Source organism: Streptomyces rimosus subsp. rimosus, assembly GCF_000720725.1.
Classification (GTDB): Bacteria; Actinomycetota; Actinomycetes; order Streptomycetales; family Streptomycetaceae; genus Streptomyces; species Streptomyces rimosus_A.
The window spans coordinates 1-56,603 of the sequence record NZ_JOCQ01000035.1 but is presented as its reverse complement, the minus strand read 5'-3'; the positions used below and the strand labels follow the sequence as shown (position 1 = coordinate 56,603).

Below are 56,603 nucleotides of genomic sequence, written 5' to 3'. Positions count from 1 at the left end.
TGCCGATGCTCCCCCCAGCAACCATCGAGGCGGTCGGCCCGGCCCTCTTCCCCGCGGCGGAACCAGTTGTGTGAGCGAGCCGCATCGTCGCGCACGATTCTTGCGACCCGGCGTGGCCGGACGGACACTTTGCGCGCTGATCTCACCCGAACGGGTGACCTCCAGGGAAACGCGCCGGGGCCCGGGGATGAACCGTCGGTTCGTCCCCGGGCCCCGGTGGGAGAAGCGGTACGCGTGCTTACGCGCCGCGCAGCACCGCGCCCGTCCGCTCGACCGCGACGGCGACCGCCGCGTCCCGCGCCGCGGACGCCTCGTCGGCGGTCAGCGTGCGGTCCGGCGCGCGGAAGCGCAGCGCGTAGGCCAGGGACTTCTTGCCCTCGCCCACCTGCTCGCCGGTGAACACGTCGAACAGCCGCAGCGATTCGAGCAGGTCGCCCGCGCCGGAGCGGAGCGCGCCCGCCACCTCGGCGGCCGGGACCGACGCGTCCACGATCAGCGCGACGTCCTGGGTGGCGACCGGGTAGGTGGAGATCCGCGGCGCCTGGATCACACCGCCACCGGCCCGCTGGAGGCGGTCCAGGTCGATCTCCATCGCGCAGGTGCGCTCCGGCAGGCCGAGCGCCTTGATGACGCGCGGGTGCAGCTCACCGGCGTTGCCGACGAGCACCTCCTCGCCGTCGATCACGGCGAGCAGCGCCGCGCAGCGGCCCGGGTGCCAGGGCGCGTGCTGGTCCTGGCGCACGATCAGCTCGACCCCGGCCTCGCGCGCCACGATCCGGCCCGCCTCGATCGCGTCCGCCCAGTCGGCCGGACGGCCCTTGCCCCACCAGCCGGCCTGCTCGCGGGCGCCGGTGAGCACCACCGCGGCGCGGCGCGGCTGCTCGGGCAGCGCGGCGTCCAGTGCGGCGATCTCCTCGTCGGTCGGCCGGCGGTCCACCGGAAGCCGCACCGACGGCTTCTCGTCACCGGTCGGCCGGAAGACCAGGCCGGTCTCGAAGAGCGCGAGGTCGTGCGAGCCGCGGCCGTCGTTGCGCCGCAGCGCGCCGAGCAGGCCCGGCACCAGCGTCGTACGGAGCGCGGGCTCCTCGTCGGAGAGCGGGTTGACCAGCTTGACGGTCCGGCGGCGCGGGTCGTCCGCCTCCAGGCCGAGCTGGTCGAGGACGGCCTCGCCGAGGAACGGGTAGGTCGGTGCCTCGACGTACCCGGCGCCGGCCAGCGCGCGGCCGACGCGGCGGTGCAGCCGCTGGCGCTCGGTCAGGCCCCGCCCGGCGGGCGGCCGGGGCAGGGTGAGGGGCAGGTTCTCGTACCCCTCCAGGCGGATGACCTCTTCGGCCAGGTCGTTCGGGTCGGTCAGGTCGGGCCGCCAGGACGGCACCGTCACGACCAGCTCGTCCTGGCCGTACACGTCGCAGCCCACCTGCTGGAGGCTGCGCACGACGGTCTCACGGCCGTACGTGACACCCGCGACGCGGTCCGGGTGGTCCGCGCGCACGGTGATCGTGCGCGGCGCGCTGGGCGCGACGACCTCGGTGACGCCGGCCTCGGCGGTGCCGCCCGCGAGCAGCACCAGCAGGTCGACGGTGCGCTGCGCGGCGGCGGACGCGGCCTGCGGGTCCACGCCGCGCTCGAAGCGCTTGGACGCCTCGGAGGACAGCTTGTGGCGGCGGGCCGTACGGGCCACGGACACCGCGTCGAAGTGCGCCGCCTCGACGACGACCTCGGTGGTGCCGCGCACCTCGCCGGTCTCCGGGTCCGCCACCGGGTCGGCGATCTCGGTGTTGGCGCCGCCCATCACACCGGCCAGGCCGATCACACCGCGGTTGTCGGTGATGACCAGGTCCTCGGCGTCCAGCACGCGCTTCGTGCCGTCCAGGGTGGTCAGCTTCTCGCCGGCCTCGGCGCGGCGCACGCCGATCGTCCCCTCCACACGGGAGCGGTCGTAGGCGTGCAGCGGCTGGCCCAGCTCCAGCATCACGTAGTTGGTGACGTCGACGGCGAGCGAGACGGGCCGCATGCCGGCCTTCTGCAGGCGGCGCTGGAGCCAGATCGGCGAGCGCGCCTCCGGGTTCAGGCCGACGACCGTACGGGCGGTGAAGCGGTCGCAGCCGAGCGGGTCGGCGACCTTGACCGGGTAGCCGAAGGAGTTCGGCGGCGGCACGTCCAGCAGCGCGGGGTCGCGCAGCGGCAGCCCGTAGGCGATGGCGGCCTCGCGGGCGATGCCGCGCATGGACAGGCAGTCGCCGCGGTTGGCGGTGACGGCGATGTCCAGGACCTCGTCGACGAGCTGGAGCAGCTCGATGGCGTCGGTGCCGGGCTCGTACTCCGGCGGCAGCACGATGATCCCGCCGCTGCCGTCGTCGCCCATGCCCAGCTCGTCGCCCGAGCAGATCATGCCGTGCGAGACCTTGCCGTACGTCTTGCGCGCGGCGATCTTGAAGTCGCCGGGCAGCACGGCGCCGGGCAGCACCACGACGACCTTGTCGCCGACGGCGAAGTTGCGCGCGCCGCAGACGATCTCCTGGGGCTCGCCGGTGCCGTTGGCCTGGCCGACGTCCACCGTGCAGAAGCGGATCGGCTTCTTGAAGCCCTCCAGCTCCTCGATGGTCAGCACCTGGCCGACGACCAGCGGGCCCTTGAGACCGGCGCCGAGCTGCTCGACGGTCTCGACCTCCAGGCCGGTGGCGACGAGTTTGGCCTGTACGTCGCGGCCGGACTCACCGGCCGGCAGGTCGACGTATTCCCGCAGCCAAGAAAGCGGGACCCGCATCAGATCTCCATCCCGAAAGGCCGGGTGAACCGGACGTCACCCTCGACCATGTCTCGCATGTCCTCGACGTTGTGGCGGAACATCAGCATCCGCTCGATGCCGAACCCGAAGGCGAATCCGCTGTACTTCTCCGGGTCGACGCCGCAGGCCGTCAGCACCCGCGGGTTGACCATGCCGCAGCCGCCCAGCTCGATCCAGCCCTCGCTGGAGCAGGTGCGGCAGGGGCGCTGCGGGTCGCCGACGGACGCGCCGCGGCAGACGTAGCAGACCATGTCCAGCTCGGCGGACGGCTCGGTGAACGGGAAGTAGTTCGGCCGCAGCCGCGTCTTGATGTCGTCGCCGAACAGCGCCTTGACCATGTGGTCGAGGGTGCCCCGCAGGTCCGCCATGGTCAGGCCCTCGTCGATGGCGAGCAGCTCGACCTGGTTGAAGACCGGGGTGTGGGTGGCGTCCAGCTCGTCCGTGCGGTAGACGCGGCCCGGGCAGATCACGTACAGCGGCGGCTCGCGGTCGAGCATCGTGCGGATCTGCACCGGCGAGGTGTGGGTGCGCAGCACGACGCCCGACTGGTCCTCGCCGGCCGCGGCGTTCTCCACGAAGAACGTGTCCTGCATCGTGCGGGCCGGGTGGTCCGGGGCGATGTTCAGGGCGTCGAAGTTCAGCCACTCCGACTCGACCTCGGGGCCCTCGGCGACCTCGTAGCCCATGGCCACGAAGACGTCCTCGATCCGCTCGGACAGGGTGGTGAGCGGGTGGCGGGCGCCGGCCCGTACGCGGTCGTGCGGCAGCGTGACGTCCACCGCCTCCTCGACCAGCACCCGGGCGTCCCGCTCCGCCTCCAGCTCTTCCTGGCGGGCCTTGAGCGCCTGGCTCACCTGGCCGCGGGCCTGGCCGACGCGCTTGCCGGCCTCGGCCTTGGCCTGCGGCGGCAGCGCGCCGATCTCGCGGTTGGCCAGCGCCAGCGGCGAGGTGCCGCCGGTCTGCGCGACCTTCACCTCGTGCAGCTCCTGGAGGTCACCGGCGGCGGCGATGGCGGCGAGCGCCTCGTCCCGCATGCGGGCGATCTCTTCCGGTTTCAGGGCCTCGACCTCGACCGGGTCGTACGACTTATTGGGTGCGGACATCTCTTCCCGTGCTTCCGATGGGCTTGGCGCGCGGCTTGCCCCCGACGTGTGCAGTGCCAAAGGTGCCAAAGGTGCAGTCTACGGGGCAGGGCAGCCGCGCCTCATCCGAGCCCCGACGGGGGTGGGCCCGCCGGGCGCCGCTCACGCCATGAAGGCGGGCGTCCCGACGGGCAGGATAAATCGGAACCGGGCGCCGCCGGCCGGGGCGCGGCCGACCGTGATCGCGCCGCCGTGGGCCTCGACGATGCCCTTGACGATGTACAGGCCCAGGCCGGTGCCGCCGCGCTTGCTGCCCCGCCAGAAACGGGTGAAGACGCGGCTCATCGACTCCTCGGGGATGCCGGGGCCCTCGTCGCTCACGGTGACGCTCGTCCCTTCCGCTCCGGAGACGTCCGATGCCGGTGCCACCTCGATGGTGACGGTTCCCTCACCGTGGCGCACCGCATTTTCCAGCAGGTTTCCCAGCACCTGGTCGATCTTGTCCGGGTCGGCCCACAGATCGGGCAGCGGCTCGACCATGCGGATCAGGAAGCGGTCCGGCAGCTGGCCCGCCGTCGTCTGCGCCTGCACGTGCCGGCGTACGGCGGCGACCATGTCCACCCGCTGCCGCCGCACCTCCAGGCGGCCGGAGTCGATCCGGGAGATGTCCAGCAGCTCGGCGATGAGCCGGGTGACGCGGTTGGCGTCCGCGTCCACGGTCTCCAGCATCAGGCGCTTCTGGTCGTCGGTGAAGCGCTCCCACTTCTGCAGCAGGGTGGCGGTGAAGCCCTTGACGGAGGTCAGCGGCGAGCGCAGCTCGTGGGCGACGGTGGCGATCAGCTCGGCGTGGCTCAGTTCGGTACGGCGCCGCGCCTCGGTGCCGCGTAACGCGACGACCAGGCGCCGGACGGGACCGGCGGGGCGGGTACGGACGTAGCGCGCGGAGACCAGCACCTCGCGGCCGCCGAGCAGCAGGTTGCGCTCCGGCTGGCCGTTGCGGATGGCCAGGCCGCCGTACGGGTCGGTCAGCTGCCACCAGCGGCGGCCCTCGATGTCCTGGAGCGGCAGCGCCTTCTCCAGCGGCCGGCCCAGCGCGTCGTGCGGGTCGATGGCGGTGATCCGGGCCGCGGCGGCGTTGAAGCAGATGACCCGGCCGCTCTCGTCGGCGACGACCAGGCCGTCGGGCAGGTCGTCCGGGTCGAGCCCGGCACCGGTGAGGTCCGGGGCACCGGCGGGCACCGGACCGGGCGCGTCGCCGCCCTCCGGCCGGGAACCGGCAGCGACCGTGGAACTCCGCGCCCTCGTCTGCATTCCCGCTACCCCCTCCCCTTGCCACCCCGGGGACGCAACACTACTAGCCGCGGGAGCCGGAACGGCAGCCTCCGTCGGTGCGCTGGGCGCGGGCCGAGGCGTAGAGGCAGACGGCGGCGGCGGTGGCCAGGTTGAGGCTTTCGGCCTTGCCGTGGATGGGCACGCGCACCACCGCGTCGGCCAGTGCGCGGGTCTCCTCGGGCAGGCCCCACGCCTCGTTGCCGAAGACCCAGGCGGTCGGGCCGCTCATGGTGCCCGCGTCCAGGTCGGCGTCCAGGTCGGCGGCGCCCGCGCCGTCGGCCGCCACGATCCGTACGCCGGCGCCGCGCAGCCCCGCGACGACCTGCTCGACCGGTACGCCCACGGCGACCGGCAGGTGGAAGAGCGAGCCGACCGAGGCGCGCACCGACTTGGGGTTGTAGAGGTCCACCGAGGCGTCGGTCAGCACCACCGCGTCGGCGCCCGCGGCGTCCGCGCAGCGCAGCACCGTACCGGCGTTGCCGGGGTCGCGTACGTTGGCGAGCACCGCGACCAGCTTCGGGCGGGCGGCCAGGATCTCCTCGAAGGGCGAGTCCAGGAACCGGCAGACGCCGACCAGGCCCTGCGGGGTGACGGTCTGGGACAGCTCGGCGATGGTCGCGTCGGCGGCGTAGTGCACCGGTACGCCGGCCGCGCGCACCGCGCCGACGATGTCCGCGTGCCGCTCGGCGGCCTCCGGGGTGGCGAACAGCTCGACGAGTGTGCGCTCCCCGGCGAAGCGGTGCGCGACGGCTTCGCGTACGGCCTGCGGGCCCTCGGCGATGAACCGGCGTTCCTTGCCGCGGAAGTTGCGGCGGGCCAGCCGCCGGGCGGCGGCGACGCGCGCGGAACGCGGGGAGATCAGCTCGGGGGTGCCCATGGGCGGCGGCTCACTTCTTCGGATGTCGTCGGCGTGCGGAAGAGCGTGCGAAAGGGCTGCGGAAGGGCGTGCGGAAAGCGGCGGACCCGCAGGCCGGGGGCCTGCGGGTCCGTGCGAACGTGCCTCAGGCCGTGGTTCAGGCGGCCTTCGGGGCGTTGACGTCGCTCGGCAGCGCCTTCTGGGCCACCTCGACCAGCGCGGCGAACGCGTTGGTGTCGTTGACCGCGAGCTCGGCCAGCATCTTGCGGTCGACCTCGATGTTGGCCGCCTTCAGACCCTGCACGAAGCGGTTGTAGGTCATGCCGTTGGCGCGGGCAGCGGCGTTGATGCGCTGGATCCACAGCTGACGGAAGTCGCCCTTGCGCTTCTTGCGGTCGTTGTAGTTGTAGACGAGGGAGTGGGTGACCTGCTCCTTCGCCTTGCGGTAGAGGCGGGAACGCTGGCCGCGGTAGCCGCTGGCCTGCTCGAGGATCGCCCGGCGCTTCTTGTGGGCGTTGACTGCCCGCTTGACGCGTGCCACTTGTTAACTCCTTGTAGCGGGGCCGCGGTGGTCTTCACACGGCCCGAATCGACTGAGGTCCCGGTCGGGTCCTGGTGCCGCGCCTCGCGGCGGGCGGCAGGACTTACTTGCCGAGAAGCTTCTTGACCTTCGCGGCGTCGCCCGGGGCCATCACGGCGTTGCCGGTGAGGCGACGCGTCACGCGGGACGACTTGTGCTCGAGCAGGTGGCGCTTGCCGGCGCGCTCCCGCATCACCTTGCCGGAGCCGGTGATCTTGAAGCGCTTGCTGGCACCGCTGTGCGTCTTGTTCTTCGGCATGCGCCGTTCTCTCCTCTTGAGTGGCGCCCCCACCGGTCGGTGGACCGGCGCCCGGGGGCGTCAGATGTGTCGGTTGGAATCCGGGGCGGTCCCCGGCGTTCTCCGGGGCTCGCGCCCCCGGATCACGCCTCGGCGGGCTCCTCGGCGCCCTGCTCGGCAGCAGGGCCCTGGCGCTCCGCCTTGCGGGCGGCCTGCGCCTCACGGGCCTCGGCCATCGCCTCGGTCTTCTTCTTGTGCGGACCGAGGACCATGATCATGTTGCGGCCGTCCTGCTTCGGATTGGACTCGATGAAGCCCAGGTCCTGGACGTCCTCCGCGAGACGCTGCAGCAGTCGGAAGCCCAGCTCGGGGCGGGACTGCTCGCGACCACGGAACATGATCGTGATCTTGACCTTGTCACCCTGCTTGAGGAACCGGACGACGTGACCCTTTTTGGTGTCGTAGTCGTGCGGGTCGATCTTCGGCCGGAGCTTCATCTCCTTGATGACCGTGTGCGCCTGGTTCTTGCGCGCCTCACGGGCCTTCATGGCCGACTCGTACTTGAACTTTCCGTAGTCCATGAGCTTGCAGACCGGCGGACGGGCGTTCGCCGCCACCTCGACCAGGTCGAGGTCGTACTCCTGCGCAAGCTCCAGGGCCTTGGCAAGCGGCACGATGCCGACCTGCTCGCCACTGGGACCGACGAGTCGCACCTCGGGGACGCGAATCCGGTCGTTGATGCGGGGCTCGGCGCTGATGGATCCTCCTCGGTAGCACCACGCGACGGCCTGGCGGACTGCCGCGTAACGTCTGTTTCGGTATGACCAACCACGCCGCAGCACGAAAAATGCCCCGGACGGGACACAGGCGGGGCTCCTCAATGGATCGGGAGCACCGCCGCGATGTCACCGCGGGGCGCAGCCTGACCGTTGACCCGCCGGCCCTGGGGCTGGTCGGGTGGGAGATCGGAGCCTCCACTTGTGGGCCGGGCACGTCGGTGCTCGGCCGGTCGGACTCCCAGAATACACGAGTCAAGGGGCCGGGCCCCACTCGTCCGCGGACCGGCCGTGGGGCCGGGCCGCGCCCGCGCGCGGGCGGACCATAAGGTGGGGCCGACCCCTGAGCAGGAAGTGAAGCGCCAGCCATGAGTGACCAGACCCCGCAGCAGCCCGGCCCGGCGGAGCCGGCCGGTTCCGCCGCCCCCGCCAACCCCGACTTCGACGCGATGACCCGCGACATCGCGGACGTGCCGGCCGTCGAGGTGATCACCACGGTCGCCGTGCACCTGATGTCCTCGGCCGCGGTCAACCTCGGGCTCGCCGAGGACGGCGCCGACCACAAGGACCTGGACGAGGCCCGCAAGCTCATCCAGGCGCTGGCCGGGCTGGTGACGGCGAGCGCCACGGAGATCGGCTCGTACCACGCGGCGCCGCTGCGGGACGGGCTGAAGTCGCTGCAGCTCGCCTTCCGGGAGGCGTCGGTCGTGCCGGACGAGCCGGGGCAGGGGCCCGGGGAGAAGTTCACGGGGCCGGTGTACGGGTAGCCGGTCCCGCCTCGGCGCGCGGAGTGCGCCTTGCGCGCGTGGCGCCGCGTTCTGTGCACGTGGGCACCGCATTCTGTGCACGTGAGCGCCGCGTTCTGTGCGCGTAGGTGAGGAGGCCGCTCCCGGCCGGTGGTGCCGGGGGTGGCCTCCTCGTCGTACGGTGTGCCGCTACGCCGCGGAGCGTTCGTCCGCGACCAGCTTGGGCTCGTTCGGCGGGTGGGTGACCTGGTGCACCACCGCGGCCAGCGCGCCGCCGATCAGGGGCGCCACGATGAACAGCCACAGCTGCGACAGCGCGCCGCCGCCCGCGAACAGGGCGGGGCCGATGCTGCGGGCCGGGTTCACCGACGTACCGGTGAGCGGGATGCCGATGAGGTGCACGGTCGCCAGCGCCAGGCCGATCGGCAGGCCGTCGAAGCCGACCACCGCCACCCGGTGGGTGACCGCCAGCACCACGAACACCAGCAGGAACGTCAGCACGATCTCGGCCACGAAGGCGCCGCCGAGGTTGATGTGCACGGCGGAGCGGTCGGCCCACCCGTTGGAGCCGAAGGCCTCGTCGGTCTTCAGGCCCGGCACCTGCTTGGCGACCAGGAACAGCAGTGCGGCGCCGACGATGCCGCCCAGCAGCTGGGCGATCCAGTACTCGATCGCCGCGCGCAGGGTGATGCGGTGCGCCAGCAGCATGCCGAGCGTCACCGCCGGGTTGACGTGACTGCCCGAGATCGGGCCGATCGCGTACGCCAGGGCCAGCAGGGTGAAGCCGAATGCCAGGGCGATGCCGAAGGTTCCGATGTACTCGCCGGCCAGCACCGCGGAGCCGACGGCGAAGAACACCAGGAGCAGCGTGCCGAGGAACTCGGATACGACCGTGCGGGTCTCCGTTGTCGTCTCCATGGGGCCTCCTCGCCCGGATCTTGCGCTCTCCTTCGCATTGTGCGGCGGGGGGAGAAGTTCCGCCTGTTGAAGGAGTGGCGCCTATGAGCCGGGGACCGGGGCCGGAGATCAGCGGGTGAAGAACGCCCCCGAGGTGTCCGCGTCCGGCGGCAGCAGGGCCAGGTCGAGGCCCCGGACGAGCCGGGAGCGCAGGGTTTCGTCGGCGGCCAGCGCGGGGGCCAGCCGCTGGGCGACGGCGGCGGGCGTGGCGTCCGGGGCGAGCCCCAGGGACAGGGTCCCGTCGGCCTCCGCCGAGGGATCCAGGCGGGCGGCCAGCACATCCGGCTCGGCGGCCAGCAGGGCGCGCAGCGCGTCGGTGACGGCCGGGTCGGCCAGCGGGTCGGCGCTCTCCCGGCCCTCCGCGAGGGCGCGCAGCGCGGCACCGGTGAGCTGGTACGTCGCCGGACCCGCCAAGTCGATCACGACGGTGTCCGCCTTCTCGTGCGCGGCGGCGAGCAGTGCCTGCCGCAGCGGTACGGCCACCGGGCGGGCGTCCGGGCGCCAGCGGTGCAGCGTCTCCATCGACGTGAAGGCGGGCAGGGCGCGGCGGCCGTCGGGGGCCTGGAGCGTCGGCACCGCCATGTCGCTGTTCTTCTCCCGCTGGAGGCCGTCCGGGCCGGTCTCCACCTCGCCGAGGACGGCTACGACCGGTACGAGGAGCCGGGCCCGGCTCAGCAGCGGGAGGAGCCGGGCCTCGGTCTCCGGCGAGCGGCCGGCCGCGTGGTCGGCCAGCGCGGCGGCCAGTTCCGGGTCGGCGGAGCCGTCGTCGTTGGAGAAGTCCGAGGTGGGGATGTTTTTGAGCACGGGCTTGAGCTTAGTGGTGGGCCCTTTGGGCCCGGGGTTCGGGCCGGTCAGTCCGGTCAGTACGGTCAGTACGGTCAGTACGGTCCACTTTCGGCCGGGACCGTTCGGTGCTTCCGCCGGTTTCCGTCCCGTGCGGGCTCAGCGGGCTCAGGTGCGCCTGCGCCAGAAGATCGCCGATGCCGTGATCAGGGCCATGCCTGCGATCGTCGCGGTCCACGGGAGCCACGTCGAGTCGTCGGTGGGTGGTTCGGCGGCCGGGCCGGTGCCGAAATAGCGGCTCGTGTAGGCGGCGGGGTCGGGCTTCTGGGGGGTCGGCTTGAGGGTTTTGCCCTCTTCTATCGCGGCGGCCGGGTCGACCATGCCTGCGCCCAGTTCGTCGTTGCGGCCGCCCTCCGGTGCGTCCTGGGCGGTGTCGGTGAGGAGCTTCTTGATCTGGGCGGGGCTCAGGTCGGGGTGGGCGGCGCGGATCAGGGCCACCGCGCCGGAGACGAAGGCGGACGCGGCGCTGGTGCCCCAGCCCTCGTAGTACTTGCGGTCCGGATTGGCGATGACCACGCCGACGCCGGGCGCGCAGACCGTGGCGTACCAGCGGCGGGTGGAGAAGTTGGCGCGGGAGCCCCACTGGTCGACGGCGGTCACGGCGATCACGCCGGGGTAGGCGGCGGGGTAGGAGACGTGGTCGCCGTCCTTGCCGCCGTTGCCGGCCGAGGCGATGACGGGGACGCCCTTGCTCAGCGCGTACTGGATGGCGGCGTCCTCACGGGGCTCGGGGTGCGCGGAGCTGCTGTCGTCGCCGAGGGACAGGTTGATCACGTCGGCGCCGTGGTCGGTGGCCCAGCGGATGCCGTCGGCGAGGGCGCCCGCGCGCTCGGCGCGGGCGCGCTTGCGCTCCGGGTCGCTGTCTTCGAGGATCACCCGGACCGGCAGGATCTTGGCGTCCGGCGCCACGCCGATCACGCCGTCGGCCCGGTCGGCGCCGTGGCCGTGGCCCGCGATGATGCCGGACATCGCGGTGCCGTGCTCCGCCCATGCCTTGTCGCCGGGGCTCGCGCCGAAGCCGACCAGGTCGTTGGCGGGCAGCACCTGGCCCTGGAGGTCGGGGTGGCCCGCGTCGACGCCGGTGTCCAGGACGGCGACGGTGATGCCGTCGCCCTTGGTCGTCTCCCAGGCGTCCTGCGCGTTCATGGCCTTCAGGGCCCATTCCTGGGCCCGTATGCCGTCTGCGTGGGCGGGCAGCGCGGGCAGTACGGTCAGCGCCGCGGCGGACAGTGCGACACCGGCGGCGCGCAGCAGGGGCCTCCTGGTCATTGCGGCTCCGTGGTTCCCTTGGCGGCCTGCTTGCGGAAGGTCTGCTCGATGCGGTCGGTGACGGCCTTGGCGTCGTGGCCGAGTCCGGCTTCGGCGGGGGCGGTGGTGGCGCCGGTACGGGTGGCCTCGGCGGCGGGCTGCGGGGCGTCGACCGTACGGCCGTCGGCGAAGCCGGAGACGCCGTAGACGACGACGGGCAGGTCGTCGAGGACGCGGATGCTCCAGCTGGCGCGCTGGGCGGGTCCGAAGCCGGCGGCGGGGGTGCCCTTGGCGGCGTAGGGGCGGGGCATCAGGTCGGTACGGGTGTCCAGGTGCTCCTTGGCGAAGCGGCGGCGCAGGTCCCCCATTCCGGTGCGGTCGGCCTTGGTGGAGACGGCGCCGACGGTGATGACGCTGGTGCGGGTGGCGTCGACGTACGTGGCGCGCACCAGGCGGTCGCAGCCCACCGGGGCGAGCGCCTTGGTCAGCAGCGGGTCGAAGGCGCCCGCGCAGCTGCTGTCGGGCGCGACGGCGATGCGGATCCAGGTGCGGTCCGCGCCGCCGGGGCCGGTGCCCAGGCCGTTCAGGGTGCGGGGGAAGAGCGTGTCGACCGGGGCGCTGTGCCAGGCCTCGCGGCCGTGCGCGAAGACCGCCTCGGCGGCGGGGCTGCCGTCGGCGTCGTCGGCGAGCCAGCTGCCCGCGGCGGCGCCCGCGACGAGGCCGACGCCGAGTACCAGTCCGGCGGCGGCCAGCACGGTGCGCCGTACGGAACGGTGCGGGGCCGGGGCCGCGTACGGCGGGGCGGCGGGGGCCGGGGGCACGAGCGGGCCGGTGAGCGGGCTGCCCGTGGGGGGCGGCAGGTCTTCGGCGGGCGGTATCGGCGGCGGAGTGGAGGGCCGGGGTGTGGCGGCGCCGTCTTCCGTGCGCGCGGTGCCGGTCCGCCTCGGTTCGCCGTTCCAGAGCGCTTCGCTCTTGGCGAGGTGGAAGGCCGCGGTGTCGCGGGGCCCGGCGGAACGGTCCGTCACGGTCTGGGGCGGCACGGGCGGCTTGTCCGGCGATGCGGCGGCGGGCGGTGTGGCCGGTGCGTGGGTGGGACGGGGCGGGATGTTCGCCGGGGAGGGAATGTTCTCCGGGGACGGGCCGGCTGCTGCGGTGGCCGGGCCGGTCGGCGCCACGGCCTGGCCCGCCGGCGCGGCGGGCGGCATCGGGCCGGGGCCGGGCTTCGCGGGCCGCTCCGGCGGGACGGGGCGCAGCACGGCCGTCTGCGGGTCCTCGGCGGGCGGTGCCGGTGCCTGCAGGGGCGGGGTGCGGGGAAGGCGATGCGCGTCGGCGAAATCGGCTTCGGTGCTCACCCGCGCTCCCCCTCGCGCCCCTGGTCCCCGGCCCGGCCGGCAATCGGGGCAGGGTGGTTCGTATCCGGACATCACGCCGCTGACCTGCTGGTTGCGGCGTCCGCTCACTCTACGGGCTGCCGCCGCCGGTGCTCCAACTCGTCCGCCCTCCCCCGGTGTGCGGCGTCCGGTCTGTCGCGTTCTCTCCCCCTACCCACCCGTGGGGCCTTCTGGCAGGCTGCGGCCATGTCCCCGTACACGTGCGACACGGCTGCCGACCGGGCCCGTTACGACCGGGCCACCGCGCACCTCGACGCGCCGCTGGCGCTCGTGGACCTCGACGCCTTCGACGCGAACGCCGCGGATCTGGTGCGGCGCGCGCAGGGCAAGCCGCTGCGGGTGGCGAGCAAGTCGGTGCGCTGCCGGGCCCTGTTGGAACGGGCGCTGGCCCGGGAGGGTTTCGCGGGCGTCATGAGCTACACCCTGGCCGAGTCGCTGTGGCTGGCCCGGTCCGGGATCGAGGACGTACTGCTGGCGTATCCGTCGGCGGACCGGGAGGGCTTCGCGGAGCTGGCCGCCGATCCGAAACTGGCGGGTGCGGTGGCCGTGATGGTTGACGACGTGGCGCAGCTGGAGCTGATCGACGCCGCCCGGCCCGCCGGAGGCGGTGAGGAGGTGCGGGTGTGTCTGGAGTGGGACACCGCGTACCGGCCGCTGGGCGGACGGGTGCGGATCGGCGCGCGCCGGTCGCCGATGCACCGGCCGGAGCAGCTGGCCGCGCTCGCTCGTGCGGTGACGCGCCGTCCGGGGTTCCGGGTGGTGGGCCTGATGGCGTACGAGGGACATGTGGCGGGAGTGGGTGACGCGGTTGCCGGGCATCCGCTGCGCTCCCGTGCCGTACGGGCGATGCAGGCGGCGGCGCGCCGGGATCTGGCGCGGCGGCGGTGGGAAGTCGTACGTGCGGTGCGGGAAGCGGCGCCGGACCTGGAGTTCGTCAACGGCGGTGGCACGGGCAGCGTGCAGCACACGGCGGCGGAGGCCGCGGTGACCGAGATCGCGGCGGGGTCCGGCCTGTATGTGCCGCGGTTGTTCGACAACTACCGGTCTTTCACGGGCCGTCCGGCGGCCTTGTTCGCGCAGCCGGTGGTGCGGCGGCCGGGAGGTGGCGTTGTGACGGTGCTGGGCGGCGGCTATCCGGCGTCCGGTGTCGCGGGCCGGGACCGGTCGCCGGTGCCGTATCTGCCGGAAGGGCTGCGGTACGACCCGCAGGAGGAAGCGGGCGAGGTGCAGACGCCGCTGCTGGGGCCGGCCGCGGACGGGCTGCGGCTGGGCGACAAGGTGTGGTTCCGGCACGCCAAGGCCGGTGAGCTGTGCGAGCGGTTCGCGGCGCTGCACCTGGTCGAGGGAGACCGGGTGGTGGCGACGGTGCCGACGTACCGCGGGGAGGGCCGCACCTTCCTGTAGTTACGGTCCTCCCCGCGTACCGGGTCAGGCGTGGATGCGGTCCTTCTGGTCGGGGATGACCGTGCCGTCGGGGCGGCGGACCGGGCCGGTGCCGCCGTCGGTGTTGGTGTAGCCGGTGGTGGCGCAGGGGTACGTACCGGACTTCTGCGGCAGCGGCTCGATGAACATCGGGTTGACCACCCAGCGGCCGTCGGCGTTGTCGTAGCCGCGGCACATCAGTTCCGGCTGGTTGCGGTTGATGGCCAGGTGCACGCCGGTCGCGTCGTTGACGAAGGTGACGTCGGTGTTGGCGTCGCCGCCGCCGAGCGCGATGCGGTGCGCGGGGTCCTGGAACCGCCATGCCTCGGCGCCCTTGATCTTGAAGATCTCCTGGTTGATCAGGCAGCGCTTGCCGTCCATGTAGGGCAGCACCTCGCCGTGGCCGTCCTTGACGTCGCCGCAGCCGCGGATGCCGGTGGTGAACTTCCCGTTCTCGGTGAGGCTGCGGACGCCGATGGTGTGTGCGCGGTCGACGCCGACGCCGCCGGACCACGCCTCGGCGATGGTCTCGGAGGACGCGGAGACGATGTAGACCCGGAACCCGGCCGCCTTGAGGGTACGGATCAGGTCCTTCTGCTGGTCGTAGTAGCGGATGTAGCCGGCCAGCTGGTGGGTGCCGACGGTCTGCTTCGCGCCGATCGGCGCGGCGAGGTTCTCCGCGCGGGCCTGCTTGGCGTACGAGGTGACCTGGGCCGGGGTCAGGCCGGCGAACAGCTGGGGGATCCAGGCGTACTCGGGCTTGGTGCGGCGGTGGTTCCACTCGCCCGCGAAGGCGGCCTTGCCGCTCATGGTGCGGGCCTTGCCGCGGATCTCCATGATCTCGTCGGCGCAGGCGGCGTTCTTCGAGGTGCGCAGCGGGCGGCCGACGGGTACGGAGGTGCCGCACGCCTTGGTCAGGGCGCGGTCGGCGGCGGTGGTCATCCAGGGGCTGGTGGACTTCCAGCTCTTGGGCCGCAGGATCTTGTCGTGCTTCAGCGACCAGGCGAGCGTGGCGTCGGAGATGTCGTTCTTGACGACGGTGTTGTCCCAGTCGAAGGCGGCGACGGGGCGGCCCTCGGGACCCGGCTTCGGGTGGGAGCAGATACCGCGCTCGTCGATCATGCGCTGGATCTTGGCGCGGTTGTTCCCGTACCACGTGATGCTCTTGGAGAGCTGCGGACAGCTCGTACGCTCCGGGGCCTTCGCGGGGTGCGCGGGGCTCGCGGCGACGGCGGGTCCGGTGGCCGCCAGGGTCGAGACGGTCGCGGCGGCGGCGAGCCCCAGGGCGAGGGCGTGTCTGGTGCGCATGGTTCTCCGGGGGTTGGGGCGGAAGGTCGGCATTGACATTCCTGCGGGCAGGGGACCGGCGCGCCGGGGCACCGGTCCCGGTGGTGATCTTCGGACTGTATCCGCGAAAAAGGCTGTGGCCTACACGGGTGTGACGTACGCCCCTGCGATCCCGCCGTCCACCAGGAACTCCGCGGCGTTCACGAAGGAGGAGTCGTCGCTGGCGAGGAAGGCGACCGCGGCCGCGATCTCCTCGGGCTCGGCGAACCGGCCGACGGGGACGTGCACCAGGCGGCGCGCGGCGCGCTCCGGGTCCTTGGCGAACAGCTCCTTCAGCAGCGGCGTGTTCACCGGCCCCGGGCACAGCGCGTTCACCCGGATGCCCTCGCGGGCGAACTGCACGCCCAGCTCGCGGGACATCGACAGCACGCCGCCCTTGGAGGCGGTGTAGCTGATCTGCGAGGTGGCGGCGCCCATCACGGCCACGAAGGACGCGGTGTTGATGATGGAGCCCTTGCCCTGGCGCTGCATGTAGGGCAGCGCGTGCTTGCAGCACAGGTAGACGGAGGTGAGGTTGACCTCCTGGACGCGCTTCCAGGCGTCCAGCCCGGTGGTGAGGATCGAGTCGTCGTCGGCGGGCGAGATGCCGGCGTTGTTGAACGCCACGTCCACCGAGCCGTACGTGTCGTACGCGGCCTTGAACAGCGCCTCGACCTGGTCGGAGGCGGTCACGTCCACCTGGACGAAGATGCCGCCGACCTCTTCGGCGGCGGCCTTGCCGGCCTGCTCGTCGATGTCGGCGCAGACGACGTTCGCGCCCTCGGAGGCCAGCCGGCGGGCGGTGGCCAGGCCGATGCCGCTGCCGGCGCCGGTGATGACGGCGGTGCGGCCGACGAGGCGGCGGCACACGGGGGTCTCGCCGGCGCCGGTGGCCGCGGGGGTCTGGTCGGTCACTTAGCTCTCCTCGGTGCTGATGAAGATGTTCTTGGTCTCGGTGAAGGCGGCGAGCGCGCCGGGGCCGAGTTCGCGGCCGAGTCCGGACTGCTTGTAGCCACCGAACGGGGTCCAGTAGCGGACGCTGCTGTGCGAGTTGACGGAGAGGTTGCCGGCGGCGACCGCGCCGGACACCCGCAGGGCGCGGCCCACGTCACGGGTCCAGAGGGAGCCGGACAGGCCGTAGTCGGTGGCGTTGGCGAGCCGGACCGCGTCGGCCTCGTCCTCGAAGGGGATCGCGACGGCGACGGGTCCGAAGATCTCCTCGACGGCGGTACGGTCGTCCGGCCGCCCCTCCAGGACGGTGGCCGGGTACCAGAAGCCCTTGCCCTTGGGGGCCTCGCCGCGGATGGCGGCGGGCGCGTCCTCGGGGACGTAGGACCGTACGCGCTCGCGCTGGGCCGCGGAGATCAGCGGGCCCATCTGCGTGGCGGGGTCGGCCGGGTCGCCCGCGACGAACGACTTCACGGCGGGCTCCAGCAGCTCCATGAAGCGGTCGTAGACGGAGCGCTGGACCAGGATGCGGCTGCGGGCGCAGCAGTCCTGGCCGGTGTTGTCGAGGAAGGAGCCGGGCGCTGCGGCCGCGGCCCGTTCGAGGTCGGCGTCCGCGAAGACGATGTTGGGGCTCTTGCCGCCGAGTTCGAGGGTGAGCCGCTTGGTCTGCGCGGCGCACTTGGCGGCGATGCCGCGTCCGGTGGCGGTGGAGCCGGTGAAGACGACCTTGGCCACGCCGGGATGTCCGACCAGGGCGTTGCCGGTCACCGCGCCCTCGCCGGGCAGCACCTGGAACAGCCCCTCGGGCACGCCCGCCTCCAGCGCGTACTCGGCGAGCCGGAGGGCGGTGAGTGGGGTGGTCTCGGCGGGTTTGAGGAGGACGGCGTTGCCCGCCGCCAGCGCGGGGGCCGTGCCCCAGGCGGCGATCGGCATCGGGAAGTTCCAGGGCGCGATGACGGCGACGACGCCCAGCGGCTCCTGGACGGTGATGTTCAGGCCGCCGGCGACCGGGATCTGGGTGCCGGTCAGCCGCTCCACTCCCCCGGCGGCGTATTCCAGCAGGTCGACGACGTTGTTCGCCTCCCACTCGGCGTTTCCCAGGGGGTGCCCGGCCTCGGCCAGTTCGAGCCGGGCGAGCGCGGGGACATGGTCCCGTACGACCCCGGCGAACCGCCGCAGCACACGGGCCCGGTCGCCGGGCGGCAGCGCGGCCCACTTCTCCTGCGCCGCGGCGGCCCGCCGGACCGCCTCGTCCACCTCGGCGGGGGTGGTGACGGGGACGACGGCTACCGGTTCCTCCGTCGCCGGGTTGATGATGCGCAGCTCTTGCAACACGTGGCGGTCTTCCTTACATGCGCTCGAAGGAGCGGAAGCGCTCCCAGTCCGTGACGGCGGCGTCGTACGCGTCCTGTTCGACGCGGGCCATGTGCAGGTAGTGCTCGACGACCTCGTCGCCGAACGCCTCGCGGGCGATGGGGCTCGCCTCCCACAGGGCGGCGGCCTCGCGCAGGGTGGCGGGCACGTGCTCGGCGTCGCCGGTGTAGGCGTTGCCCGTACACGCCTCGGGGAGTTCGAGTTCGTGCTCTATTCCGTACAGGCCCGCGGCGACCATGGCGGCGACCGCGAGGTACGGGTTGACGTCGCCGCCGGGCAGCCGGTTCTCCAGGCGGTGGCCGGGGCCGTGGCCGATGACGCGCAGCGCGCAGGTGCGGTTGTCCGGGCCCCAGGCGACGGCGGTGGGGGCGAAGGAGCCGGGCCGGAAGCGCTTGTAGGAGTTGATGTTGGGGGCGTAGAAGAGCGTGAAGTCGCGCAGCGCGGCGAGCTGCCCGGCGAGGAAGTGCCGCATGACCCGGGACATGCCGTACGGTTCCGCGTCGTCCGCGAGCACGGGCTGCCCGGCCTCGTCGCGCAGCGAGAGGTGGATGTGGCAGGAGTTGCCCTCGCGCTCGTTGTACTTGGCCATGAAGGTCAGCGCCATGCCCTCCTGGGCGGCGATCTCCTTGGCGCCGGTCTTGTAGACCGTGTGCTGGTCGCAGGTGGTCAGCGCCTCGTCGTAGCGGAACGCGATCTCGTGCTGGCCGAGGTTGCACTCGCCCTTGGCGGACTCCACGGTCATCCCGGCGGCGCCCATCTCGTTGCGGATGCGGCGCAGCAGCGGCTCGACGCGGCCGGTGCCGAGGATCGAGTAGTCGGTGTTGTACTGGTTGGCGGGGGTCAGCTCCCGGTAGCCGCGGTTCCAGGCGTCCTCGTAGGTGTCGCGGAAGACGATGAACTCAAGCTCCGTGCCCGCGTACGCGTTCCAGCCGCGCTCGGCGAGCCGGTCGAGCTGGCGGCGCAGGATCTGCCGCGGGGAGGCGGCGACCGGTGAGCCGTCGTGCCAGGCGAGGTCGGCGGTGAGCAGGGCGGTGCCGGGGTTCCAGGGGGTGCGGCGCAGGGTGGCGGCGTCGCCGTGCATGGCGAAGTCGCCGTAACCGCGCTCCCAGGAGGACATCGCGTAGCCCTGGACGGTGTTGAGGTCCACGTCCACCGCGAGGAGGTAGTTGCAGCCCTCGGTGCCGTGCTCCAGTACCTCGTCGAGGAAGTGCCGGGCGGCGAACCGCTTGCCGGTGAGCCTGCCCTGCATGTCGGTGAAGGCCAGGACGACAGTGTCGATCTCCCCGGCGTCGACGAGCCGTCTCAGCTCCTCGACGGGGAGCGGGGGCGTGCGGTCTGCCACGGTGGTGCCTCCTGTCGCTGCGTCCGGAGGTCATAAGGTAGGGCGGCGAACCATTGGTTGGGAAGGGGTTCCGGTGGACGGTGCTGGAGATGGCGTGGCGGACGGCCGGGAGGAGTGCCCCGCGGACCGGCTGGCGCCCGTGCTGCGCCCGGTGCGGGCGGGCAACGGCTTCGAGGAGGCGCTGGAGCAGATACTCCAGATCGTCCGGCTGGGCCTGGTGCCCGGGGGCGAACGCCTGCCCGCGGAGCGCGAGTTGGCGGAGCGGCTGCACATCAGCCGGGTGACGCTGCGCGAGGTGCTCAAGGTGCTCCAGGACGAGGGTCTGGTGGAGAGCCGGCGCGGCCGTTACGGCGGCACGTTCGTACGGCCGCGCCGGCAGAACGCGGACGAGGACGAGCTGCGGCGCCGCATCGGCAAGGTCGACGTCGAGGACACGCTGCGGTTCCGCGAGGTGCTGGAGGTGGGCGCCGCGGGGCTGTGCGCCGCGCACGGCCTGGACGACGCGCAGGCGCGACGGCTGCGGGAGGCGCTGGCGGCGACGCACGACGCGCCGCTGGCGGACTACCGGCGGCGGGACACGCTGCTGCACCTGACGCTGGCCGAGCTGGCCGGTTCGCCGTCGCTGGCGGCGCAGTACGCCGCCGTGCGGGCGGGCGTGAACGAGTTGCTGGACTGCATCCCGCTGCTGGTGCGCAACCTGGAGCACTCGCAGGCGCAGCACACCGCCCTGGTCGAAGCGGTACTGGAGGGGGACGCGGACGGGGCGCGGGAGGTGATGCGCGAACACTGCGCGGGTACGGCGGCGTTGCTGCGCGGGTTCTTGACGGCCCCGCCGCCGTAACCAGTCTTTTACGCAGGGGTCTTGCGCTCGGCAGCATCGCGAGGCAAAGGTATGCGGCTAAACCTTTACCGCACCACTTCCCCCTCACCCACCCCCGGCGAGCAGGAGCGGCTCATGGCCGACAGCACCGACCCCCGCACCGCACCGCCCTTCGACCCCGCGCCCGGCGCTTCCCCGTCCCAGGACGCCTACCTGCAAAAACGCACCCTGCGGCGGGGCAGCGCGGGCCCGCTCCTGCTCACCGGCCTGGGCGTCGCGTACGTCGTCTCCGGCGACTTCTCCGGCTGGAACAACGGCCTCGCCCAGGGCGGCTTCGGCGGTCTGGCCATCGCCGCGCTCCTGATGGGCGTGATGTACACCTGCCTGGTCTTCGCGCTGGCCGAACTGGCCTCGATCCTGCCGACGGCGGGCGGCGGCTACGGCTTCGCGCGGCGCGCGCTGGGCACCTGGGGCGGCTTCCTGACCGGCACCGCCATCCTCATCGAGTACGTGCTCGCGCCCGCCGCGATCTCCATCTTCATCGGCGACTACGTGGAATCCCTCGGCCTGTTCGGGCTGACCTCCAGCCGGCCCGTGTACCTGGCCTGCTTCGTCGTCTTCATCGGCATCCACCTGTGGGGCGTGGGCGAGGCCCTGCGCTTCAGCCTGGCCGTCACCGCCGTCGCGGTCGCCGCCGTCGTCGTCTTCGCGTTCGGCGCGCTCAGCGACTTCCACGTCAGCGCCCTGAACGACATCCCCGCAGACGCGAACGCCTTCGGCTCCAGTTCCTGGCTCCCCTTCGGCGTCCTCGGCATCTGGGCCGCCTTCCCCTTCGGCATGTGGTTCTTCCTCGGCGTCGAGGGCGTGCCGCTGGCAGCCGAGGAGACCAGGGACCCGGCCCGTACGCTGCCGAAGGCGATGGCCGCCGCGATGGGCATCCTGCTGCTGCTCGCGCTGGTCACCTTCGCCGCCGCGACCGGCGCCCGGGGCTCCGCCGCCATCCAGTCCGTGGGCGACCCGCTGGTCCAGGCACTGCAACCGCACGGCGAGCCCACCACCGTCTCCCGCATCGTCAACTACGCGGGCCTCGCCGGGCTGGTGGCGTCCTTCTTCTCCTTGATCTTCGCCGGTTCCCGCCAGTTGTTCGCGCTCTCCCGGGCCGGCTACCTGCCCCGCTTCCTCTCCCTCACCAGCCGCCGCAAGGCCCCGTACCTGGCGCTGCTGGTGCCCGGCGCGCTCGGCTTCGCGCTGGCCGCCGCGACCGGCGACGGCGCCCGCATGCTCAACATCGCCGTCTTCGGCGCCACCATCTCCTACGCCCTGATGTCGCTCTCGCACATCGTGCTGCGCCGCCGCGAGCCGCGGCTGCCCCGCCCGTACCGCACCCCCGGCGGCGTCTTGACCTCCGCCACCGCCTTCGTCCTGGCCTGCGCGGCGCTGGTGGCGACCTTCCTCGTCGACAAGCAGGCCGCCTTCATCGCCCTCGCCGTCTACGGCGTGGCCCTCGCGTACTTCGCCCTCTACTCCCGGCACCGGCTGGTCGCGGCGGCCCCGGAGGAGGAGTTCGCGGCGCTCGCGGCGGCCGAGGCCGAACTCGAACGCGACTGATCCGCCCCCCGCCCGCACCCTTCGGAGGCCCCATGTCCCCCGCACCACCCCTCATCGGCGTCACCACCTACCTCGCCGACGACGCCCGCTGGGGCGTCTGGGCCCTGCCCGCCGCACTGCTCCCGGCCGGCTACCACCGCCTCGTCCAGCGCTCCGGCGGCCTGGCCGCCCTGCTGCCGCCCGGCGACCCCGGCACCGCGGCGGAGATTCTCGCCCGGCTGGACGGCCTGGTGATCGCGGGCGGCCCGGACGTCGAACCCGTACGGTACGGAGCCGACCCCGACCCGCGCACCGGGCCCCCGGCCCGTGACCGGGACACCTGGGAGCTGGCGCTGATCGAGGCCGCCCTGCAGGCGCGCGTGCCGCTGCTCGGCATCTGCCGGGGCATGCAGCTGCTGAACGTCGCCCTGGGCGGCACCCTCGTCCAGCACATCGACGGCCACGCGGGTCCCGCCGGGCTCTTCGCCCGCCACGAGGTCAAGCCGGAGCCCGGCACCCTGCTCGGCGGCATCCTGCCCGAGGCGGTGTCCGTACCGACCTACCACCACCAGTCCGTCGACCGCCTCGGCCACGGCCTGCACCCCTCCGCCCACGCGACGGACGGCACGGTCGAAGCCCTGGAAATGCCCGGCGCGGACCACTTCGTCCTGTCCGTGCAGTGGCATCCGGAGGCCGGGGACGACACACGGGTGATGGACGCGCTGGTGGCCGCGGCGCACGGGGACTGACGCCCCGCACCGGCACTCCCATATGGCCACGTATTCGCGGCGGCAAACCCATCCGATTCGGCGATGCAAGCCCGGGCCCGAGGCTGGCTACGCTCGCTGCATCGGCGCTGACCTGCGTCAACGCCGTACGGAATTCGCTCGTGCAGCGATGCCCGGCCACGTGCTGTTTTGCCGATGAAAGTGGGTTGTGCCATGTCGTTCCGACACCTCATCAGGTCCGCTGCCGCCGTGGGACTGTCCTCCGCGCTCGTTCTCGGCTTCTCGGCCGGGCAGGGATCCGCCGCGGTGGCCGCCGCCGGGCAGTGCGGCGGCAGCGAACGCGACTTCACCGATGCGCCGCGGCCCGGCGGCCCCGCCGCGTTCGAGCTGTCCAAGCCGTACACCCAGGACGGCACCAAGGTGCGGACCGTGCAGTTCAACGCGGACCACGCACTCACGGTCGTGCCGACGGACTCCGCGAGCACGGCGCAGGGCAACTGGATCTACGAGGCGCCCAACGGCAGCAATCCCGCCAAGAGGGGGGTGGTCACCTTCGTGACGCAGGTGACCACGTCCGACGGAGTGCGCTACCGCACGGTCTTCACCGTCCCCCACCCGGTCTGCAACCCGCGCAACCAGCAGCGGCCCACCAACGTCTTCCAGATCAGAGGCGACCGCACGGTCACCGTCATCGCCTCCAACGGCCGGACGGCCACCGGCGCGGACGCGGCGTACCAGGCCGACCGATGAGGCGCGCGCTCAGGGCAGCGCCCGGGTCAGCCCCAGCAAGTGGCGGGCCGGACCTGCCGGGCGCTGCCCCGACGGCCAGACGGCCCGCAGGTCGCGGCCGAAGCGGGTACCGAGGACGGGGACCTCGACCAGCCGCCGCGCCGCAAGCTCCTCCCCCACGGCCAGTTCGCTCAGCACCGAGGGGCCCGCGCCGCTCACCGCCGCCGCCTTGACCGCCGTGGTGGAGGCCAGCTCCAGCAGCGGGGCCGCCAGGCCGCCGTGTCCGGCCAGGGCCGCGTCCAGGACCTGACGGGTACCGGAGCCGTGTTCGCGCAGGATCAGCGGGGTGGCGGCCAGTTCGGCGACGGTCAGCTCCGTGCGGCGCCGGGCCCACGGATGGGCGGGCGCGGCGACCACCACCAGCCGGTCGTGGCCGATGACCGCGCCGTCCAGCCCGGCGGGTACGTCCAGCCCCTCCACGAAACCGAGGTCGGCCTCGCCCGCGAGGAGCCGCTCGGCGACCGCGGCGGAGTTCCCGGCCAGCAGGGACACCGCGGTATCGGGGCGCTGGGCGCGCAGCGCGATGAGCCAGCCGGGCAGCAGGTATTCGGCGATGGTCATGCTGGCGGCCACCCGCAGCCGCGAGTCCCGCCGTCCCCGCAGCGCCTGCGCGCCCGCGTCGAAGGCTTCGGCGGCCTCCACCACCCGTCGCGCCCAGTCCGTGACCAGCGCTCCCGCGTCCGTCAGGCGCGAGCCGCGCGGCGAGCGCTCGACGAGGGCCACGCCCAGCTGCTGTTCCATCGAGCGGATCCGGCTGCTGGCGGCGGGCTGGCTGATGCCCCGCTCGCGGGCGGCCCGCCCGAGGCTGCCGAGCCGGGCGACGGCGAGCAGCAGTTCCAGCGCGCCGAGGTCCGGTACCCGGTGCGCGAGCGGTACCACCGGGCCCGCGTCGGATCGCTCTTCGCCGTTCGCTCTGGCCATAACCCCAGCTTATGCCCTCATAGAAACGGGGTCCCTGGCGGGCGGCGGGACGGGCGGTGAAGCTGGGACCATGGCATCCCCGACGCAGTCCTCCGCCCGCACCGGCCCCCGCCTCGTCGCCCGCGCCCCCGGCGCGCCCCCGGCGGCCCTGCGTCACCTCGGCCCCAACTGGTACGCCACCGTGATGGGCACCGCCATCGTCGCCAACGCCGGCGCCGCCCTCCCGCACACCCCGCTGCTGCGCGGCGTGTACGTCGCGGTCTGGGCGCTGTCCGCCGCCCTGCTGCTGGTCCTGCTGGCCGCCCGTACCGCCCACTGGCTCCACCACACCGACCAGGCGCGCCGCCACCTGCTCGACCCGGCGGTGGCGCCGTTCTACGGCTGTCTGTCGATGGCGCTGCTGGCGGTCGGCGGCGGGACGCTCGCCGTCGGTACCGATGTGCTCGGCGAGCCGGCCGCGGTCGCGGTGGACGCCGTGCTGTGGTGCGCCGGGACGGCGGCCGGGCTCACGGCGGCCGCGGCGGTGCCGTATCTGATGGTGGCCCGGCACCGGATCGAACCCGGCACCGCCTCCCCGGTATGGCTCCTGCCGCTGGTGGCCCCCATGGTCTCGGCGGCGCTCGGCCCCGGCCTGGTGCCGCACCTGCCCGCCGGGCAGTGGCAGCAGGCGATGCTCCTCGCCTGTTACGCGATGTTCGGGATGTCGCTGCTGGCCACGCTGCTGATGCTGCCGCTGGTCGTGGCCCGGCTGCTCCACCACGGCCCGCTGCCGCTCGCGCTGACCCCGACGCTCTTCCTCGTCCTCGGCCCGCTGGGCCAGTCCACGACCGCGGTCGGCAACCTCGCCGACGCCGCGCCCGGCGCGGTCGGCGCCGGATACGCGCGGGCGATGAGCGCCTTCGCGCTGCTGTACGGCGTGCCCGTCATGGGCTTCGCGCTGCTGTGGCTGGCGCTGGCGACGGCGCTGGTCGTCCGGGCCCTCCGCGCCGGGATGACGTTCTCGATGACCTGGTGGGCGTTCACCTTCCCGGTCGGTACGTGCGTGACGGGCGCGGCCGGTCTCGCCCGCCACACCGGCCTCACGGCCTTCACCTGGCTCGCGGTGGGGCTGTTCGGCGTACTGGCGACGGCCTGGCTGGTGGCGGGGGTGCGTACGGCGCGGGGGCTGGCGTGCGGCCGGCTGCTCGCGCCGCCGCAGCCCGCGCCCGCGGCGCCTCCCGTACCGGAACGGCCGGTCAGCGTGCCTGCTCCAGCGCGGCCCTGAGCACCCCGGCCGCCTCCACCAGCGACGGCCCGTACCAGGTCAGGTGGCGCCCGCTGACCAGGGCGGCGGGCAGCCCCGGGAATGCCTCGGGGCCGTCGTCCGCCGTGAAGCGGTACGGCTCGTCCGGCAGCACGACCAGGTCGGCGCCGCGGGCGTTCAGCTCCTCGACCGGTATGCGCGGATACCGGTCGGCGTGGCCCGCGTACAGGTTCGCCACGCCCAGCCGCGCGAGCAGGTCGCCCGCGAAGGTGTCGCGGCCCAGCACCATCCACGGCCGCCGCCAGATCGGCACCACGGCGCCCCGCGGCTCCGCCGCTCCGGCCCGTACGTCCCGCCAGGCGTCCGCCGCGTCGTCCAGCCAGCCGGGCCGGGGCAGTCCGCAGCCGCGCACCAGCACCCGGTCCAGTTCGCGCAGCGCCTGATCGAGGTCGCGGATCTCGGTGACCAGCACGTCCAGCCCGGCCGCCCGCAGCGCCCCGAGGTCCGGCGCCCGGTTCTCCTCCTCGTTGGCCAGCACGAGATCGGGCGCGAGGGCGGCGATCCGGGCGGTGTCCGGGTTCTTGGTGCCGCCCAGGCGCGGCACGTCCAGCCCGGCGGGGTGACTGCACCAGTCGGTGGCACCGACGAGCAGTTCGGGCGCGGTGGCGGCCACGGCCTCGGTGAGCGAGGGCACGAGGGAGACCACGCGTGGGGTGCGGCGCTGACCGGTCGTCATCACCCCACGGTACGCGGCCGAGGCGCCCCGCACGCACGAAGGCCCCGCCCCGGCCGTACAGCCAGGGGCGGGGCCCATGCGGTGCGTTCAGCGCCTCACTTCACCGGCGCCATCTTGTCCACGATGCCCGGGTGGTCGGCGATCCACTTCTCGACGCCGTCGTTCTCGTGGCCCTTGCCGGCGTCCTGGATGTCCTTCTCCAGGCTGCCCAGCTCGTCGGGCGTCATCTTCCAGTTCTTCAGCCAGCCGTTGAACTCCGGGAACTTCTCCGGGAAGCTCTTGTGGCCGAGCGACTTGATCTGGTTGTTGTCGCCCCAGGTGTGCTTCGGGTCGGCGAGCTTGGTCAGGTCGTACTTGCTGTACGCCCAGTGCGGCGACCAGAGCACGACCGCGATCGGCTCCTTCTTGGCGTAGGCCCGGTCCAGCTCGGCCAGCATGGAGCTGGTGCCGGCCTCGGTGACCTGGAAGTCCTCCAGGCCGTACGCGGGCGCGACGGTGTCCTTCAGCCGCTTCATCTCACCGGTGCCCGGCTCGATGCCGATGATCTTGCCCTTGAACTCGTCCTGGTGCTCGCGCAGGTCGTCCAGCGTCTTGACGCCCTTGACGTAGGACGGGACCGCGATCTCCAGCGAGGTCTTGTCGTACCACGCACCCACGTCCACGAGGTCGTCCTTGTACTGGTCCCAGTACTGCTTCTGCGCGACCGGCAGCCAGCCGTCGAACTCCACGTCGATCTGCCCGCTGGACAGGCCGGTCCACATCGGGCCGACGTCCAGGTTGCGGATGTTCGGCTTGTAGCCGCGCTTCTCCAGGACGTTCTTCCACAGGTACGTGGTGGCAATGCCCTCGTCCCACGCCGGGTAGCCGATGTTCGGCGCGGCGCCCGCGTCCTTGCCCTTGGCGTACGTGACGTTCGCCGACGGGGCGAACTTGTCGACCAGGCCCGGGTTCTTCTTCAGCCAGGTGCGCACGCCGTCCTGCTCGTGGCCCTCGCCCGCGCTCTTGACGTCGTTCTCCAGGCTGGTGAGCTGCTTCTCGTCCAGGTGGAAGTTCTTCATCCACTTGGCGACCTGGGGCTCGTCCTTCGAGAAGCCCTTGCGGCCGAGCAGGTGCAGGCCGTCGCCCGAGCCGAAGGAGCCCTTGGGGTCCGCCAGCTTGGTCAGGTCGTACTTGTCGTACGCCCAGTGCGGCGACCACAGCGTGACGGCGATCGGCTTCTTCGCCGCGTACGCGCGGTCCAGCTCGGTGAGCATGGACGCGGTGCTGGACTCGGCGACCTTGTATTCGCCCTCCAGGCCGTAGTCCTTGAGCACCTTGTCCTTGAGGATCTTCATCTCGCCGGCGCCCGGCTCGATGCCGGTGATCTTGCCGCCGAACTCGCCCGCCCGGCCCTTGAGGTCGTCGAGGGTCTTGACGTCCTTCATGTACGACGGGACCGCGATCTCCAGCGAGGTCTTGTCGTACCAGGCGCCCAGGTCTTCGAGCTTGTCCTTGTACTTCTTGTAGTACTCGGCGTGCGTGGTGGGCAGCCAGGCGTTGGTCTGCACGTCCACGTCGCCGCGGGCCTGCCCGGTGAACAGCGCACCGGCCTCCAGGGCCTGGGCCTTCGGCTTGAAGCCGCGCTGTTCGAGGATCTCCTTCCACAGGTACGTGGTGGCCTTGCCCTCGTCCCAGTTGACGTACCCGAGCGTGATCGGCCGGCCGCCGCCGTCGGTCTTCGCGCCGTCCTTGCCGAAGACATTCAGGCCGCCCGCGACCAGCGCGAGCACGACCGCGCCGGCCATCGCGACGGAGGTGGCGGGCTTCCAGTACAGGAACTTCAGGCCGCCCAGCGCGGCCTGCGCCTTGGCCAGCGCGCGGCGGCCCAGCGGCGAGACCCGCTCGTTGAGGGCGCCGGTCATCCGGTCCAGGTACATGGCGAGGATGACGACGGCGAGGCCGGCCTCGAAGCCGAGGGCGACGTTCACCGAGCTGACCGCGTTGTAGACCGAGGAGCCCAGGCCCTCGGCGCCGACCATGCCGGCGATGACGACCATGGACAGCGCCAGCATGATGACCTGGTTGATACCGGCCATGATCGTGGGCAGCGCCAGCGGCAGCTGCACCCGGAACAGGGTGCGGCGCGGGTGGGTGCCGAACGCCTCGGCCGCCTCGACCAGTTCGCCGTCGACCTGGCGGATGCCCAGCTCGGTCATGCGGACGGCGGGCGGCATCGAGAAGATGATCGTCGCCACCATGCCGGGCATCACGCCGATGCCGAAGAAGAGGATGCCGGGGATCAGGTAGACCATCGCGGGCATCGTCTGCATCAGGTCCAGGACCGGGCGCAGCGCGCCGCCGACGGCGCGGTTGCGGGCCGCCCAGATGCCGAGCGGGACCGCCACGACGACGGTGATGATGCAGGCGACCAGCACCAGCGCCAGGGACTGCATGGTGGCTTCCCACTGCTGGATCGAGTCGATCAGCGCGAAGCCCGCGAAGGTCAGGACGGCGGCCGGCAGGCCGCGCAGCCACCAGGCGAGCACCGCGAAGATGCCCATCAGCAGGAACGGGTGCGGGGCCGTCAGGACCGTCTCAATGCCGTTGTACATGTCCGTCAGGACATGCGAGACGAAGTCGAACAGCCAGGTGAGGTGGTGGCGCAGCCACTCGACGCAGGTGTCGGCCCAGGAGCCGACGTCGATCCTAGGCACCGGCGGTCACCTTGCCCTCGGGCTTGCCGCCCGCTTCGCCCACCGGTGCGTCCCCGGTATCACCGCCGGAGTCCCGGACGGCCGCTTTCGCCGGGGCCGCCGTATCGGCCGCCTTCGGCTCCTGGTTCCCGACGGGCTGCCCGCCGTCGCCGAGCACGGACAGCAGCCGCTGTACGGGTACCGCGCCGACCAGTTCGCCGTCCGCGCCGGTCACCGCGACCGGCACGGTCCCGGCCGAGCACGGGCCGAACAGCTCCGCGACGGGGGTGTCGCGGTGGACCGTGGCAGGCGCGGCGGCCAGCAGGTCGGCCGCCGTACGCAGCTCCGTACCGTCCTCCGCCGTACCGCCCAGCACCTCGTCCGCGTCGACCATGATGGCGCCCGCGGTGAGCACCCGGGAGCGGTCGACGTCCTGGATGAAGGACGCGACGTAGTCGTTGGCAGGGGTGAGGAGGATGTCCTCGGCGCTGCCGATCTGCACGATGCGGCCGTCGCGCATGACGGCGATCCGGTCGCCGAGGCGCATGGCCTCGTTCAGGTCGTGGGTGATGAAGACAATGGTCTTCTTGAGCGTCTTCTGCAGCTCCAGGAGCTGGTCCTGCATGTCGCGGCGGATCAGCGGATCCAGCGCGCTGAAGGACTCGTCCATCAGCAGCAGGTCGGCGTCGGTGGCCAGCGCGCGGGCCAGGCCCACCCGCTGCTGCATGCCGCCGGACAGCTCGTCGGGCCAGGACTTCTCCCAGCCCTTGAGGCCCGCGAGGTGCAGTGCTTCGGTGGCGCGCTTCTCGCGTTCGGCGCGCGGTACGCCCTGGACCTCCAAACCGTACGCGGCGTTCTCCAGCACGCTGCGGTGCGGGAAGAGCGCGAAGTGCTGGAAGACCATCGAGATCTTCTCGGAGCGGACCTTGCGCAGTTCCTTGTCGCTGAGCGAGGTCAGGTCCTGGCCGTCGAACCGCACGCTTCCGGCGGTCGGCTCCAGCAGCCCGTTCAGGGTCCGCAGGAGCGTGGACTTGCCGGATCCGGACAGACCCATGACGACGAAGATCTGGCCCTCGTCCACGGAGAAGGACGCGTCGATCACCGCGGCGGTCGTACCGTCGGCCCGCAGCTCCTCGCGGCTCGCTCCGTCTTCGAGCCGTCGTACGGCGTCCTCGGGTCGTCTCCCGAACACCTTGTACACGTGCTCGGCTTGCAGCCTGGCCACATACACCTCTCGATTCGATTGAGAACGACCCGCCTCCCCCGCGGGCAGGTCGTGGTGCGGTACGGGTCGGGCCCGCCTTAACCGGTGGAAATGTTGAATTTCCACCGGCTCCGCTCCGGCCGCGCGCCTGCCCCCTTTCCGATATGACAAACGCAACAGTGACCCAGTTCACATTCCCTGCCCAGCCCGGCCCCGTGGCATCGGCCGTGCACGTCACCGGGGGTACGGCATCATCGGGGTGTGACTCGACGCCTGATGCTCCTCGACACCGCCTCGCTCTATTTCCGGGCCTACTTCGGCGTCCCGGAATCGGTCCGGGCCCCGGACGGCACCCCGGTCAACGCGGTGCGCGGGCTGCTGGACTTCATCGCCCGGCTCGTCCAGGACCACCAGCCGGACGACCTGGTCGCCTGCATGGACTTCGACTGGCGCCCCCAGTGGCGGGTCGACCTCATCCCCTCGTACAAGGCGCACCGGGTGGCCGAGGAGGCCCCGGCCGGCTCCCCGGAACCGGACGCGGAGGAGGTGCCAGACACCCTCTCCCCGCAGGTCCCGGTGATCGAGGAGGTGCTCGACGCGATCGGCATCGCCCGGGTCGGCGCGGCGGGGTACGAGGCGGACGACGTCATCGGCACCCTCACCGCCCGCGCCGCCGGGCCGGTGGACATCGTCACCGGCGACCGGGATTTGTTCCAGCTGGCCGACGACCGGCGCGGCATCCGCGTCCTGTATCCGCTCAAGGGCGTCGGCACGCTCCAGATCACCGACGAGGCGTTGCTGCGCGAGAAGTACGGCGTGGACGGGCGCGGCTACGCGGACCTGGCGCTGCTGCGCGGCGACCCCAGCGACGGCCTGCCGGGCGTGCCGGGCATCGGCGAGAAGACCGCCGCCAAGCTGCTGGCGGCGTACGGTGATCTCGCCGGGATCATGGCCGCGGTGGACGACCCGGCGTCCCGGCTCACCCCGTCGCAGCGCAAGCGGCTGGCCGAGTCCCGTCCGTACGTGGAGGTGGCGCCGAAGGTCGTACGGGTCGCCGCCGACGTGCCGGTGCCGGACTTCGACGCCGCGCTGCCCGGTGAGCCGGCCGATCCGGAACGGCTGGAGGCGCTCGCGGAGCAGTGGGGGCTGGGCGGCTCCTTGCAGCGGCTCCTCGCCACGCTGCGACCGGCGGACATTTAAGACGCGACGTCCCGCCCGACGAACTGTTAGGTTAGGTATACCTAATTAACCGTGGCAGGGGAGATCGTCGTGGCAGCAGAGCGTCCGGCCCGCAAGAAGGCCAAGCTCATTTCCGCGCAGGTACTGCGCACCGAACAGCTCACGCCGCACATGGTGCGGGTATGGCTGGGCGGTGACGGCCTCGCGGAGTTCTCGGCGGGCGAGTACACCGACCATTACATCAAGCTGGTCTTCCCGATCCCCGGCGTGGACTACCCGAAGCCGCTGGACATCGCGGAGATCCGCGCCGCCTTCCCGCGCGACCAGTGGCCCCGGACGCGTACGTACACGGTGCGCAGCTGGGACCCCGACGCGCGCGAGATGGCGGTCGACTTCGTGGTGCACGGCGACACGGGCCTCGCCGGGCCGTGGGCCGTGCAGGCGCGCCCGGGCGACGAGGCGCTCTTCCTGGGCCCCGGCGGCGCGTACGCCCCCGACGCCGAGGCCGACTGGCACCTGCTCGCCGGTGACGAGAGCGCCCTGCCGGCCATCGCCGCCTCCCTGGCCCGGATGCCGGAGGATGTGCCCGTGCGGGCGTTCATCGAGGTCGCGGGCCCCGAGGAGGAGCAGAAGCTGGAAGCCCCGGCGGGTGCCGAGATCACCTGGCTGCACCGCGGCGACACGCCGGTGGGCGAGCTCCTGGTCGAGGCGGTCCGCGCGCTGGACTTCCCGGCGGGCCGGCCGCAGGCGTTCGTGCACGGCGAGGCGGGCTTCGTGAAGGAGCTGCGCAAGCTGCTGCGCGTCGAGCGCGAGATCCCGCGCGAGGACCTGTCCATCTCCGGATACTGGCGCCGCGGCCACGACGAGGACGGCTGGCAGGCGTCCAAGAAGGTGTGGAACGAGCAGATCGAGGCCGAGCAGGAGAAGGCCGCCCCCGCCGCCTCCTGACCCGTCCCGCCTCTCCCCGTACGCTCCCTTGCGGAGGGCGCCCGCCGTCATCGGGCGCCTTCGCGAGGTTCGCACATGAGCCTTGCGGGTAACTCGAACTACGGGCTTCCGCTGGGGAGTTGGCGCCCGCAGGGCATGGCGCGGCCGGTCGGCGGGTGGCCGGGAACGTTCGGGTGAGGGCCCGATGGCGCGTCTCCTCGCGAAGCCGTGGCCCCCGGTCCGTACCGCCTCGGATTGCCAGGCCGGAACGGACCCGTGCGGCCCGTGTGCGCGGCCTCCGGGGAAGCCTGGCGGAAAAGTGCCGGTGACCCGGTCGACGCACCAGCATCTCAGGGATACGCGACCGAGGGTGCGCACGGCGTGTCGGACGGGCGCATGCGCGGCGCGCGACACGCCGGACGGTCACGCCGCACCGGCCGCCGCCCTGCCGTACGCCGACGGCGTACCGACCGCTCCCCGACAGCCCGCCCTACGCCAGCACCTTCCCGATGACCGCCACCCCTTCCTCGATCCCGGACACCGTGCTGGCCGCATAGCCCAGCACCAGCCCCGGCCGCCCGCAGCGCTGCCGATGCCACGACACCGGGTGCGCCTTGACACCGTGGGCGAGCGCCGCGGCCGCCAGGTCCGTGTCGGCGAAGCCCGCGTCGAAGGTGACCGTCAGGTGCAGGCCCGCCGCGGCGCCCTGCACGGCGGCGCCCGGGAGGTGCGTGTCCACCGCCCGGATCATCGCGTCGCGACGCGCCCGGTGGCGCCGGCGCAGCTGCCGCAGCCGCCGCTCCAGCTCGCCGGACTCCATCAGGTCCGCGAGCACCAGCTGCGGCAGCGCGGCGCTGCCCAGGTCGGTGAACCGCTTGGCGTCGACCAGCGCCCCGTGCAGCTCCGGCGGCGCCAGGACCCACCCGGTCCGCAGCGCCGGCGCCAGCAGTTTCGAGACGCTCCCGGCGTAGCAGACGTGCTCGGGCAGCATCGCGCGCAGGGCGGGCACCGGCGGCCGGTCGTAGCGGTGCTCCGCGTCGTAGTCGTCTTCGACGATCAGACCGCCCGTGTCGGTGGCCCAGCGCATCAGCTCCCGGCGCCGTCCGCCGCCGAGCACCACCCCGGTCGGGAACTGGTGCGCCGGGGTCACCACGACGGCGGGCGCGCCGCTGTCCCGCAGCTCGCCGACGCGGATGCCGTCCGCGTCGACCGGAACCGGCGGCGTGCGCATCCCCCAGTACCGGAGGTGCTGGCGGGCCCCGAGCGACCCGGGATCCTCGACCGCCACCGCGGAAACGCCCCGGCCGCGCAGGACTTGGGCGAGCAGGCCGAGCGTCTGCGCGGTGCCGTTGACGATCAGCACCTCGTCCGGTCCGGCCGCGATGCCGCGGTTGCGGGCCAGCCACTTGGCGACGGCCCGCCGCAACTCCGGTGTGCCGCGCGGGTCCCCGTACCCCAGACCGGTGGCGGCGAGCGTGCCGAGCACCCGCCGCTCGGCGCGCAGCCACGCCGTACGGGGGAAGGAGGCCAGGTCGGGCGTGCCGGGGCTGAGGTCGATGCGGGCCGGTGCCGCCCGTACTGCGTCGAAGACGTCCGCGCCGGGCTCGGCGGTGAACACCGCGCCGGGCGGCGCGTCGGCCGTACGCGTACGGACGGGGGCGGGCGCCGGTGCCGTGACGGGCGCGGCGACGACGACCGTACCGGCGCGGCCCCGCCCGGCCGCGTGCCCGTCCTCGATCAGCCGCTGGTACGCCTCGGTGACCACGCCCCGGGAGACCCGCAGTTCCCCGGCCAGCGTGCGGGTGGCGGGCAGCCGGTCGCCGACCGCGAGGCGGCCGTCGGCGATCGCCAGCCGCAGCCGTTGCGCCAGCCAGTCGGACAGCCCGCCCGCGGGCGCGTCGGCCGCGTCGAGCTGGAGGAAGTCGGACCCGGACGGTATGGACCGGTCGGACGGTACGTCTTTGGACCTGGGCACCGGACCATTGTGCGGGCCAGAGTGACGGCATGGGAACAGCAGCGACAGCGACCGGCGGGACCGACGAGACCGGCACGCCGGAAAACAAGCACCGGACTCCGTCCCCCAACTCCGGTTACGTACACGGGTATTCGGACCACGAGGCCCGGCGGCTCACCGACCAGGCGGAGACCTTGGCCGCGCTTCTGCACGCGGGCACGGCCTACCCGGCGGGCAGCCGGGTCCTGGAGGCCGGGTGCGGGGTCGGCGCCCAGACGGTGCACCTGGCCGCGTCCAGCCCGGGGGCGCACATCACCGCGATCGACATCTCCGCCGCGTCGCTCGCCCGGGCCCGCGCCCGCCTCGCCGCCCGGCCGCACGCGGCGACAGTGCACTGGCAGCAGGCCGACCTGACCGACCTGCCGTACCCGGACGCCTCCTTCGACCACCTCTTCGTCTGCTTCGTCCTGGAACACCTGCCCGACCCCGCGCAGGCGCTGGCGGGCCTGCGGCGCGTCCTGCGGCCGGGCGGCAGCATCACCGTGATCGAAGGGGACCACGGGTCGGCGTTCTTCCACCCGGACAGCGCCCACGCCCGCGCGGCCATCGGCCACCAGGTCCGGTTGCAGGCGGCGGCCGGCGGCAACGCGCTGCTCGGCCGGGAGGTGCAGCCGCTGCTGACCGCCGCCGGGTACGCGGACGTCACCGTGCGGCCGCGCACGGTCTACGCCGATGCGACCCGGCCCGGTCTGACCGACGGATTCACCCACGACACGTTCATCGCGATGATCGCGTCCGTGCGGGACGACGCCCTGGCCGCCGGGCTGACGACCGAGACCGACTGGGACCGGGGCATCGGCGACCTGCGCCGTACGGCGCAGGAGGGCGGCACGTTCCACTACACGTTCTTCAAGGGGACGGCCGTCAAACCGGTGGGGTGACAGGGGGGGCAGCGAGAGCAGCTCACCGCCCCCTGCACCTCACCCCACGGACGAGTACGCCACCACGCCCCGCAGCACCGCGTCCACGGCCTTGCGTGCGTTGCGCGCCACCTCCGGCGGTGCGGCGGCGGCGAGCTGGCCGAGGATGTCGATCAGCTGCTTGCACCAGCGCACGAAGTCGCCGGCCGGCATCTCCGCCTCGCGCAGCACCTCGTCCAGGCCGAATCCGGAGGCCCAGCGGTACGCGGCCCAGGCGAAGCCGAGGTCCGGCTCGCGCTGGCCGACACCCTCCGCCTGGTTGATCTTGTGATCCTCCTCCAGGGCGTCCAGCCGGCCCCAGATCCGCACCATCTCGCTGAGCGCGTCCCGCACCTTGCCCGACGGCAGCTTCGGCGCCACCGCGTCGTCCGCCTGACGCGACTCGTAGACCAACGCCGAGGCGCAGGCGGCCAGTTCGGCGGGGCCCAGCCCGTCCCAGACGCCGGCGCGCAGGCATTCGCTCGCCAGCAGGTCCAGTTCGCCGTAGAGCCGCGCCAGCCGCCGGCCCTCGTCCGTGACCGTGTCACCTTCCAGATAGTCCAGCTCGGTCAGCAGGCCGCAGATCCGGTCGAAGGTGCGCGCGATGGTGTTCGTGCGGCCTTCGATACGGCGCTCCAGCTGCCGGGTGTCCCGCAGCAGCCGGTGGTAGCGCTCGGCCCAGCGCGCGTGGTCCTCGCGCTCGTCGCAGCCGTGGCAGGGGTGCGCGCGGATCTCCGTACGCAGCCGCGCGATCTCGCGGTCGTCCGTCGCCGCCGACCGCTGCTTGCGGTGCCGCTCCGGCGCGATGTGCCCGGCCTTCGTGCGCAGCGCGGACGCCAGGTCGCGGCGCGACTGCGGGCTGCGCGCGTTGAAGGTCCTGGGGATGCGCATCCGGTCCAGCGGTGACACCGGCACCGGGAAGTCGATCGACGCCAGCCGCTTGACCTGCCGCTCGGCGGTCAGCACCAGTGGCCGGGGCCCGTCGTGCGCGTCGAAGCCGCGGTGCCCGTTGGTTCGCCCGGACGGCATGCCCGGGTCCAGCACCAGCGCGAGCCCCGCGTACTTGCCCGTCGGTACGTGGATGACGTCGCCCGGCTTGAGCTTCTCCAGCGCGGCAGCGGCGGCCGCCCGGCGCTGCGCCGCGCCCTGCTTGGCCAGCTCCGTCTCACGGTCCTTGAGCTGCCGGCGCAGCCGCGAATACTCCTCGAAGTCGCCGAGGTGGCAGGTCATGGACTCCTTGTAGCCCTCCAGCCCCTCCTCGTTGCGCTGCACCTGCCGGGAGATCCCGACCACCGACTTGTCGGCCTGGAACTGCGCGAACGACATCTCCAGCAGCTCGCGCGAGCGGTGCCGCCCGAACTGCGAGACGAGGTTGACCGCCATGTTGTACGACGGCTTGAAGGACGAGCGCAGCGGATACGTACGCGTACCGGCCAGGCCCGCCAGGGCGCCGGGGTCCATGCCGCGCTGCCAGAGCACCACCGCGTGGCCCTCGACGTCGATACCGCGGCGCCCGGCGCGGCCGGTGAGCTGGGTGTACTCGCCGGGGGTGATGTCGGCGTGCTGCTCGCCGTTCCACTTGACGAGCTTTTCCAGCACCACCGAGCGCGCGGGCATGTTGATGCCCAGCGCCAGGGTCTCCGTCGCGAAGACCGCCTTGACCAGCCCCTTCAGGAAGAGCTCCTCGACGACCTCCTTGAAGGTCGGCAGCATGCCGGCGTGGTGCGCGGCGATGCCCCGCTCAAGCCCCTCCAGCCACTCGTAATACCCCAGTACGTGCAGGTCCTCGTCCGGGATGCCCGCCGTCCGCTCCTCCACGATGGCGCGGACCCTGGCCCGGCCCTCCTGGTCGTTGAGCCGCAGCCCCGAATACAGGCACTGCTGCACGGCGGACTCGCACCCGGCCCGGCTGAAGATGAACGTGATCGCCGGCAGCAGGCCCTCCTGGTCCAGCCGGTCGATCACCTCGGCGCGGCCCGGGGTCCAGATACGGCTGCGCTGGCGCCGCTCGCGCTCGCGGTCCGCCTCCCGCAGGTTGCGGCCCCGGCGCTTGTCGCGGCCGAACGTCGGGCGGCTGTTCTCCATCCGGGCCAGCCGCTCCAGGTCCGGGTTGACCTCGCGGCGCCCGGCCTTGCCCTTCCCCTGGCTCTCGCGCTCCTCGAAGAGGTCGTACATCCGGCGCCCGGCGAGCACGTGCTGCCACAGCGGCACCGGACGGTGCTCGGAGACGATCACTTCGGTGTCGCCGCGGACGGTGTCCAGCCAGGCGCCGAACTCCTCGGCGTTCGAGACCGTGGCGGACAGCGAGACCAGGGTGACGGACTCGGGCAGGTGAATGATCACCTCTTCCCAGACTGCGCCCCGGAAGCGGTCGGACAGGTAGTGCACCTCGTCCATGACCACATAGCCCAGGCCGTCCAGCGACCGGGAGCCCGCGTAGAGCATGTTCCGCAGCACCTCGGTGGTCATCACGACCACCGGCGCCTCGGAGTTGACGCTGTTGTCACCGGTCAGCAGGCCGACCCGGTCCGCACCGTGGCGCCGCACCAGGTCCTGGTACTTCTGGTTCGAGAGCGCCTTGATGGGCGTCGTGTAGAAGCATTTACGGCCCTGCTCCAGGGCCAGGTGGACGGCGAACTCGCCCACGATCGTCTTGCCGGATCCGGTCGGGGCCGCGACCAGCACTCCCTTCCCGGCCTCCAGAGCCTTGCACGCGTCGATCTGGAACGGATCCAGCGCGAAGTCGTACATCTCACGGAAAGGGGCGAGTGCGGTGGCCTGCTCCACCGCCCGCAGCTTGGCGGCGGCGTAGCGCTCAGCAGGGGACATGTCCTCGGTCATCGTGCTTACGAGCCTACCGGCCACCTCTGACAACGAGCCGATCATTATGGACGGGCTTTACCGGGGAGGCTCCGGCCGTGCAGCCCCCTCCCGGGTGCCGAAACGACGCACCGGGCACTTCTGCATCGAAAACAGAACAATCACCCTGTTACTATCGCGGAGATCATTCGCGGTTCGGCGTTCCGTGCCGGCTTGCACCGTTGACCAGGTGCGCCGGTCGCCGACCGCGTGGACGAGCGGGGCGTTCCGCGCCCCGATGGAGGGGAAAGCATGAAGAAGATCAAGGCAGCCACGACGGCAGCGGCGCTCGCCGTCGTCGCGGTGGGTGTACCGATGGCCGTCGCCGCCCCGGCCTCGGCCGCGAGCTCGGGCGTGGCCAAGTGCGTCACGGCGACGTGGTACCCGAGCAAGAACGCGGTGAACATCCACAACGGCTGCAAGAACACGATCAAGGTCCAGGTGGACGAGCGCTGGTGGTGGGACAGCAGCTGCATCACGATCAAGCCGGGGAAGAGCCACTACTACAAGGGCACCGGCACGGTGCGGAGCATCAAGTACTGCTGATGTGATGCGACGTCTGCCCGGCGCCTGCTGACACCGGCAGACCGAACAGGAAAGGGGCGGGGAGCCCAGCCGGCTCCCCGCCCCTTTCCGCTGCCCGCTCGGGCATCACGTCACGTCGTCGTACCCGTTGCGTCGCTGCGGCCGGTCACCCGGCGTGTCGGTGCCCGCCTGCTCCGGCAGCATCCGGTGACCGGTTACCGGCTCGACCTCGCCGATGGCCTCGGGCGTCAGGTCCAGCTCGGAGGCCTCGTCGTCGCCAGGTCCCTCGGCCAGTCGGCGCTGCCTGCGGGAATCGTTCACCGTGGCGATCGCGACGGCCGCGAAGTACAGAAGGCAGATCGGCGCCGCCAGGGCGATCATCGTCAGCGGGTCGGTGCTGGGGGTCGCGATGGCCGAGAAGACCGTGATGGCCATCACCATGCCGCGCCACCAGCCCCGCATCCGGGCCGCGGTGAGGATCCCGGCGAAGTTGAGCATCACCAGCGCCAGTGGGAGCTCGAAGGACAGGCCGAAGACCACGAACATGCGGGTGACGAGGTCCAGCAGTTTGTCCAGCGGCAGGAGGTTGTCCACGCCGACCGGCGTGAATTCCAGCAGCACCTGGGCGGTGGTCGGCAGCACCGAGTAGGCGAAATAGGCGCCGATGAGGAAGAGCGGGAATCCGGCGGCCACGAAGCTGAGCGAGTACTTCTTCTCGTTGCGGTGCAGACCGGGCGCGAGGAAGGCCCACAACTGGTACAGCCAGACCGGGCAGGCGACGATCACGCCACCCATCAGGGAGACCTTCAGGGCCAGTGCGAACGGGCCGAGCAGGTCCAGCATCACGATGCGGGCACAGGTGCCCTTCTGCTGCTTCGCGAGGTCCGTGAACTGCGCATCACAGCCGACCGCCTGCAGGATCGGCTTGGTGATGAAGTTGATGATCTCGCTGTAGAAGAACGCGCAGACGATCGTGGCGATCAGAATGGCCAGGACCGACTTGGCGAGCCGGTTACGCAGCTCGCGCAGGTGTTCCACGAGCGGCATGCGCCCCTCGGGGTCCTTCGGTTTGCGGTTCTTCGGGAGGGCGGACTTGAGCACCCCACATCCTCATCTCGTACGAGAGGCAGTGGCCGACACCCCTGCCCCGTCCGGGCCCTCGGTCAGCGCTTGGTGGTGGTGTCGGACGGCTGGGCAACCGGCCGTCCGCTGCTGACGTCGCCAGGAGCGGCCTGGATGGTGCGGGGGACTTCCTGCTGGCCGTTCGGCGGGTCGGACGGCGCCGACTGCGTGTCCGTCCCCTCCGACTTCATCGCCTTGGCCTCGCTCTTGAGGATGCGTGCGGACTTGCCGAGCGAACGAGCCATGTCGGGGAGCTTCTTCGCGCCGAACAGCAGCAGGACGACGACGAGGATGAGGAGGATCTCGGGAACGCCGATCTTTCCACCGAACATAACTGTGTACCTTCTCACCGAGGCGGCTGGGGGTTGGGGCTGCTCGACAGATCGGACATATGTCCGTCCGCCGCGCCAGCAGCGATCGTAACGCGCGGCGGCGAACGCTGGACAATCTCCGCGCGTACTCCCGGTTGCGGGCCGGTGCCTCGCTCTTCGGCCCGCCTCAGCAGCGTACCGGTCGCGCGTGCGACTGAGCAGAGCGCGTCATCCCTTTACTCTTCCGCCCCGGGCGGCCAGCGGCATCGCCGCGCGCTCCAGGTCCTCGGCCGCCCGCTGGATGCGCTGCGAGGTCTCCCCCACCTGGCGGGCCAGCCGCCGGACCTCCACGAAGACGCGGACGGCGAGGACGCCGAGCACGGCGAGGCCGAGGAAGCCGAGAGCGACAGCGATCATGGGCCAGAACATGGGAGGAGCCTATCGGGGCGGGTGTGCCGATCAGGACACATGGGCTGAAGGAGAGGCACGGCAGGCACCCTGGGCCGGAGGAACAGCGGCACCACGGCGATCACCCACCCTGCACCCGCAACGTCCGCACCCCGCCCCCCGTGAGCAGTTCGATGATCCGCTCCCCCGCCGGCTTGCGGACGGCGCTGCCGCAGTCCGGGCAGGTGAAGGAGTAGAACGTGGTGCGGCGGGTGGCGCCGATGGCCAGGCGGAGGGCGTCCGAGGCGAGCTCGAAGCTGCCGCGGCAGTCGGGGCAGGCGGCCTTGAAGAGCACCGGGCCGGTCAGGGTCGTGGTCATCGCACCCACCGTCGTCGTCATCGTCGCCGCCCGCCCTTCCGCGCGCCTACTCGCCGTACGCCGCGAGGGCCTGCCGGGCCGCCTGGCGCGCGCTGTCCGCGAGGGCCTGGGGCGCGACGATACGGCCGTCCCGGCCCAGGCGCAGCGCGAGCCGCCGCAGCGAGGCGGGGTCGGGGGTGCGCAGGGTGATGCGCAGGCCGCCGTCGGGCAGGTCCTCGGCGCTGTCGTGCGGGTAGTACTCGGCCACCCAGCGCCCGCCGGGCCCCACCTCGATGACGACTTCGGGATCTTCGGCGGCCGGCTGCACCAGCCCCTCGGACAGATCGCGCAGCTCGACCGGCGGCGGGTCGGCGGGGGCGTCCAGCAGTTTGATCTCGGCGACCCGGTCGAGCCGGAAGGTACGGCGCGCCTCGGAGAGCCGGCACCACGCCTCGACGTACGTGTGGCCCACCGCGAACAGCCGGATCGGGTCCACCTCGCGCTCGGTCAGCTCGTCGCGCGCGGGCGAGTAGTAGCGCAGCCACAGCCGGCGCCGCTCGGCGATGGCCCGGTCGACGTCCGCGAAGACGCCGCCCTCGGACTCGAAGGTGACCGAGACCCGGGAGCTGGCGCCGGCCGCCTCGCCCGCCGCGGCCTCCAGCTTGGCGGTGGCGCGCAGCAGCGCCTGCCGGTCGCCCTCGCGCAGGCCGGGCAGGGTGGCGACCGCGCGGGCCGCCACGAGCAGCGCGGTGGCCTCGTCGGCGGCCAGGCGCAGCGGTTCGGCGACGTCGTCGGGGTTGTGCCACCAGATGCGGTCGCCGTCGGTGTCGATGTCGAGCAGGTCGCCGCCGCGGAAGCTCGTACCGCACATCGGCAGTACGTCGAGGTCGGCGATCAGCTCGTCCTCGGTGATGCCGAAGGCGCGGGCGACGTCGGAGACGCGGGCGCCGGGGCGCTCGCGCAGGTACGTCACCAGCGACAGCATGCGCCGGGTCTGGTCGATCGCGTTCGTAGCCATGGTGTGTGCGTCCCGTCCCTCTCAGCCCTTGGCCACGGCGCGCAGCCGGTCCACGACGTCGGCCCGCAGTTCGGCGGGTTCCAGCACCACCACGTCGGGGCCGAACTCGACCAGCCAGGCGTCGAGTCCGTGCCCGTACGGGATCTCCAGCTCGTCCCAGCCGCCGCCCAGCTCACGGATGGTCAGCGCGCGGGCGCGCAGCGGGTAGCCGTGGTCGGCGCGCAGTCTGATGCGGGCGGTGCCGGTGGCGGTCTCGCCCGCCCAGCTCTCCACCGTCTCGCGGACGGTGACGTGGTCGGGCACCTCGGCGGTGAACTTCCCCTGCCGGGAGCGAACCTTGCCGGTGATACGGGAGAGCCGGAAGACGCGTTCGGCCTGGCGTTCACGGTCCCAGCCGGCCAGGTACCAGTGGCCGCGCCAGCACTCCAGTATCCACGGCTCCACCTGCCGCTGCTCGGGGCGGGCGGCGTTGGATTTGCGGTAGTCGAAGACCACGGGCCGGCGGTCGCGGCAGGCGAGCATCAGGGGCTCGAAGGCGGCCTCGTGGGCGGGGATGCGGGGCTCCAGGGCGCTGTGCGGCTGCTGGGCCTCGAAGGAGCCGTCGTCCTCGAAGGGCATGCCGGCCGCGCGCAGCTTCTGCAGGGCACCGCTGGCGGCGCCGGCCAGCCGGGCCTGCTGCCAGATCTTGGCGGCCAGGCCCAGGGCGGCGGCCTCGGCCGCGTCCAGGGTGATCGGGGGGAGGCGGTTGCTGTCCCGGCGGGCGAGGTAGCCGATCTCCCCGTCCAGTCCCTCGACGGTCTCGATGACCAGGCCCAGTTCGCGCAGATCGTCCTTGTCGCGCTCGAACATCCGGTTGAAGGAGTCGTCGCCCGTGCCGCCGTCCCCGGTGCCGAACGCCTCCACGTACGCCTCGATGGAGGCGCGCAGTTCACGCTTGGTCAGCGGGCGACGGGTGCCCAGGAGGCACAGCGCCAGATTCATCAGCCGCTCGGCCTTGGCAATGGCCATCGACGCCCCTTCTTGTCGGACTCCCGACCGATGACCGTACCGCTCCGGGGACCTGCGGCAAAGCCGAGGGGGCGGGGAGCCGGGGGCGGGGGTCCGGCCGGGGACGGCCGAGGGCCCGTACCGGACGGTACGGGCCCTCGGTGCGCCGGCCGCCGCTGTGCCGCGGCCGGATGTGCGGCGGTCTCAGACGGAGACCAGGTCGCAGACGAAGATCAGCGTCTCGTTGGGGGCGATGCGGCCGCCGCCGGCGCCGCGCTCGCCGTACGCCAGGTGCGCCGGGATGGTCAGCCGGCGGCGGCCGCCGACCTTCATGCCCTGCACGCCCTGGTCCCAGCCCGCGATGACCTGGCCGGCGCCCAGCTGGAACTGCAGCGGCTTGCCGCGGTTCCAGCTCGCGTCGAACTCCTCACCGGTGCTGAAGGAGACGCCGACGTAGTGGACGGAGACGTTGTCCCCCGCCTTGGCGACCGGCCCGTCCCCCTCCCACAGGTCCACGATCTCCAGGTCGGTGGGGACCGGGCCCTCGGGGAAGTCGATCTCGGGCTTGTCGATGTTCACGAAAGTGCTCCTACGAAAGAATCTGCACAGCTACGGCCACAGTCTGGCAGATCATGTTCAGACGGTGCCGACGATGTCCACGCTGAACACGAGGGTGTTCTTGTCCAGCCCGCTCTGCGCGTTCCCCTCGTAGCCCAGCTTCGGCGGAATCACGATCTCCACCCGGTCCCCGACGTGCTTGCCGACCAGCGCCTGGTCCCAGCCCTTGACGACGGAACCGGTGCCGATCTGGAAGGCGGTCGCCCCGCCGTGGTCCCAGGAGGAGTCGAACTTCTTGCCGTCCTCCCACTTCACGCCCGTGTACTGCGCGATCAGCCCGTCACCGGCCTTGACCTCCGCGCCCTTGCCCTTGACCAGCACCTGCTGCTTCAGGTCGGTGGGCGCCTTCTCCCCCTGGGGGATCGTGATCGTCGCGGCCTTGTCGCCCTCCGCCTTCACCTCGGGCATGCCTTCCTCGGGCTTCGCCTGCTCGCCCTCGGCCTTGGCCTTCTTGTCGGCCTTCTTCGCGGCGGCGATGTCCACGACCCACACCAGGCCGTCCTCCGGCTTGATGCCGAGCTGCGGGTTCAGGTTCTCACCGACCAGCTCCTTCGCGGTGCCCTCGATCTGCACCCGGCTGCCGACCTTCTGCCCCACAACGGCCCCCATCACCTTCGGGGGAAGCTGCGACTGGGCCTGGTCGCTGGCCTCGCCGACCACCTGCGTCCGCGGCGCCTTCGCGTCCGTGCCGGGCTGCTTCATCCAGGAGGTGCCGAGGTTCTGGCCGGTCTTCATGGCCTGCGCGGCGTAGTCCAGCCGGACGAAGTCGCCCTTGTTGACCGTCGCCCCCTTGCCCTCGATCAGCGTCTTGGTGGCCCGTTCCCCGGGCGCCTTGGCGTCCTTCGGCACGGTGATCTTGGGCTGCTCCCCGGCCTTGCCCTCCACCGTGGCGACCGTGGCGGCCGACGAGCCCTTGCCGTCATCGGACCCACAGGCGGCGGTGAACAGCAGGACGGGCACGGCCAGCGCCGCGGCGGCTGCGCGACGGGTGTTCTTCGTGAGGTTCATGGAGTCCAACTCGGGGTCGTGGGACGGGTGGGCAATGGCCGTCACTCTACGACCTGACCCGGGGGGCATTTCCATACGCAACACAACCGGGCAATACGGCAAAGTGCCGGGAGCGCGGGCGCTCCCGGCACAGCCACGTCCGGCGGTCACCGAATCCGGTGACCCACCGGACTCACATACCGGCGATCAGCTTTTCCACCCGGTCGTCCACGGACCGGAACGGGTCCTTGCACAGCACCGTGCGCTGCGCCTGGTCGTTGAGCTTCAGATGCACCCAGTCGACCGTGAAATCACGGCGCTGTTCCTGGGCGCGGCGGATGAAGTCGCCGCGCAGCCGGGCCCGGGTGGTCTGCGGCGGCACCGACTTGCCTTCGAAGATCTTCAAGTCGTTGCAGATGCGCGCGGCTTGCCCCTTGCGCTCCAGCAGGTAGTAAAGCCCCCGCCGGCGGTGGATGTCGTGATACGCGAGATCTATCTGCGCCACCCGCGGATGCGACATGGTGATGTTGTTCTTCGCGCGGTAGCGCTCGATGAGCTTGTACTTCATCACCCAGTCGATCTCGGTGTCGATCCGGTCGAGATCCTGTTCGCGTACGGCTTCGAGCGTACGGCCCCACAATTCCAGTACCCGCTCGACCATGCCCGTACGGATACCGCGCCGCTCGCAGAAGTCCACCGCCTTTTCGTAGTACTCCTGCTGGACCTCCAGCGCGGACGCCTCCCGTCCGCTGGCCAGCCGCACCTTGCGCTGACCGGTTATGTCGTGGCTGACCTCCCGGATGGCGCGGATCGGGTTCTCCAGGGTCAGGTCGCGCATGACCGTGCCGGCCTCGATCATGCGCAGCACGAGGTCGGTGGCGCCGACCTTCAACAGCATGGTCGTCTCGGACATGTTGGAGTCGCCGACGATGACGTGCAGCCGGCGGTAGCGCTCGGCGTCGGCGTGCGGTTCGTCGCGGGTGTTGATGATCGGACGGGAGCGGGTGGTCGCCGAGGAGACGCCCTCCCAGATGTGCTCGGCGCGCTGGCTCACGCAGTAGACGGCTCCGCGCGGCGTCTGCAGGACCTTGCCCGCACCGCACAGCAGCTGCCGTGTGACCAGGAACGGAATGAGGATGTCCGCGAGCCGGGAGAACTCCCCGTGCCGGGCCACGAGATAGTTTTCGTGGCAACCATAGGAGTTTCCGGCGGAATCGGTGTTGTTCTTGAAGAGATAGACGTCGCCCGCGATTCCCTCCTCGTGCAGGCGGCGCTCGGCGTCGACCAGCAGACCTTCGAGAATGCGCTCACCGGCCTTGTCGTGGGTGACCAGCTCGGTCACGTTGTCGCACTCGGGGGTTGCGTATTCCGGGTGCGAACCCACGTCCAGGTACAGGCGGGCGCCGTTCCGCAGGAAGACATTGCTGCTGCGGCCCCATGACACGACACGGCGGAAGAGGTACCGCGCCACTTCGTCAGGAGACAGTCGGCGCTGTCCCCTGAACGTGCATGTGACGCCGTACTCGTTCTCCAGCCCGAAAATGCGGCGGTCCATGACTGAACATTACGCCTGATGGCCTGCTCTGAAACCGGGTTGGACGGCCTCGTTTCGATCAGTTTCCGCCGTGACCTGCGCGGCCGCGCGCACGACGGTGTCACCGACGGGGGAAAGAAAGCGCTTTGTCGACACAAGTACGAGCAGTGCGGCCACCCCGCCCGCCCCCGCGACGGCGAACCCCGCGGCCGGACCACCCTGCTCCACCGCCGGGCCGACCACCGTCATCCCCACCGCCGAGCCCACCCCGAACGTCGTCACGAGCCAGGAGAACGCCTCGGTGACCGTCCCCCGCGGCGCGTGCCGGTCCACCACCACGAACGCGCACGCCAGCGCGGGCGCCAGGAAGACCCCGGCCACCCCCGTCAGCAGCGTCATCCCTGCCACGCCCGGCGTCAGCGCCAGCGGTACGTATCCGAGCGCCAGCAGGGCCACCAGCAGCCGCAGCCGGTTCTCCGGGTGCCCGGGCCACTGCCGGGCGCCGTACACGACACCGCCCAGGAGGGCGCCGACGCCGAGCGCCGACAGCAGGTAGCTGGAGACCATCCCGCCGCCGTGCTCGTCGGCGTACGCGACCGCCGCCACCGCGATCGACCCCAGCGCCAGCCCGACGAAGAAGAACGAGGCGATCAGCACCAGCATCCCGGACGAGCGCAGCGCCCCCAGCCAGTGCGCCTCACGCGGCCCGCTGCGCCACTGCCGGGAGGGCGGCGACACCGCCACGGAGAGCGCGCCGAGCACCCCGATCGCGTTGATCACCAGCAGCGCCCAGCGCTCCGACCACAGCGCCACACACGTCGTCACCAGCAACGGCCCGACCGCGAACATCACTTCCTGCGCCACCGCGTCCAGCGCGTACGCGGCGTGCACCCGGTCCTCGCGCTTGAGCACCGACGGCCACAGCGCGCGCAGCCCGCCCTCCAGGGGCGGCGTGAAGAACCCGGCTATCACCATGGCCGCGTACACCAGGGGCAGCGGCTCCAGGCCGGTGACCGCCGGCAGCCCCATGCCCAGGGCGGAGATCACCGCCGCGGGCAGCATCACGCGCGGCTGCCCGTACAGGTCCACCGCCCGCCCCAGCAGCGGCTGCCCGACCGCGTTGCTCACCCCGTACACGGCGGACAGCACGCCCGCCAGGACGTAGCCGCCACCCTCGGCGCGGGTGAAGAGCACCACGGCCAGCGGCCCGGTCGCGTTCGGCAGCCTGCCGACCAGCGTCCCGGCCAGCAGCCGGGCCGCGTGCCGCGTGCGGAGCAGCTGCGCGTATCCGGCGCCCATGCCCGCTCCCTTCCGTCCGGCGCAGCGCCGGGCAGTAGTGTTACGTATAACGTGCGGCGTCATACGTACCATGTCCCCAGCTCGCGGGTCCATACCGCGACGTCCGACGCGAGGAGCCCGAACCCCGGTGACCGCCCACGAGCAGCCGTCCCCCGCACGCCCCGGCACCGCCGCCGCGCCCCGCGTCACCAGCCGGGACGTCGCCCGCGCCGCCGGGGTCTCGCAGGCCGCCGTCTCGCTCGTCCTCGGCGACAAGTGGCGCGGCCGGGTCTCGCCGCACAAGGCCGAGTCCGTCCGCGCCGCCGCGCGCGAGCTGGGCTACCGCCCCAACCTCGCGGCGCGCAGCCTCCGGATGGGCCGCACCCGCACCGCGCTGCTCGTGGTGCCCGCCCTGACCACCGAGTACTTCGCCCGCGTCTACACCGGGGCGGCCCGCGTCGCCGCCGACCACGACTTCGGCGTCGTCCTCTACCCCTCCCCCGAGGGCATCGGCCCGGCGCGCGACCCCTTCGCCTCGGCGCGCGCCGCGCTGGACGGTGTGATCGCGTCCTCCATGGCCGCCGACGCGCTGGCCGCCATGCGCGGCGAGGAACTGCCGCTGGTGATGCTCGACAGCGATCCGGACGACCCCGGCGCCACCGCAACCGTCAACCTCGACATCGCCGACGGCGTCCGGCGCCTCGCGGCCCACCTGCTCGGGCTCGGCCACCGCCGCATCACCCACCTCGCGGCCGCCGTCGACTCCTGGACCTTCCACGTACGGTCCGCGGCCCTCGCCGAGGCGCTGCGGGGCGTTCCGGACGCGGAGGTACGCACGGAGCCCGCCGCGCTCAGCGTGGACGGCGGCCTGCACGCCGCCCACGCGGCCCTGACCGGGCCGGGCCCGCGCCCGACCGCCCTGCTGTGCGACGACGACCTGGTGGCGGCCGGGGCCTGCAAGACCGCGCGCCGGCTGGGCCTGCGGGTGCCCGAGGACCTCTCCGTCACCGGCCTCGACGACCTGGCGCTGTCCAGGGCCGTGGAGCCGGAGCTGACCACCGTCCGGCTGCCCGCCGAGGAGGTCGGGGCCGCGGGCATGCACGCGCTGATGGCCGCGCTGGAAGGCCGCCCGCCCGCGCCGGTCAGCCTGCCGGTGGAGCTGGTCGTACGGGGGTCCACGGCGCCGGTGCCGCCCGCGGCCCAGGTGTGACGGTACGGGCCCTGCCCGGCCCCCGTACAACGCGGCGCGCCCCGGCAGGTTGTCCACCCGCCGGGGCGCGTAGGTGCCCGCGTCCGCCTGGTTACGAACCGGAGTCCGAGCCGCCCTCGGAGCCGGACGTGCCCTCGGAGTCCGCGGAGTCCGCCGACTCGTCGGCCGCGCCCTCCGCCGACACCGCGGCGCCGTTCTCCTCCAGCAGCCGGGAGAGCTGACGGCCCAGGATGCGCTTGAACTTGCGCTGCTGCGGGCGCGTACGGTCGAGGGTGGCGACCTCCAACTGCTCGGCGGTCAGGGTGCGTTCACCGCCGTTGTTGTCGCGCGAGAGCGACTCGACGGCCAGCTTCAGCGCCTCGCCCAGCGTCATGCCGTCGCGGTGCCGCTGATCGAGGTAGCTGCTGATCTGATCGGCGTTGCCGCCGACCGCGACCGAACCGTGCTCGTCGACGATCGATCCGTCGTGCGGCAGGCGGTAGATCTGGTCGTCCTCGGGGGCGTTGCCCACCTCCGCGACGATCAGCTCGACCTCGTACGGCTTCTCGGCGGCGCTGGAGAAGATCGTGCCGAGGGTCTGGGCGTAGACATTGGCCAGGCCGCGCGCGGTCACGTCCGCGCGGTCGTAGGTATAGCCGCGCAGGTCGGCGTAGCGCACGCCGCCGATGCGCAGGTTCTCGAACTCGTTGTACTTGCCGACCGCCGCGAAGGCGATCCGGTCGTAGATCTCGCTGACCTTGTGCAGGGCGCGGGACGGGTTCTCGGCGACGAAGACCACGCCGTCGGCGTACTGCAGCACCACGACGCTGCGGCCGCGCGCGATGCCCTTGCGGGCGTACTCGGCACGGTCGGCCATGGCCTGCTGGGGTGAGACATAGAACGGCGTCGACACCGGCTATCCGTCCCTTTCTGTCAATGACTCTCTCAGTGGCGCATGCATGGCGGACTTCCCGTCCTCAGAGCAGCGCGGCGCGCGGGCCGTCGGGCTCGTCGAGCCGCCGCTCGTGGATGGCGCGGGCGATCTCCGACACCTCGGCCTCGGTGTACCGCTTGAAGCCCTCTTCGGTGATGACCGTGACGATCGGGTAGATCCGGCGCGCCAGGTCGGGGCCGCCGGTCGCCGAGTCGTCGTCGGCGGCGTCGTACAGCGCCTGGACGACGGCCGTGGCGGCCTGGTTCTCCGTGAGGTCGTCGCGGTAGAGCTTCTTGAGGGCGCCGCGCGCGAAGAGCGAGCCGGAGCCCGTCGCCGCGAAGCCGTGCTCCTCCGAGCGCCCGCCGGTCACGTCGTACGTGAAGATGCGGCCCTTCTCGCGGTCCACGTCCCAGCCGGCGAACAGCGGCACCACGGCCAGGCCCTGCATGGCCATCCCGAGGTTGCTGCGGATCATCGTCGACAGGCGGTTCGCCTTGCCCTCCAGGGAGAGTTGGGCGCCCTCGACCTTCTCGAAGTGCTCCAGCTCCAACTGGAAGAGCTTGACCATCTCGACGGCGAGACCGGCCGTGCCGGCGATGCCGACGGCCGAGTACTCGTCGGCCGGGAAGACCTTCTCGATGTCGCGCTGCGCGATGACGTTGCCCATCGTCGCGCGGCGGTCACCGGCGAGCACCGCGCCGCCGGGGAAGGACGCCGCCACGATCGTCGTGCCGTGCGGCGCCTCGACGGCGCCCTGCACGGGCAGCGGCGGCCGGCGGCCCGGCAGCAGCTCCGGCGAGTGCTCCCCGAGGAAGTCCATGAACGACGAGGACCCGGGCGTCAGGAAGGCAGCTGGTAGACGCCCGGTGCTACGAGTGTTGGCTTCCACACGTTTCCTTCCGGATATATCGGCCGCCCGCCCCAAGACGTCCGGCCGATCCTTGAATTGGCCCAGCGCTGCGTTGCAGCTGAAGCACAGTACGTCCCGGACCTTACCTGTCCTGGGGCGGTGATCCACATGCACGCGGGAACGGACGGGACGGCGGCTGCGGCAGCCCCTCGCCCCGGCTCCCCCGCGCGTGCGGCCCGCGCCCGGCACGGCCTGTGCGCACGCGCTCGCCGAGCGCGCTCGAACGGCGCCGGGAGCGCGCGGCGGCCTGCGCGGCCGCACGCTCCCGGAGCCGGGATCGGAACCCGTCGGGCCGGTTCCCGTACGGGGCGGGCGCGGCCGGTGTGCCACCGCGCCCGCGGGTACCGCACCCACCGCCGACGGAAACCGACACGCCTCTTACTGCCCGCCCTTTTGCACGAAGCTCCGCACGAAGTCCTCGGCGTTCTCCTCCAGCACGTCGTCGATCTCGTCCAGGACGGAGTCGACGTCGTCCGACAGCTTTTCCTGCCGTTCCTTGAGATCGTCCGCGGCCTGCGCGTCCTGCGACTGCTCCTCGACCTCTTCGGTCGAACGCGTCGCCTTCTGCTGTCCGCCGCCGGTGTCCTTGGTCGCCATGTCCCTCACCCCGCTCGGTTCGCCCCGCTCGATGTGACTGTCAAGATCAGACCCTACAAGCAAGGTCTGACATCGGCTGTGCTCTTCATCGTTCTTCGCCGTTCTTGGTGCAACGTCCGGGAGACACCCCGATGATTCCCGCCAGGGCAACCTTTAGCCCCGGATCAGGTGCCCGATCGGACGCCCGGTCACCCTCCGGAAAGGACCCGCACCAGGTCCTCGGCCGTACGGCACCGGTCGAGCAGCTCCTTGACGTGGTTACGGGTGCCGCGCAGCGGTTCCAGCGTCGGTACCCGTTGCAGAGAGTCACGGCCCGGCAGGTCGAAGATCACCGAGTCCCAGGAGGCCGCCGCCACGTCGTCCGCGTACTGCTCCAGGCAGCGGCCGCGGAAGTACGCCCTGGTGTCCTCCGGGGGCGCCTGCACCGCCCGCGCGACCTCGTCGTCGGTCAGCAGCCGCTTCATCTTGCCGCGGGCCGCCAGCCGGTTGTAGAGGCCCTTGTCGGCCCGTACGTCGGCGTACTGCAGGTCGACCAGGTGCAGCCGGGCCGCGTCCCAGTCGACGCCGTCCCGGCGCCGGTAGCCCTCCATCAGCTCCCGCTTGGCCACCCAGTCCAGCTCGCCGGACAGGCTCATCGGGTCGTGCTCCAGGCGCCCCAGCACGTCCTCCCAGCGGGCCAGGACGTCCTTGGTCTGCTCGTCGGCGTCCGCGCCGAGCCGGTCCTCCACGTACTTGCGCGCCAGCTCGAAGTACTCCATCTGGAGTTGTACGGCGGTCAGCGTCCGGCCGCTGCGCAGCGTGATCAGGTGGCGCAGCGTCGGGTCGTGGGAAACCTGGTGGAGGGTGCGTACCGGCTGGTCGACGGCGAGGTCCACGGCGATGAAGCCGTCCTCGATCATGGACAGGACCAGCGCGGTGGTGCCCAGCTTGAGGTAGGTGGAGATCTCGGAGAGGTTCGCGTCCCCGATGATCACGTGCAGCCGGCGGTACTTCTCCGCGTCCGAGTGCGGCTCGTCGCGGGTGTTGATGATGGGGCGCTTGAGCGTGGTCTCCAGGCCGACCTCGACCTCGAAGTAGTCGGCGCGCTGGCTGATCTGGAAGCCGTGCTCGTGGCCGTCCTGGCCGATGCCGACGCGGCCGGCCCCGGCGAAGACCTGGCGGGAGACGAAGAAGGGCGTCAGGTGGCGCACGATGTCGGAGAACGGCGTCTCCCGCTTCATCAGGTAGTTCTCGTGCGTGCCGTAGGAGGCGCCCTTGTTGTCGGTGTTGTTCTTGTACAGGTGGATGGGCTGGGCGCCGGGGACCTGGGCCGCGCGCTCGGCGGCCTCGGCCATGATGCGCTCGCCGGCCTTGTCCCAGAGCACCGCGTCGCGCGGGTTGGTGACCTCCGGCGAGCTGTACTCCGGATGCGCGTGGTCGACGTACAGGCGTGCCCCGTTGGTGAGGATCACGTTGGCCAGCCCGATGTCCTCGTCGGTGAGCTGGCTGGCGTCGGCGTTCTCGCGGGCGAGGTCGAAGCCTCGGGCGTCCCGCAGCGGGTTCTCCTCCTCGAAGTCCCAGCGGGCGCGTCGCGCCCGGTGCATCGCTGCCGCGTAGGCGTTGACGACCTGGGACGAGGTGAGCATGGCATTGGCGTTCGGGTGGCCGGGGACGGAGATCCCGTACTCCGTCTCGATTCCCATTACTCGCCGTACGGTCATGCGGCCCTCCTTGCCCGGCGGCGCCCCCGGATGGGGTCGGCGCTCAAGTACCGCTGCGCTTCCGGTCCGTGTGCGGCCCCCGCTTCCGCAGTGCGCGACGCGGCGGTACCGAAGAGCCTAGAACGCCTTTGCGGCGGTGGGGAGATCATTACAGTCATTGCTCCAGTCCGGTTTTTACCTGCGGGTCACCGCGTTCCGGGGGATCACCCCCGTAGCCCCGGAAAAGCGTCCGGCTGCGGACGCCCCGTGCAGGACATCCGCAGCCGGTCGGCGGTGTTACAGGTATTGGCCGGTATTCGCCACCGTGTCGATGGAGCGGCCGGTGTCCGCGCCCTGCTTGCCGGTGACCAGGGTGCGGATGTAGACGATCCGCTCGCCCTTCTTGCCGGAGATGCGGGCCCAGTCGTCCGGGTTGGTGGTGTTGGGCAGGTCCTCGTTCTCCTTGAACTCGTCCACGCATGCCTGGAGCAGGTGGGAGACGCGCAGACCCTTCTGGTTGTGTTCGAGGAATGCCTTGATGGCCATCTTCTTGGCGCGGCCGACGATGTTCTCGATCATTGCGCCGGAGTTGAAGTCCTTGAAATAGAGAACTTCCTTGTCACCGTTGGCATAGGTGACCTCCAGGAAGCGGTTCTCCTCGGACTCCGCGTACATCTGCTCGACGACCGACTGGATCATCGCGCTGACCGCGGCCGACCGGACTCCGCCGTGCTCGCCGAGGTCGTCGGCGTGCAGCGGCAGGCGCTCGGTGAGGTACTTCGAGAAGATGTCCTTGGCGGCCTCGGCGTCCGGACGCTCGATCTTGATCTTGACGTCCAGCCGGCCGGGGCGCAGGATCGCCGGGTCGATCATGTCCTCGCGGTTGGAGGCGCCGATGACGATGACGTTCTCCAGGCCCTCCACACCGTCGATCTCGGAGAGCAGCTGCGGGACGATGGTGTTCTCCACGTCCGAGCTGACCCCGGACCCGCGGGTGCGGAAGAGGGAGTCCATCTCGTCGAAGAAGACGATGACGGGGGTGCCCTCGCTCGCCTTCTCCCGGGCCCGCTGGAAGACCAGGCGGATATGCCGCTCGGTCTCGCCGACGTACTTGTTCAGCAGCTCGGGGCCCTTGATGTTGAGGAAGAAGCTCTTCCCCGCGGGCTTGCCGGTCACCTCGGCGACCTTCTTGGCGAGCGAGTTGGCGACCGCCTTGGCGATCAGCGTCTTGCCGCAGCCGGGCGGCCCGTAGAGCAACACGCCCTTGGGCGGGCGCAGTTCGTGCTCCTTGAAGAGGTCCGGGTAGAGGTACGGGAGCTCGACCGCGTCGCGGATCAGTTCGATCTGGCCGCCCAGACCGCCGATCTTCGTGTAGTCGATGTCCGGGACCTCTTCGAGGACGAGCTCTTCGACCTCGCTCTTGGGGATGACCTCGTAGACGTAGCCGGAGCGCGGTTCCAGGAGCAGGGCGTCGCCGGGGCGGATGGTGATGTCCAGCAGCGGCTCGGCGAGCCTCACCACCCGCTCCTCGTCGGTGTGCCCGATCACCAGGGCGCGCTCGCCGTCCTCCAGGATCTCCTTGAGGGTGACGATGTCCCCGGCGTTCTCGTACTCCATGGCCTCGACCACGTTGAGCGCCTCGTTGAGCATGACCTCCTGGCCACGCCGGAGCTCGTCGAGGTCGACGCTCGGGCTGACGTTCACGCGGAGTTTTCGGCCTCCGGTGAAGATGTCGGCCGTGCCGTCCTCGTTCGCCTGCAGGAAGACGCCGAAGCCGGCCGGCGGCTGTGCGAGCCGGTCGACCTCCTCCTTGAGGGCGACGATCTGGTCGCGCGCCTCGCGCAGCGTGTTGGCGAGTCGCTCGTTCTGTGCCGAAACGCCGGCCAGGTTGGTCTGCAGCTCGACGATCCGCTCTTCGAGAATCCTCGTGTGACGCGGAGAGTCGGCGAGCTTGCGTCGCAGGACGGCGATCTCCTGCTCGAGATAGGCAACCTGGCCGGCAGGGTCGTCAGACCCCCGCCCCGGCCGGATGCCGCGGTTGATGTCGTCGTCGTGGGCTGCCACGGTCCTCACCTCCTCCAAGGGGAGCTGGACGCTTCCTGACCCTACCTGGGCCGGTGCAGGTTGAAACCCCTAGATCGAAAAGACTGTCGGGGCGTGTCCGATCTTCACCCTTGCGCACGTCCTCACCTCAGGGGGATACCCACCCAACAACATCAGAAAGCGGACGGTTGTATCGTCGAGACGGTCAACACCCGTCAGGGTGGGCCCCATTTGATTCACGTACGCAGGAACGGCAGGCGAGATGACCGCGCAGGACGAAGCACTGGAGGTCTGGATCGACCAGGACCTCTGCACCGGCGACGGCATCTGTGCGCAGTACGCGCCGGAGGTCTTCGAACTCGACATCGACGGTCTGGCCTATGTGAAGAGCGCCGACGACGAACTGCTCCAGGAGAAGGGGGCCACCACCCCCGTCCCCCTGCCGCTGCTCAATGACGTACGGGACTCCGCGAAGGAGTGTCCGGGCGACTGCATCCACGTACGCCGGGTCAAGGACCGGGTGGAGGTCTACGGACCGGACGCGGAGTAGACACAGTGTGACGGATCACACACCGGCAGTGTCGGAGGAGGCGGGGAGTTCGCTCTGGACGAACTTCCCGCCTTTCCATTGCCACTTGGTCCGTGCTCGTACGTCCGGGCAGCAGCGCGGCACATCGGTCGTGGAGTAGCCCAGCAGGGTTGCGTCGATCACACCGCCGCGTACGGCGAAGCCCTCGACGCTGCGCTGCTGCGCGGGCGAGAGGAGGGTCGCGGCGACCCGCGGGGCGCCCTTGCCCGCCGCGGGGCGGGCGAGGACGTACACGCCGCTGGGCGGGGTGCCCGTCTCGGTGTGGCAGCGGACCACGGCGACGGTCTCGGGGCTGCCGTCGCCGTCGAGGTCGCCGGTGGCGCTCTCGACCACGTCGAGGCGGTTGGGGCCGCAGTCGACCGGGTACCTGGCGGCACGCGGATCGGGAGCCGGTCCCGCGGCCGCGCGGGCGCCGGGCGCGGCGGCGGTGGCCGTGGCGTCGGGGGGCTGGACGAAGGAGGCTGTTGCGACGGCCGCCGCGAGAGCGGCGGCGGTGGCGAGCCAGTGCAGGGCGCGGGTGCGGGTGTGCGGAAGGTCGTGGCCTGCCGTGGGCTGCACGCGGGGTAACTCCTGTGAAGAGCTGTGGCGGTGGGAGTGCCCAGCATCGTTCCACAGGGCGGGCCGCCGGGGAACACCCGGGCGGGGCTTCCGTCCCCTGAACGAAGCGGCGCCGCCGGCGGTTCCCGTGGGGCGGGAACTCGTCGGCGGCGCCGGATGGTTCGAGTGGTGCGGTCGGGGCGCGTCAGCCGCGCTCCGCGCCCCCGCTGGAGCTGCCAGGACCGGTGTAGTCCTCCCCGTACGCGCCCTTGGCCGGACGGCGCCGGCGCAGCGGCGGCTCGACGCCGTCCGCGAGGCGGCGGGCGGTGAGCAGGAAGCCGGTGTGGCCGATCATGCGGTGGTCGGGGCGGACGGCGAGGCCCTCGACGTGCCAGGTGCGGACCATGGTCTCCCAGGCCGACGGCTCGTTGAAGGTGCCGTGCTCGCGGATGGCCTCGACCGTACGGGCCAGCTGCGTCGTCGTGGCGACGTACGCGCACAGGATGCCGCCCGGGACGAGCGCCTTGGAGACGGCCTCCAGGCACTCCCAGGGGGCGAGCATGTCCAGGATGACCCGGTCCACGTCCGTGTCCGAGAGGTTGTCCTGGAGATCACCGACGGTCAGCGTCCACGCCGGGTGCGGGCCGCCGAAGTACCGCTCGACGTTCTGCGTGGCGATCTCGGCGAAGTCGGCGCGCCGCTCGTAGCTGTGCAGCATGCCCTGGTCGCCGATGGCGCGCAGCAGGAAGCTGCTGAGCGAGCCGGAGCCCACCCCCGCCTCGACGACGCGCGCGCCGGGGAAGATGTCGGCCATCGCCAGGATCTGCCCCGCGTCCTTGGGGTAGACCACGGCGGCGCCGCGGGGCATGGACAGGACGTAGTCGGGGAGCAGCGGGCGCAGCGCGAGGTAGGCGACGTTCCCGGTGGTACGGACAACACTGCCCTCGGGAGCACCGATCAGCTCGTCGTGGGGGAAGGCTCCCTTGTGGGTGTGGAAGCTCTTGCCCTCTTCGAGCGTGAACGTGTAGTGGCGTCCCTTGGGGTCGGTGAGCTGGACCTGGTCCCCGACCTTGAAGGGCCCGCGACGGCGGGCGGCACCGGTCGGTTCGGACATGTGACCAGCCTACCGGGCCCGGGGAGCGGTCGGGACCAGGAGGAGGGTGGGGTGGGGGG

At 72.0% G+C, this 56,603-nt stretch carries 52 protein-coding genes and 1 pseudogene (1 of these 53 running past the window's edge); 13 read left to right on the top strand and 40 right to left on the bottom strand.

What is annotated here, in order from left to right; translation table 11 throughout:
• The 8 genes from IH45_RS0119540 to infC form a co-directional block, all read right to left on the bottom strand.
• Window position 1, bottom strand: a 1-nt sliver of a protein-coding gene (locus IH45_RS0119540; protein ID WP_030669596.1) for a PP2C family protein-serine/threonine phosphatase. Its footprint begins 1,226 nt before the window's first position; a 1-nt sliver of its 1,227-nt coding sequence is all that appears in the window; its start codon straddles the left edge of the window (only 1 of its three bases is visible, at window position 1); the stop codon falls past the left edge of the window.
• Window positions 2-238: 237 nt separating this feature from the next.
• Window positions 239-2,767, bottom strand: coding sequence for a phenylalanine--tRNA ligase subunit beta (pheT, locus tag IH45_RS0119535; RefSeq protein WP_030669593.1), 2,529 nt, complete (start codon window positions 2,765-2,767; stop codon window positions 239-241).
• The gene (gene pheS, locus IH45_RS0119530) at window positions 2,767-3,891 is read right to left on the bottom strand and encodes a phenylalanine--tRNA ligase subunit alpha (RefSeq protein ID WP_030669590.1); all 1,125 of its coding nucleotides are present in this window, start codon (window positions 3,889-3,891) and stop codon (window positions 2,767-2,769) included. The genes pheT and pheS overlap by 1 nt, the downstream gene beginning before the upstream one ends.
• 141 nt (window positions 3,892-4,032) lie before the next feature.
• Complete coding sequence (locus tag IH45_RS0119525) at window positions 4,033-5,181, bottom strand: sensor histidine kinase (RefSeq protein ID WP_030669587.1); 1,149 nt, start codon at window positions 5,179-5,181, stop codon at window positions 4,033-4,035.
• A gap of 43 nt (window positions 5,182-5,224) precedes the next feature.
• Window positions 5,225-6,079, bottom strand: a complete 855-nt coding sequence (locus IH45_RS0119520; protein ID WP_030669584.1) for a TrmH family RNA methyltransferase — start codon at window positions 6,077-6,079, stop codon at window positions 5,225-5,227.
• Window positions 6,080-6,215: 136 nt separating this feature from the next.
• On the bottom strand, window positions 6,216-6,599 hold the full coding sequence (rplT, locus tag IH45_RS0119515) for a 50S ribosomal protein L20 (protein WP_003985533.1): 384 nt from the start codon (window positions 6,597-6,599) through the stop codon (window positions 6,216-6,218).
• A 103-nt stretch (window positions 6,600-6,702) separates the two neighbouring features.
• Complete coding sequence (gene rpmI / locus IH45_RS0119510; protein WP_003985534.1) at window positions 6,703-6,897, bottom strand: 50S ribosomal protein L35; 195 nt, start codon at window positions 6,895-6,897, stop codon at window positions 6,703-6,705.
• Between the two features lie 122 nt (window positions 6,898-7,019).
• Complete coding sequence (infC, locus tag IH45_RS0119505; protein ID WP_078881992.1) at window positions 7,020-7,715, bottom strand: translation initiation factor IF-3; 696 nt, start codon at window positions 7,713-7,715, stop codon at window positions 7,020-7,022.
• A 305-nt stretch (window positions 7,716-8,020) separates the two neighbouring features.
• Between infC and IH45_RS0119500 the strand changes: the two genes are divergently transcribed.
• A complete protein-coding gene (locus IH45_RS0119500) occupies window positions 8,021-8,419 on the top strand; it encodes a DUF1844 domain-containing protein (RefSeq protein ID WP_030669581.1) in 399 nt (132 codons plus the stop codon).
• 168 nt (window positions 8,420-8,587) lie between these two features.
• Here IH45_RS0119500 and IH45_RS0119495 read toward each other — a convergent pair whose 3' ends face one another.
• From IH45_RS0119495 to IH45_RS1000000149985, 4 genes are all read right to left on the bottom strand, one after another.
• The gene (locus IH45_RS0119495; RefSeq protein WP_032917850.1) at window positions 8,588-9,316 is read right to left on the bottom strand and encodes an MIP family channel protein; all 729 of its coding nucleotides are present in this window, start codon (window positions 9,314-9,316) and stop codon (window positions 8,588-8,590) included.
• A gap of 108 nt (window positions 9,317-9,424) precedes the next feature.
• Window positions 9,425-10,159 carry an SseB family protein gene (locus IH45_RS0119490; protein WP_030669574.1) on the bottom strand — a complete coding sequence of 245 codons (735 nt, stop codon included), beginning with the start codon at window positions 10,157-10,159 and terminating at the stop codon, window positions 9,425-9,427.
• Between the two features lie 147 nt (window positions 10,160-10,306).
• Window positions 10,307-11,467, bottom strand: a complete 1,161-nt coding sequence (gene mycP / locus IH45_RS0119485; protein ID WP_030669572.1) for a type VII secretion-associated serine protease mycosin — start codon at window positions 11,465-11,467, stop codon at window positions 10,307-10,309.
• Window positions 11,464-12,798, bottom strand: a complete 1,335-nt coding sequence (locus IH45_RS1000000149985) for a hypothetical protein (protein ID WP_234440596.1) — start codon at window positions 12,796-12,798, stop codon at window positions 11,464-11,466. Before IH45_RS1000000149985 ends, mycP begins: the two co-directional genes overlap by 4 nt.
• Before the next feature lie 225 nt (window positions 12,799-13,023).
• On the opposite strand from IH45_RS1000000149985, the gene IH45_RS0119475 reads away from it, so the two are divergent.
• Complete coding sequence (locus IH45_RS0119475; protein ID WP_030669565.1) at window positions 13,024-14,241, top strand: amino acid deaminase/aldolase; 1,218 nt, start codon at window positions 13,024-13,026, stop codon at window positions 14,239-14,241.
• Between the two features lie 24 nt (window positions 14,242-14,265).
• On the opposite strand, the gene IH45_RS0119470 is transcribed toward IH45_RS0119475, so the two are convergent.
• The 4 genes from IH45_RS0119470 to IH45_RS0119455 all read right to left on the bottom strand — a co-directional run bounded on the left by IH45_RS0119470 (window position 14,266) and on the right by IH45_RS0119455 (window position 19,249).
• A complete protein-coding gene (locus IH45_RS0119470; protein ID WP_030669562.1) occupies window positions 14,266-15,567 on the bottom strand; it encodes an HAD family hydrolase in 1,302 nt (433 codons plus the stop codon).
• Between the two features lie 120 nt (window positions 15,568-15,687).
• A complete protein-coding gene (locus IH45_RS0119465) occupies window positions 15,688-16,500 on the bottom strand; it encodes a 3-oxoacyl-ACP reductase (protein WP_030669559.1) in 813 nt (270 codons plus the stop codon).
• Complete coding sequence (locus IH45_RS0119460) at window positions 16,501-17,868, bottom strand: aldehyde dehydrogenase family protein (protein ID WP_030669556.1); 1,368 nt, start codon at window positions 17,866-17,868, stop codon at window positions 16,501-16,503.
• Between the two features lie 13 nt (window positions 17,869-17,881).
• Window positions 17,882-19,249 (bottom strand): glutamine synthetase family protein, encoded by a 1,368-nt coding sequence (locus tag IH45_RS0119455; protein ID WP_030669553.1) that lies wholly within the window; start codon window positions 19,247-19,249, stop codon window positions 17,882-17,884.
• A gap of 73 nt (window positions 19,250-19,322) precedes the next feature.
• On the opposite strand from IH45_RS0119455, the gene IH45_RS0119450 reads away from it, so the two are divergent.
• The 4 genes from IH45_RS0119450 (at window position 19,323) to IH45_RS0119435 (ending at window position 23,134) form a co-directional block, all read left to right on the top strand.
• Window positions 19,323-20,090: a FadR/GntR family transcriptional regulator gene (locus IH45_RS0119450; protein ID WP_394298686.1), complete on the top strand. Its 768-nt coding sequence runs from the start codon at window positions 19,323-19,325 to the stop codon at window positions 20,088-20,090.
• Window positions 20,091-20,204: 114 nt separating this feature from the next.
• Window positions 20,205-21,677 carry an ethanolamine permease gene (eat, locus tag IH45_RS0119445; RefSeq protein ID WP_030669546.1) on the top strand — a complete coding sequence of 491 codons (1,473 nt, stop codon included), beginning with the start codon at window positions 20,205-20,207 and terminating at the stop codon, window positions 21,675-21,677.
• 32 nt (window positions 21,678-21,709) lie between these two features.
• Complete coding sequence (locus tag IH45_RS0119440) at window positions 21,710-22,405, top strand: gamma-glutamyl-gamma-aminobutyrate hydrolase family protein (protein WP_030669543.1); 696 nt, start codon at window positions 21,710-21,712, stop codon at window positions 22,403-22,405.
• A gap of 228 nt (window positions 22,406-22,633) precedes the next feature.
• Window positions 22,634-23,134, top strand: a complete 501-nt coding sequence (locus IH45_RS0119435) for a hypothetical protein (protein ID WP_158813145.1) — start codon at window positions 22,634-22,636, stop codon at window positions 23,132-23,134.
• Between the two features lie 9 nt (window positions 23,135-23,143).
• On the opposite strand, the gene IH45_RS0119430 is transcribed toward IH45_RS0119435, so the two are convergent.
• Window positions 23,144-24,094 (bottom strand): LysR family transcriptional regulator, encoded by a 951-nt coding sequence (locus IH45_RS0119430; protein ID WP_030669538.1) that lies wholly within the window; start codon window positions 24,092-24,094, stop codon window positions 23,144-23,146.
• 70 nt (window positions 24,095-24,164) lie between these two features.
• Between IH45_RS0119430 and IH45_RS0119425 the strand changes: the two genes are divergently transcribed.
• Window positions 24,165-25,358: a TDT family transporter gene (locus IH45_RS0119425; protein WP_030669536.1), complete on the top strand. Its 1,194-nt coding sequence runs from the start codon at window positions 24,165-24,167 to the stop codon at window positions 25,356-25,358.
• On the opposite strand, the gene IH45_RS0119420 is transcribed toward IH45_RS0119425, so the two are convergent.
• The 3 genes from IH45_RS0119420 to IH45_RS0119410 all read right to left on the bottom strand — a co-directional run bounded on the left by IH45_RS0119420 (window position 25,330) and on the right by IH45_RS0119410 (window position 29,970).
• Window positions 25,330-26,073: a helical backbone metal receptor gene (locus tag IH45_RS0119420; RefSeq protein ID WP_030669534.1), complete on the bottom strand. Its 744-nt coding sequence runs from the start codon at window positions 26,071-26,073 to the stop codon at window positions 25,330-25,332. The genes IH45_RS0119425 and IH45_RS0119420 overlap by 29 nt on opposite strands.
• 95 nt (window positions 26,074-26,168) lie before the next feature.
• Complete coding sequence (locus IH45_RS0119415) at window positions 26,169-28,766, bottom strand: ABC transporter permease/substrate binding protein (RefSeq protein WP_030669532.1); 2,598 nt, start codon at window positions 28,764-28,766, stop codon at window positions 26,169-26,171.
• A complete protein-coding gene (locus IH45_RS0119410; protein ID WP_050514987.1) occupies window positions 28,759-29,970 on the bottom strand; it encodes a quaternary amine ABC transporter ATP-binding protein in 1,212 nt (403 codons plus the stop codon). The genes IH45_RS0119415 and IH45_RS0119410 overlap by 8 nt, the downstream gene beginning before the upstream one ends.
• Before the next feature lie 255 nt (window positions 29,971-30,225).
• Between IH45_RS0119410 and IH45_RS0119405 the strand changes: the two genes are divergently transcribed.
• Together IH45_RS0119405 and IH45_RS0119400 are read left to right on the top strand one after the other, a co-directional pair.
• Complete coding sequence (locus IH45_RS0119405) at window positions 30,226-31,149, top strand: 5'-3' exonuclease (RefSeq protein ID WP_030669527.1); 924 nt, start codon at window positions 30,226-30,228, stop codon at window positions 31,147-31,149.
• A 69-nt stretch (window positions 31,150-31,218) separates the two neighbouring features.
• Window positions 31,219-32,076 carry a siderophore-interacting protein gene (locus tag IH45_RS0119400; RefSeq protein ID WP_030669524.1) on the top strand — a complete coding sequence of 286 codons (858 nt, stop codon included), beginning with the start codon at window positions 31,219-31,221 and terminating at the stop codon, window positions 32,074-32,076.
• 469 nt (window positions 32,077-32,545) lie between these two features.
• Here IH45_RS0119400 and pdxR read toward each other — a convergent pair whose 3' ends face one another.
• Entirely contained in the window at window positions 32,546-34,030 is a 1,485-nt protein-coding gene (pdxR, locus tag IH45_RS0119395) for a MocR-like pyridoxine biosynthesis transcription factor PdxR (RefSeq protein WP_030669521.1), read from the bottom strand.
• A gap of 29 nt (window positions 34,031-34,059) precedes the next feature.
• Between pdxR and IH45_RS0119390 the strand changes: the two genes are divergently transcribed.
• Window positions 34,060-34,950, top strand: coding sequence for a methyltransferase domain-containing protein (locus IH45_RS0119390; protein WP_030669516.1), 891 nt, complete (start codon window positions 34,060-34,062; stop codon window positions 34,948-34,950).
• A gap of 39 nt (window positions 34,951-34,989) precedes the next feature.
• Here the strand turns inward: IH45_RS0119390 and IH45_RS0119385 are convergent, their stop codons facing one another.
• Window positions 34,990-37,809, bottom strand: a complete 2,820-nt coding sequence (locus IH45_RS0119385) for a DEAD/DEAH box helicase (RefSeq protein WP_030669513.1) — start codon at window positions 37,807-37,809, stop codon at window positions 34,990-34,992.
• Between the two features lie 270 nt (window positions 37,810-38,079).
• On the opposite strand from IH45_RS0119385, the gene IH45_RS0119380 reads away from it, so the two are divergent.
• A complete protein-coding gene (locus tag IH45_RS0119380) occupies window positions 38,080-38,373 on the top strand; it encodes a hypothetical protein (protein WP_030669510.1) in 294 nt (97 codons plus the stop codon).
• Window positions 38,374-38,478: 105 nt separating this feature from the next.
• Here IH45_RS0119380 and tatC read toward each other — a convergent pair whose 3' ends face one another.
• From tatC to IH45_RS0119330, 10 genes are all read right to left on the bottom strand, one after another.
• Entirely contained in the window at window positions 38,479-39,453 is a 975-nt protein-coding gene (gene tatC / locus IH45_RS0119375) for a twin-arginine translocase subunit TatC (RefSeq protein ID WP_030669507.1), read from the bottom strand.
• A gap of 62 nt (window positions 39,454-39,515) precedes the next feature.
• Window positions 39,516-39,806, bottom strand: coding sequence for a Sec-independent protein translocase subunit TatA (gene tatA, locus IH45_RS0119370; protein ID WP_030669504.1), 291 nt, complete (start codon window positions 39,804-39,806; stop codon window positions 39,516-39,518).
• 207 nt (window positions 39,807-40,013) lie between these two features.
• Window positions 40,014-40,214, bottom strand: coding sequence for a hypothetical protein (locus tag IH45_RS0119365; protein WP_030669501.1), 201 nt, complete (start codon window positions 40,212-40,214; stop codon window positions 40,014-40,016).
• A 100-nt stretch (window positions 40,215-40,314) separates the two neighbouring features.
• Window positions 40,315-40,572: a CpXC domain-containing protein gene (locus IH45_RS0119360; protein WP_030669498.1), complete on the bottom strand. Its 258-nt coding sequence runs from the start codon at window positions 40,570-40,572 to the stop codon at window positions 40,315-40,317.
• Window positions 40,573-40,597: 25 nt separating this feature from the next.
• A complete protein-coding gene (locus IH45_RS0119355) occupies window positions 40,598-41,548 on the bottom strand; it encodes a helix-turn-helix transcriptional regulator (protein WP_030669496.1) in 951 nt (316 codons plus the stop codon).
• A 21-nt stretch (window positions 41,549-41,569) separates the two neighbouring features.
• Window positions 41,570-42,556: a helix-turn-helix transcriptional regulator gene (locus IH45_RS0119350; RefSeq protein ID WP_030669492.1), complete on the bottom strand. Its 987-nt coding sequence runs from the start codon at window positions 42,554-42,556 to the stop codon at window positions 41,570-41,572.
• 183 nt (window positions 42,557-42,739) lie between these two features.
• Window positions 42,740-43,114, bottom strand: coding sequence for an FKBP-type peptidyl-prolyl cis-trans isomerase (locus IH45_RS0119345; protein WP_030669490.1), 375 nt, complete (start codon window positions 43,112-43,114; stop codon window positions 42,740-42,742).
• Between the two features lie 57 nt (window positions 43,115-43,171).
• Window positions 43,172-44,161: an FKBP-type peptidyl-prolyl cis-trans isomerase gene (locus tag IH45_RS0119340; protein ID WP_030669487.1), complete on the bottom strand. Its 990-nt coding sequence runs from the start codon at window positions 44,159-44,161 to the stop codon at window positions 43,172-43,174.
• 172 nt (window positions 44,162-44,333) lie between these two features.
• On the bottom strand, window positions 44,334-45,695 hold the full coding sequence (pafA, locus tag IH45_RS0119335; protein WP_030376106.1) for a Pup--protein ligase: 1,362 nt from the start codon (window positions 45,693-45,695) through the stop codon (window positions 44,334-44,336).
• A gap of 9 nt (window positions 45,696-45,704) precedes the next feature.
• Window positions 45,705-46,973, bottom strand: coding sequence for an MFS transporter (locus IH45_RS0119330; RefSeq protein ID WP_030669484.1), 1,269 nt, complete (start codon window positions 46,971-46,973; stop codon window positions 45,705-45,707).
• Window positions 46,974-47,100: 127 nt separating this feature from the next.
• Here IH45_RS0119330 and IH45_RS0119325 point away from each other — a divergent pair, with 127 nt between their 5' ends.
• Window positions 47,101-48,162, top strand: a complete 1,062-nt coding sequence (locus tag IH45_RS0119325; protein ID WP_030669480.1) for a LacI family DNA-binding transcriptional regulator — start codon at window positions 47,101-47,103, stop codon at window positions 48,160-48,162.
• A gap of 91 nt (window positions 48,163-48,253) precedes the next feature.
• Here the strand turns inward: IH45_RS0119325 and prcA are convergent, their stop codons facing one another.
• From prcA to arc, 6 genes and pseudogenes are all read right to left on the bottom strand, one after another.
• Window positions 48,254-49,054, bottom strand: coding sequence for a proteasome subunit alpha (prcA, locus tag IH45_RS0119320; RefSeq protein ID WP_030669478.1), 801 nt, complete (start codon window positions 49,052-49,054; stop codon window positions 48,254-48,256).
• A 64-nt stretch (window positions 49,055-49,118) separates the two neighbouring features.
• Window positions 49,119-49,964 (bottom strand): proteasome subunit beta, encoded by an 846-nt coding sequence (prcB, locus tag IH45_RS0119315; protein WP_030669476.1) that lies wholly within the window; start codon window positions 49,962-49,964, stop codon window positions 49,119-49,121.
• A pseudogene (locus IH45_RS1000000149980) lies at window positions 49,916-50,096 on the bottom strand (endonuclease domain-containing protein); the annotation flags it as partial. The pseudogene IH45_RS1000000149980 and the gene prcB, both read right to left, overlap by 49 nt.
• Before the next feature lie 267 nt (window positions 50,097-50,363).
• Window positions 50,364-50,582: a ubiquitin-like protein Pup gene (locus IH45_RS0119310; protein ID WP_003981605.1), complete on the bottom strand. Its 219-nt coding sequence runs from the start codon at window positions 50,580-50,582 to the stop codon at window positions 50,364-50,366.
• Window positions 50,583-50,770: 188 nt separating this feature from the next.
• Window positions 50,771-52,282, bottom strand: coding sequence for a depupylase/deamidase Dop (gene dop / locus IH45_RS0119305; protein ID WP_394298685.1), 1,512 nt, complete (start codon window positions 52,280-52,282; stop codon window positions 50,771-50,773).
• A gap of 276 nt (window positions 52,283-52,558) precedes the next feature.
• A complete protein-coding gene (gene arc, locus IH45_RS0119300) occupies window positions 52,559-54,325 on the bottom strand; it encodes a proteasome ATPase (RefSeq protein WP_030669470.1) in 1,767 nt (588 codons plus the stop codon).
• Between the two features lie 241 nt (window positions 54,326-54,566).
• Here arc and IH45_RS0119295 point away from each other — a divergent pair, with 241 nt between their 5' ends.
• Window positions 54,567-54,854 (top strand): ferredoxin, encoded by a 288-nt coding sequence (locus IH45_RS0119295; RefSeq protein WP_030669467.1) that lies wholly within the window; start codon window positions 54,567-54,569, stop codon window positions 54,852-54,854.
• 15 nt (window positions 54,855-54,869) lie between these two features.
• On the opposite strand, the gene IH45_RS0119290 is transcribed toward IH45_RS0119295, so the two are convergent.
• Both IH45_RS0119290 and IH45_RS0119285 read right to left on the bottom strand, forming a co-directional pair.
• Window positions 54,870-55,451 (bottom strand): hypothetical protein, encoded by a 582-nt coding sequence (locus tag IH45_RS0119290; RefSeq protein WP_030669464.1) that lies wholly within the window; start codon window positions 55,449-55,451, stop codon window positions 54,870-54,872.
• A gap of 184 nt (window positions 55,452-55,635) precedes the next feature.
• The gene (locus IH45_RS0119285; RefSeq protein ID WP_030595480.1) at window positions 55,636-56,544 is read right to left on the bottom strand and encodes a tRNA (adenine-N1)-methyltransferase; all 909 of its coding nucleotides are present in this window, start codon (window positions 56,542-56,544) and stop codon (window positions 55,636-55,638) included.
• Between the last annotated feature and the right edge of the window lie 59 nt (window positions 56,545-56,603).

Bases quoted from the DNA above. Each gene is read 5' to 3' on its own strand.
- pheT (WP_030669593.1), bottom strand. From the start codon at position 2,767: ATGCGGGTCCCGCTTTCTTGGCTGCGGGAATACGTCGACCTGCCGGCC.
- pheS (WP_030669590.1), bottom strand. From the start codon at position 3,891: ATGTCCGCACCCAATAAGTCGTACGACCCGGTCGAGGTCGAGGCCCTG.
- IH45_RS0119525 (WP_030669587.1), bottom strand. From the start codon at position 5,181: ATGCAGACGAGGGCGCGGAGTTCCACGGTCGCTGCCGGTTCCCGGCCG.
- IH45_RS0119520 (WP_030669584.1), bottom strand. From the start codon at position 6,079: ATGGGCACCCCCGAGCTGATCTCCCCGCGTTCCGCGCGCGTCGCCGCC.
- rpmI (WP_003985534.1), bottom strand. From the start codon at position 6,897: ATGCCGAAGAACAAGACGCACAGCGGTGCCAGCAAGCGCTTCAAGATC.
- IH45_RS0119500 (WP_030669581.1), top strand. From the start codon at position 8,021: ATGAGTGACCAGACCCCGCAGCAGCCCGGCCCGGCGGAGCCGGCCGGT.
- IH45_RS0119495 (WP_032917850.1), bottom strand. From the start codon at position 9,316: ATGGAGACGACAACGGAGACCCGCACGGTCGTATCCGAGTTCCTCGGC.
- mycP (WP_030669572.1), bottom strand. From the start codon at position 11,467: ATGACCAGGAGGCCCCTGCTGCGCGCCGCCGGTGTCGCACTGTCCGCC.
- IH45_RS0119475 (WP_030669565.1), top strand. From the start codon at position 13,024: ATGTCCCCGTACACGTGCGACACGGCTGCCGACCGGGCCCGTTACGAC.
- IH45_RS0119470 (WP_030669562.1), bottom strand. From the start codon at position 15,567: ATGCGCACCAGACACGCCCTCGCCCTGGGGCTCGCCGCCGCCGCGACC.
- eat (WP_030669546.1), top strand. From the start codon at position 20,205: ATGGCCGACAGCACCGACCCCCGCACCGCACCGCCCTTCGACCCCGCG.
- IH45_RS0119440 (WP_030669543.1), top strand. From the start codon at position 21,710: ATGTCCCCCGCACCACCCCTCATCGGCGTCACCACCTACCTCGCCGAC.
- IH45_RS0119430 (WP_030669538.1), bottom strand. From the start codon at position 24,094: ATGGCCAGAGCGAACGGCGAAGAGCGATCCGACGCGGGCCCGGTGGTA.
- IH45_RS0119425 (WP_030669536.1), top strand. From the start codon at position 24,165: ATGGCATCCCCGACGCAGTCCTCCGCCCGCACCGGCCCCCGCCTCGTC.
- IH45_RS0119420 (WP_030669534.1), bottom strand. From the start codon at position 26,073: ATGACGACCGGTCAGCGCCGCACCCCACGCGTGGTCTCCCTCGTGCCC.
- IH45_RS0119405 (WP_030669527.1), top strand. From the start codon at position 30,226: ATGCTCCTCGACACCGCCTCGCTCTATTTCCGGGCCTACTTCGGCGTC.
- IH45_RS0119390 (WP_030669516.1), top strand. From the start codon at position 34,060: ATGGGAACAGCAGCGACAGCGACCGGCGGGACCGACGAGACCGGCACG.
- IH45_RS0119385 (WP_030669513.1), bottom strand. From the start codon at position 37,809: ATGACCGAGGACATGTCCCCTGCTGAGCGCTACGCCGCCGCCAAGCTG.
- IH45_RS0119380 (WP_030669510.1), top strand. From the start codon at position 38,080: ATGAAGAAGATCAAGGCAGCCACGACGGCAGCGGCGCTCGCCGTCGTC.
- tatA (WP_030669504.1), bottom strand. From the start codon at position 39,806: ATGTTCGGTGGAAAGATCGGCGTTCCCGAGATCCTCCTCATCCTCGTC.
- IH45_RS0119365 (WP_030669501.1), bottom strand. From the start codon at position 40,214: ATGTTCTGGCCCATGATCGCTGTCGCTCTCGGCTTCCTCGGCCTCGCC.
- IH45_RS0119360 (WP_030669498.1), bottom strand. From the start codon at position 40,572: ATGACGACGACGGTGGGTGCGATGACCACGACCCTGACCGGCCCGGTG.
- IH45_RS0119355 (WP_030669496.1), bottom strand. From the start codon at position 41,548: ATGGCTACGAACGCGATCGACCAGACCCGGCGCATGCTGTCGCTGGTG.
- IH45_RS0119350 (WP_030669492.1), bottom strand. From the start codon at position 42,556: ATGGCCATTGCCAAGGCCGAGCGGCTGATGAATCTGGCGCTGTGCCTC.
- IH45_RS0119340 (WP_030669487.1), bottom strand. From the start codon at position 44,161: ATGAACCTCACGAAGAACACCCGTCGCGCAGCCGCCGCGGCGCTGGCC.
- pafA (WP_030376106.1), bottom strand. From the start codon at position 45,695: ATGGACCGCCGCATTTTCGGGCTGGAGAACGAGTACGGCGTCACATGC.
- IH45_RS0119330 (WP_030669484.1), bottom strand. From the start codon at position 46,973: ATGGGCGCCGGATACGCGCAGCTGCTCCGCACGCGGCACGCGGCCCGG.
- IH45_RS0119310 (WP_003981605.1), bottom strand. From the start codon at position 50,582: ATGGCGACCAAGGACACCGGCGGCGGACAGCAGAAGGCGACGCGTTCG.
- dop (WP_394298685.1), bottom strand. From the start codon at position 52,282: ATGACCGTACGGCGAGTAATGGGAATCGAGACGGAGTACGGGATCTCC.
- IH45_RS0119295 (WP_030669467.1), top strand. From the start codon at position 54,567: ATGACCGCGCAGGACGAAGCACTGGAGGTCTGGATCGACCAGGACCTC.
- IH45_RS0119285 (WP_030595480.1), bottom strand. From the start codon at position 56,544: ATGTCCGAACCGACCGGTGCCGCCCGCCGTCGCGGGCCCTTCAAGGTC.